Origin of the sequence: Hymenobacter rigui, from assembly GCF_003944715.1 — a bacterium.
Lineage (GTDB): Bacteria > Bacteroidota > Bacteroidia > Cytophagales > Hymenobacteraceae > Hymenobacter > Hymenobacter rigui.
In genome coordinates this window covers 569,330-627,000 of record NZ_RWIT01000002.1, presented here as the reverse complement: position 1 = coordinate 627,000, position 57,671 = coordinate 569,330, and the positions used below count along the sequence as shown (strand labels likewise).

41 protein-coding genes and 3 tRNA genes (2 of these 44 running past the window's edge) are annotated in these 57,671 nt (G+C 59.3%); 21 read left to right on the top strand and 23 right to left on the bottom strand.

The features are described 5' to 3' along the window. The 4 genes from EI291_RS06860 to EI291_RS06845 form a co-directional block, all read right to left on the bottom strand. Positions 1-812, bottom strand: partial view of a toxin-antitoxin system YwqK family antitoxin gene (locus EI291_RS06860; protein WP_125419055.1) — the 5' portion only. The gene continues 649 nt to the left of window position 1, outside the view; the window shows 812 of its 1,461 coding nt (coding positions 1-812); the start codon lies at positions 810-812; its stop codon lies off the left edge, out of view. 221 nt (positions 813-1,033) lie between these two features. Further along, on the bottom strand, positions 1,034-2,215 hold the full coding sequence (locus tag EI291_RS06855) for an acetyl-CoA C-acyltransferase (protein WP_205701568.1): 1,182 nt from the start codon (positions 2,213-2,215) through the stop codon (positions 1,034-1,036). Between the two features lie 124 nt (positions 2,216-2,339). After that, the gene (locus EI291_RS06850) at positions 2,340-3,305 is read right to left on the bottom strand and encodes a tetratricopeptide repeat protein (RefSeq protein WP_125419054.1); all 966 of its coding nucleotides are present in this window, start codon (positions 3,303-3,305) and stop codon (positions 2,340-2,342) included. Continuing rightward, positions 3,302-4,297, bottom strand: a complete 996-nt coding sequence (locus EI291_RS06845; RefSeq protein WP_125419053.1) for a VWA domain-containing protein — start codon at positions 4,295-4,297, stop codon at positions 3,302-3,304. Before EI291_RS06845 ends, EI291_RS06850 begins: the two co-directional genes overlap by 4 nt. A 190-nt stretch (positions 4,298-4,487) precedes the next feature. On the opposite strand from EI291_RS06845, the gene EI291_RS06840 reads away from it, so the two are divergent. From EI291_RS06840 to ppk1, 10 genes are all read left to right on the top strand, one after another. Then, positions 4,488-4,575: transfer RNA gene (locus EI291_RS06840), tRNA-Ser, on the top strand. Positions 4,576-4,655: 80 nt separating this feature from the next. Beyond that, a tRNA-Pro gene (locus tag EI291_RS06835) sits at positions 4,656-4,729 on the top strand. A gap of 55 nt (positions 4,730-4,784) precedes the next feature. After that, a tRNA-Arg gene (locus tag EI291_RS06830) sits at positions 4,785-4,858 on the top strand. A gap of 727 nt (positions 4,859-5,585) precedes the next feature. After that, positions 5,586-9,782, top strand: a complete 4,197-nt coding sequence (locus EI291_RS06825; protein WP_125419052.1) for a PAS domain-containing protein — start codon at positions 5,586-5,588, stop codon at positions 9,780-9,782. 65 nt (positions 9,783-9,847) lie between these two features. Beyond that, positions 9,848-10,258 (top strand): response regulator, encoded by a 411-nt coding sequence (locus tag EI291_RS06820; RefSeq protein WP_125419051.1) that lies wholly within the window; start codon positions 9,848-9,850, stop codon positions 10,256-10,258. A 205-nt stretch (positions 10,259-10,463) separates the two neighbouring features. Continuing rightward, positions 10,464-11,846, top strand: coding sequence for a T9SS type A sorting domain-containing protein (locus EI291_RS06815; RefSeq protein WP_125419050.1), 1,383 nt, complete (start codon positions 10,464-10,466; stop codon positions 11,844-11,846). A 139-nt stretch (positions 11,847-11,985) separates the two neighbouring features. Beyond that, on the top strand, positions 11,986-13,335 hold the full coding sequence (locus tag EI291_RS06810; protein ID WP_125419049.1) for a T9SS type A sorting domain-containing protein: 1,350 nt from the start codon (positions 11,986-11,988) through the stop codon (positions 13,333-13,335). A gap of 159 nt (positions 13,336-13,494) precedes the next feature. After that, positions 13,495-15,477, top strand: coding sequence for a DNA topoisomerase (ATP-hydrolyzing) subunit B (gene gyrB / locus EI291_RS06805; RefSeq protein WP_125419048.1), 1,983 nt, complete (start codon positions 13,495-13,497; stop codon positions 15,475-15,477). Between the two features lie 64 nt (positions 15,478-15,541). After that, positions 15,542-15,922, top strand: coding sequence for a RidA family protein (locus EI291_RS06800; protein ID WP_125419047.1), 381 nt, complete (start codon positions 15,542-15,544; stop codon positions 15,920-15,922). A 53-nt stretch (positions 15,923-15,975) separates the two neighbouring features. Next, positions 15,976-18,264, top strand: a complete 2,289-nt coding sequence (ppk1, locus tag EI291_RS06795) for a polyphosphate kinase 1 (protein WP_125419046.1) — start codon at positions 15,976-15,978, stop codon at positions 18,262-18,264. A gap of 78 nt (positions 18,265-18,342) precedes the next feature. Here ppk1 and EI291_RS06790 read toward each other — a convergent pair whose 3' ends face one another. The 7 genes from EI291_RS06790 to topA all read right to left on the bottom strand — a co-directional run bounded on the left by EI291_RS06790 (position 18,343) and on the right by topA (position 29,033). Beyond that, on the bottom strand, positions 18,343-19,095 hold the full coding sequence (locus EI291_RS06790) for a hypothetical protein (protein ID WP_148103393.1): 753 nt from the start codon (positions 19,093-19,095) through the stop codon (positions 18,343-18,345). Between the two features lie 217 nt (positions 19,096-19,312). Then, on the bottom strand, positions 19,313-20,305 hold the full coding sequence (locus tag EI291_RS06785) for a Ppx/GppA phosphatase family protein (protein WP_205701567.1): 993 nt from the start codon (positions 20,303-20,305) through the stop codon (positions 19,313-19,315). Positions 20,306-20,382: 77 nt separating this feature from the next. Beyond that, on the bottom strand, positions 20,383-24,105 hold the full coding sequence (locus EI291_RS06780; protein WP_125419044.1) for a BamA/TamA family outer membrane protein: 3,723 nt from the start codon (positions 24,103-24,105) through the stop codon (positions 20,383-20,385). A gap of 70 nt (positions 24,106-24,175) precedes the next feature. Further along, positions 24,176-24,730, bottom strand: coding sequence for a metal-dependent hydrolase (locus tag EI291_RS06775; RefSeq protein WP_125419043.1), 555 nt, complete (start codon positions 24,728-24,730; stop codon positions 24,176-24,178). A 50-nt stretch (positions 24,731-24,780) separates the two neighbouring features. Continuing rightward, complete coding sequence (locus tag EI291_RS06770) at positions 24,781-25,470, bottom strand: SIR2 family NAD-dependent protein deacylase (protein ID WP_125419042.1); 690 nt, start codon at positions 25,468-25,470, stop codon at positions 24,781-24,783. 53 nt (positions 25,471-25,523) lie between these two features. Beyond that, a complete protein-coding gene (locus tag EI291_RS06765; protein WP_125419041.1) occupies positions 25,524-26,420 on the bottom strand; it encodes a DUF4846 domain-containing protein in 897 nt (298 codons plus the stop codon). A gap of 126 nt (positions 26,421-26,546) precedes the next feature. Beyond that, the gene (topA, locus tag EI291_RS06760; protein ID WP_125419040.1) at positions 26,547-29,033 is read right to left on the bottom strand and encodes a type I DNA topoisomerase; all 2,487 of its coding nucleotides are present in this window, start codon (positions 29,031-29,033) and stop codon (positions 26,547-26,549) included. Positions 29,034-29,365: 332 nt separating this feature from the next. Here topA and EI291_RS06755 point away from each other — a divergent pair, with 332 nt between their 5' ends. The 8 genes from EI291_RS06755 to EI291_RS06720 all read left to right on the top strand — a co-directional run bounded on the left by EI291_RS06755 (position 29,366) and on the right by EI291_RS06720 (position 39,951). After that, a complete protein-coding gene (locus EI291_RS06755; RefSeq protein WP_240635395.1) occupies positions 29,366-33,724 on the top strand; it encodes a HAMP domain-containing protein in 4,359 nt (1,452 codons plus the stop codon). 68 nt (positions 33,725-33,792) lie between these two features. Further along, positions 33,793-34,320, top strand: a complete 528-nt coding sequence (locus tag EI291_RS06750; protein WP_125419039.1) for a chemotaxis protein CheW — start codon at positions 33,793-33,795, stop codon at positions 34,318-34,320. A 51-nt stretch (positions 34,321-34,371) separates the two neighbouring features. After that, the gene (locus EI291_RS06745) at positions 34,372-34,755 is read left to right on the top strand and encodes a response regulator (RefSeq protein WP_125419038.1); all 384 of its coding nucleotides are present in this window, start codon (positions 34,372-34,374) and stop codon (positions 34,753-34,755) included. Between the two features lie 57 nt (positions 34,756-34,812). Further along, positions 34,813-35,898, top strand: coding sequence for a chemotaxis protein CheB (locus EI291_RS06740; RefSeq protein WP_125419037.1), 1,086 nt, complete (start codon positions 34,813-34,815; stop codon positions 35,896-35,898). After that, positions 35,895-37,526, top strand: a complete 1,632-nt coding sequence (locus EI291_RS06735; RefSeq protein WP_125419036.1) for a chemotaxis protein CheA — start codon at positions 35,895-35,897, stop codon at positions 37,524-37,526. The genes EI291_RS06740 and EI291_RS06735 overlap by 4 nt, the downstream gene beginning before the upstream one ends. A gap of 61 nt (positions 37,527-37,587) precedes the next feature. Beyond that, entirely contained in the window at positions 37,588-38,226 is a 639-nt protein-coding gene (locus EI291_RS06730; RefSeq protein ID WP_240635393.1) for a chemotaxis protein CheC, read from the top strand. Between the two features lie 146 nt (positions 38,227-38,372). Continuing rightward, positions 38,373-39,464: an agmatinase gene (gene speB / locus EI291_RS06725; RefSeq protein WP_125419035.1), complete on the top strand. Its 1,092-nt coding sequence runs from the start codon at positions 38,373-38,375 to the stop codon at positions 39,462-39,464. Between the two features lie 151 nt (positions 39,465-39,615). Further along, complete coding sequence (locus EI291_RS06720; RefSeq protein WP_125419034.1) at positions 39,616-39,951, top strand: phage holin family protein; 336 nt, start codon at positions 39,616-39,618, stop codon at positions 39,949-39,951. An 87-nt stretch (positions 39,952-40,038) separates the two neighbouring features. Here EI291_RS06720 and EI291_RS06715 read toward each other — a convergent pair whose 3' ends face one another. Further along, entirely contained in the window at positions 40,039-40,746 is a 708-nt protein-coding gene (locus EI291_RS06715) for a DUF4349 domain-containing protein (protein ID WP_125419033.1), read from the bottom strand. 162 nt (positions 40,747-40,908) lie between these two features. Between EI291_RS06715 and EI291_RS06710 the strand changes: the two genes are divergently transcribed. Beyond that, positions 40,909-41,490, top strand: coding sequence for a GAF domain-containing protein (locus EI291_RS06710; protein WP_125419032.1), 582 nt, complete (start codon positions 40,909-40,911; stop codon positions 41,488-41,490). Here the strand turns inward: EI291_RS06710 and EI291_RS06705 are convergent. The 4 genes from EI291_RS06705 to EI291_RS06690 all read right to left on the bottom strand — a co-directional run bounded on the left by EI291_RS06705 (position 41,443) and on the right by EI291_RS06690 (position 47,109). Next, positions 41,443-42,129: a DUF4349 domain-containing protein gene (locus EI291_RS06705; RefSeq protein WP_170172541.1), complete on the bottom strand. Its 687-nt coding sequence runs from the start codon at positions 42,127-42,129 to the stop codon at positions 41,443-41,445. The genes EI291_RS06710 and EI291_RS06705 overlap by 48 nt on opposite strands. A gap of 369 nt (positions 42,130-42,498) precedes the next feature. After that, on the bottom strand, positions 42,499-43,803 hold the full coding sequence (gene murA, locus EI291_RS06700; RefSeq protein ID WP_125419030.1) for a UDP-N-acetylglucosamine 1-carboxyvinyltransferase: 1,305 nt from the start codon (positions 43,801-43,803) through the stop codon (positions 42,499-42,501). A gap of 129 nt (positions 43,804-43,932) precedes the next feature. Continuing rightward, the gene (locus EI291_RS06695; protein WP_125419029.1) at positions 43,933-44,664 is read right to left on the bottom strand and encodes a DUF4290 domain-containing protein; all 732 of its coding nucleotides are present in this window, start codon (positions 44,662-44,664) and stop codon (positions 43,933-43,935) included. 183 nt (positions 44,665-44,847) lie between these two features. Continuing rightward, entirely contained in the window at positions 44,848-47,109 is a 2,262-nt protein-coding gene (locus EI291_RS06690) for an ATP-dependent helicase (RefSeq protein WP_125419028.1), read from the bottom strand. Between the two features lie 753 nt (positions 47,110-47,862). Here EI291_RS06690 and EI291_RS06685 point away from each other — a divergent pair. Both EI291_RS06685 and EI291_RS06680 read left to right on the top strand, forming a co-directional pair. Continuing rightward, a complete protein-coding gene (locus EI291_RS06685; RefSeq protein ID WP_125419027.1) occupies positions 47,863-49,017 on the top strand; it encodes a glycosyltransferase family 4 protein in 1,155 nt (384 codons plus the stop codon). A gap of 123 nt (positions 49,018-49,140) precedes the next feature. After that, a complete protein-coding gene (locus tag EI291_RS06680; protein ID WP_125419026.1) occupies positions 49,141-49,719 on the top strand; it encodes a DUF3109 family protein in 579 nt (192 codons plus the stop codon). Here the strand turns inward: EI291_RS06680 and EI291_RS06675 are convergent. The 7 genes from EI291_RS06675 to EI291_RS06645 all read right to left on the bottom strand — a co-directional run. After that, on the bottom strand, positions 49,716-50,282 hold the full coding sequence (locus EI291_RS06675) for a hypothetical protein (protein WP_125419025.1): 567 nt from the start codon (positions 50,280-50,282) through the stop codon (positions 49,716-49,718). The genes EI291_RS06680 and EI291_RS06675 overlap by 4 nt on opposite strands. Before the next feature lie 244 nt (positions 50,283-50,526). After that, complete coding sequence (locus tag EI291_RS06670; protein WP_170172540.1) at positions 50,527-52,344, bottom strand: alpha-amylase; 1,818 nt, start codon at positions 52,342-52,344, stop codon at positions 50,527-50,529. Positions 52,345-52,472: 128 nt separating this feature from the next. Next, positions 52,473-53,966, bottom strand: coding sequence for an alpha-amylase (locus EI291_RS06665; RefSeq protein ID WP_240635391.1), 1,494 nt, complete (start codon positions 53,964-53,966; stop codon positions 52,473-52,475). 318 nt (positions 53,967-54,284) lie between these two features. Beyond that, positions 54,285-55,631, bottom strand: coding sequence for an acetyl-CoA carboxylase biotin carboxylase subunit (gene accC, locus EI291_RS06660; protein WP_125419024.1), 1,347 nt, complete (start codon positions 55,629-55,631; stop codon positions 54,285-54,287). A 109-nt stretch (positions 55,632-55,740) separates the two neighbouring features. After that, a complete protein-coding gene (gene accB, locus EI291_RS06655) occupies positions 55,741-56,235 on the bottom strand; it encodes an acetyl-CoA carboxylase biotin carboxyl carrier protein (protein ID WP_125419098.1) in 495 nt (164 codons plus the stop codon). Between the two features lie 28 nt (positions 56,236-56,263). Beyond that, positions 56,264-56,827: an elongation factor P gene (gene efp, locus EI291_RS06650; RefSeq protein ID WP_125419023.1), complete on the bottom strand. Its 564-nt coding sequence runs from the start codon at positions 56,825-56,827 to the stop codon at positions 56,264-56,266. A 173-nt stretch (positions 56,828-57,000) separates the two neighbouring features. Beyond that, on the bottom strand, positions 57,001-57,671 hold the 3' portion of the coding sequence (locus EI291_RS06645; RefSeq protein ID WP_125419022.1) for a beta-ketoacyl-ACP synthase III. 343 nt of this gene lie beyond the right edge of the window; only the last 671 of its 1,014 coding nucleotides appear in the window; its start codon lies beyond the right edge, outside the window; it ends in the stop codon at positions 57,001-57,003.

Here is a 57,671-nt window from a genome sequence, read left to right as displayed (position 1 = left end):
GCCGGGCCATCGAGGTTGCTGGTGCCGCCGGCCAGGTTTTTGGCTTGTTTGGTGAGGTCGTCGGCCAGCGGGTTTTTTACGGCCCGACCAACCAGGGTGGCGGGGGCGTAAGTGCCCTCGGTGCGCAGCTTGCCCGAGCGGTAGTAGCTGCGGTAGCTGCCTTTACCGCTCTTATCGGCCTGCACGTCGGTTTCCACCTGGCCGTTGTCGTAGTAGGTTTTGTAGGGGCCGGCCAGCAGACCTTTGCTGAACACGCCTTCACTCTGAAGCTGGCCGTTTTCGTAGTAGGTTTTCACCGGACCACTGGCCTGCCCATTCTGATAGGTGATTTCCGCGCGCGGCTTGCCCGAAGGGTACAGCTCCCGGATAACCCCGGCCGGCTGCCCGTTGCTGAGCGTGGTTTCCAGCTTAATTTCGCCGTTGGGGTGGTAATAGCGCAGCGTGCCGGTGGGCTGGTCGTTGTCGTAGGTGCCTTCCTGGGCCAGCTTGCCGTTGTCGTAGAAGGTTTTGAACGGGCCCTGCCGCACGCCATCCTGGTAGGTTACCTCCAGCCGGTGGCCACCGTTGGGGTGAAACTCCACGTAGGCCGAGTCGCGCTTCCCGTCCCGGAAGCTGGTTTGCGACTCCAGTCTGCCCGAGCGGTAAAACCGTTTGTAAGTGCCCTGCATCACCGTATCGGCCCCCACCAGCGCCGAGTAGATTTCGCGCCGCTGCGTATTCGTGGAGTCGTAATAGGTGGTGAAGCGGCGTAGCTTCTGAGCTTGTGCCGAGGCCGCCGAGAGCAGCAGCAGGGCCAATATCATTCGTTTCATAGGTGCAAGAACGGGCTAATTCAGCAAGTAGTATTTCCGGCCGGGCGGTTCGGCTGCCTGCCGCTCTTCCCGCCACGCGTAACAGCGGCCACACAAAAGCCCTGCCGCAAAACATGCAGCAGGGCTTTTGTGTGGTAGTAGATCAGTTGTTGGTTGTCAGTTATCAGGCATTGCTAACTAACAACTGATAACCAGCAACTAACAACTTACAATGAATAACCTTACAGCTTCTCAACAACCAGCGAGCTGGCTCCGCCGCCGCCGTTGCAGATGCCGGTAACACCAATTTTGCCGCCTTCATTCTGCAGCACGTTTACCAGCGTCGTCACGATGCGGGCGCCGGAGGCTCCCAGCGGGTGGCCCAGGCTCACGGCCCCGCCGTACACGTTCACCTTGTCGCCTTCCAGGTTCAGCAGCTTGTTGTTGGCCAGTGATACCACCGAGAAAGCCTCGTTGATTTCGTAGAAATCCACCTCCGAAGCATCTACCCCGGCGTTTTTCAACGCTTTCGGAATAGCCAGCGAAGGGGTAGTGGTGAACCACTCGGGTGCCTGCTCGGCATCCGCAAAACCGCGGATGAGGGCCAGCGGCTTCACGCCCAGCTCTTCGGCCTTCTCGCGGCTCATCAGCAGCACGGCAGCCGCGCCATCGTTGAGGGTAGAGGCGTTGGCGGCCGTTACGGTGCCTTCCTTGCCGAAAGCGGGCTTGAGGCCGGCAAACTTGGCGAAATCAGCCTTGGTGTACTCCTCGTCGTCGCTGATGACGGTTTCCTTGCCGCGCACCGAAATGGTGACGGGCACAATTTCGTCCTTCTTTTTGCCGGCCTGGGCGGCGGCGGCACTCCGCTCGTAGCTCTGCTGGGCAAAGGCGTCCTGCTCCTCGCGGGTGATGCCGTAGTGCGTGGCAGTGCGGTCGGCGGCTACGCCCATGGCGAAATCGTGGTACGGGTCCCAGAGGCCGTCCTTCATCAGGCCGTCAATCATCTGGCCGTGGCCATACTTGGCACCGAAACGGGCCTTATCGAGGTAGTAGGGCACGTTCGACATGCTCTCCATGCCGCCGGCCAGCACTACATCGGCCTGGCCCAGCATGATGGCCTGCGCCCCGAACATGATGGCTTTGGTGCCCGAAGCGCATACTTTGTTCACGGTGGTGCATTCCACGGTATCGGGCAGGCCGGCTTTCTTGGCTGCCTGACGAGCCGGAGCCTGGCCCAGGTTAGCCGAAATTACGTTGCCCATAATCACCTGCTCCACCTCTTTGCCGTCTACGCCGGCTTTATCCAGTGCGCCTTTCAGAGCAATGGCGCCCAGCTCAACGGCCGACAACGACGACAGGCTGCCCCCGAAAGACCCGATGGGGGTACGCACAGCGGCTACAATTACTACTTCTTTGATTTGCATGATGGGGTTGGGTGGGAATGGTTGAATTCGGGTGCTAAAGGTAGGAAGGTTTGGGATGCAGTAATAAATGCCCGCGAGAGTTGCCGACTATGACATGGCCTTGCCGTATTTCTGCGTTGCTGCCTTACCACCCCGGCCTGGTCCTGTCGGCTGGTTTGGTGGCTTTGCGCGGGAGCTGCTGCAGATACTGCTGCTCGGTGGCGTGCAGGGCTTCCAGCAATTGGCGGGCCTGGCCGGGGCTCAGGTTCATTTGCTGCAGGCGGGCCCGCTGGGTCTGCAGATTGGCTTCCGCGTTGGAGGCCGTCTCCGTACCGCCGCGCCGGCTGTTGCCACCAACTGCTTCCGGGCCACCTTCTTCGTTGCTCAGTCCGCGCACCGCGCCGGGCTGGCTGCCCTGGGCTACCTGTTGCTTCTGGCCGCTTCCGGGCTGGATGTTGCCGTTGGCGGAAGCACCGGGCTGAGTTGAAGGCTCATCGGGGTTGCGTTGCCCTTGGGCATCTGGCCGGGCCTGAGGAGCAGTACGTGGGTCGCGGGTCTGGTCATTAAGCTGGCCGGGCTTATCGGTGCCGGCCTGTGGCTGCGGCGTTTTCTTCTCTGCACCTTCATTGCCAGGCCCACCATCGGTGCCCGGTGGGGGCAGCTGCGGCCTAGCTGACTGCTGGTTGAGCAGTTCGCGCAGTAGCTCATAGTTGTAGCGGGCATCCGCATTGGCGGGGTTAGCCAGTAAGGCCTGTCGTGCCAGGCCGAGGGCCTGGGCGTAATCCGCTTTTTGGGCTGCTATGTAGCTGAGCTGCTGAAAGGCGATGCTGCGCGTGGCGGCCTGCTTGCTGGTACTGAGTCGGTTGTAGTAGCCTCGTGCTTCGGCGGGCTGCCCGGCCCGCAGCGTGGCGTGCGCCAGATTCAGCCACACGGCTTCACTGGTGGCCCGCAGCGTGAGTGCCGCTTGCTTGTAGGCGGCGGCGGCCTCCGGGTAGTGCTTACTGAGGTAAGCCTGCGTACCGCGCTGCACCGCCGCATTCCGCTCATGAATACGTGTAAAGCCGCCCCAGGTACCCAGTAGCACCACGCCGCCAATCAATAAACTTCTCACGGTCGAATCACTTTTACCGTTATGAGGATATCCAGCGCAATCAGGCTCAGGGCCAGCAGGAGGGGGTAGCGGTACCGGTTATCCGCCACTGCCACCGTGCGTACCTGCTGCGCCTGCCCCTCCACATGGTTCAGGGCATTCAGCAAAAACGGGAACTCATTGCGCTGGTCCGTCAGCTCAAAATACAGCCCGCCGGTTTGCTCGGCAAGCTGCCGAAGCGGGGCCGCAACCAGGCGGGTAACGGCTTCCCGGCCTTTGGGGTCGCGCAGGTAGCCGCGGCCACCCGTTTGCGGAATCCGGCTGCCTTCGGTAGTGCCCACGCCAACGGTAAACACCTTCGCCCCCGAGCGGGCCAGTATTCGCACAGTCGGCTCCAGATTTTCTCCAAAGTCCTCCCCATCAGTAACCAGTACAACTGCCGTGGCCCGGGGCGGCGTGCTGCCTGCCGCTGCCGCCGGTGATGTAGTGGAAGAGGTTAGCCGGGTCAGCACCAGTTCCAGGGGCTGGGCCAGGTCGGTGCTGCCGGGCGGTACCAGGGAGGTCTGCAGAGTACTCACGAAAAGCTGCAGCGCCGCCTGATCGTAGGTGAGGGGGCACTGCACATAGGCTTCGCTGGCAAACACAATGAGGCCCAGCCGGTCGGCCGGGAACCGGGTGATAAGCGTAGCCAGTTCAGCCTGCACCTTCTGCAGCCGGGAGGGAGCCACATCCGGCGCATTCATGGACCGGGAAAGATCCACTAGCAGCCACACATCCTTGCCGGCGGTGCGCACCGGGTTTTGGGTAAGGCCATAGGCCGGACCCAGCAGCGCCACCCCTAACAGGCCGAAGTACGCCATCCGTAGCAGCAGCTTCCAGCTCAGCCGCCAGCCCCGCTGCCCGAGCGGCGCCGCCAAACGACGCGTCCGGAAGCCGTAGCCGAGGTACAGAAGAAAAAAAAATAACGCCGCTAGCCCCTCGGGCCAGCCCGGCTGGTACGCCCAGTTCAGCATGGCGGTAACCCCTTATAGTTCAAAATACAACCGGCGTGAGTAGGTGCGAAACAAGTGGCAAAACAAGCCTGATACACGGGTGTTCAGTCCGGTTTGCGTCGGCAAGATGGAAGATATTTTTTTTGAAAAAGGTTTGTTTCTCCATTCTCCTTGTATATTTGCACACCTTTCAGCCGGAAAGTAACCACCTGGAGAGGTGGGTGAGTGGCTTAAACCAGTAGTTTGCTAAACTGCCGAAGATCTAAAGTTTTCCGGGGGTTCGAATCCCCCCCTCTCCGCATTGCTAATTCTGAATTATGAATGTTGAACTATGAATCAGCTATTCATAGCACAATATTCATAATTCAGATTTTTTTTTCGGGGTGTAGCGTAGCCCGGTATCGCGCCTGCTTTGGGAGCAGGAGGCCGCAGGTTCGAATCCTGCCACCCCGACACCATTTCAAAAGCCGTTTGCCCACCTCTTGGGTGGACGGCTTTTGCACTTTCTGACCCCGTAGCTCAGCTGGATAGAGCAGCTGCCTTCTAAGCAGCCGGTCATTGGTTCGAATCCAATCGGGGCCACGCTGATAATAAGCCACTTAGCTGAATTGCTGAGTGGCTTTTTCTGTTGGCCGAGATGCCGCCTGCTTATCTACTCACGAAGTGTATTCGGATTACAAATTCGATTGAGAGGCAATATGGTGTTGGTTGCCAGGAACCGCAACAGACATCTGACACACCAATTCGGACCTTGGCTTCTAGGGCCACACGGCCTCGCAATGCCATAAATTACCGCCCATCCCATGTGGCCGATGTCACTACGGCTTTTCCAGAAACAGAATATCCCGGGGCGCATTGAAACCGGCCAAGCTATTAGAATGATAGGTTCCATCGCCTGCGAGGGTATGAGGAAGGTTCCGAAGTAGGATGACTTATGAGGAAGTGCCAGCTGAAAAAGCGGGTGGTACCAGTGCAGCTAACCGCCCAATTGGTGCTGATACTATGTCTCGGGTTTCTGCTTTCTCAAATAAACTGCAGTATTACCGGTAGTGAAGCTTGCGGGCTTCCCGAACGCACTGACATTGCACCGGCTCCCGCAACTTTGGTACCTTGGTCCTGGGCATGAGTGCGGGCTGCTTCACTAAAATGGGCACACCAGCAGTTTAAAATCCTGTACACATCTGCCGGACTGCGCTTTGGAGGAGTTACAGTTTGCTCCATCACCCAACTGACAGCTGCCTCACACCAGTTGACAGCCAAGAAATAGGCCTCCGGCAACCGGAAGCCACCTCGCCTTGTATCCGTTGCTATGCCATTTGCTGTTCCGGCCGAATTATCCTCCATTTCCTCTCAGGAAGTGCTGCTGACCATACTGGAGGTGTCTGCCACGGCCATTGCGCTGCTGCGGCCGGTGGGGGAGCAGCCTCAGGAAGAAGCAACTCATTTTGCATGGCAGTATCTGAACCCGGCGGCCCAACAGCTGCTGCAACTGCCGGCCCATCCGCCGGAGGGGAGCACCGGAATGCTGACGCAGGTGGCCTTTCAGGCAGTTTGTCAGACAGTCTGGGCCAAAGGGAAGGCAGAAGTGTATTATTCGGAACAGGTAGCTGCTTCCGGCCCCCTAGCCATTGAGGTAGCCATGCGGCGCAGTGGCGGGCTGCTGGTGGCTAGCTTTAGTGCGACCCCACAGCTGGCGCAGAGCATGCCGCAGCAACCCGCCGACGCCAAACAGCAGGAAGCAAGGATTACCAACGAGCCACTGCAGCAGCAGCTGTTTCAGGTGTTTCAGCAGGCTCCCGCCATGATCTGCCTGTTTGAAGGACCTTCGCACATCTTCCAGTTCGTGAATCCGTCCTACCAGGCCTTGGTGGGTAACCGGCATATTATAGGTCGGCCCATTGCCGAGGCTATGCCCGAGCTGGTGGGGCAGCCCATCTTCGAGCTGCTTGACCGGGTGTACCAGACGGGTGAAACCTTTGCCGCGCAGGAGATGCTGGTACAGCTGGACCACGAGAACGAAGGCCGGCATGAACTGGAGAAGCGGTACTACAACTTTATTTATCAGGCCCGCCGCAACCAGGACAATACCGTGGAAGGCATTTTTGTGTTTGCCTACGACGTGACGCCCCAGGTACTGGCCCGCCAGCAGGTAGTGCAGCAGGAGGCCCGCACCAGCCAGCTGAACGAGGATCTGGCCGCCGCCAACCGGGAACTGCAATATGCCGGTCAGGTAGCCCAGTCGTACACGCTGGAACTGCAGCAGGCGCATCTGCAGCAGCAGCAACTCAACCAGGAGCTGGAAGCGCGGGTGCTGGAGCGTACCCGTCTGCTGGCCGATTCACTGGAGGAAACTGAGCGCCAGCGGCAACAGGTGCAGCTTCACGAGCAGCAGCTGCTCCAGATACTAGGCCAGGTGCCGGCCTCGGTAGCTACGCTGGAAGGCCCGGAGCATCGGTACTCCTTCTTCAACGCCCGCTACCAGCAGCTGACTGGTAACCGGGCCCGGCTGGGTCTGACGGTAGCGGAGGCACTGCCGGAAGTAGCGGCGCAGGGATTTACTAGGTTGCTGGATAACGTATATGCCACCGGCCAGGCATTCGTAGGTACTGAAACGCCGCTTATCCTGCTGAATCCGGACTCCGGTGAGCCAGAGCAGCGCTACATTGATTTGGTGTATCAGCCGCTGCGCAGCCCCCAGGGTGATATCCAGGGCATTCTGGCCTTTGTACTGGATACCACCGAAAAAGTGCTTGCCCGCCAGCGCGCCGAAGCCGCCCAGCGGGAAGTAGCCGCATCGGTGCAGCAACTGGCTTCTCAGCGTGACACCTTCTACCAGATTTTTGAGCAGACCCCGGCGGCCATCTGCATTTTGCGGGGCCCGGAACACCGGCTGGATTATTTCAATCCGGCGTACCAGGCCCTGTTTCCGGAGCGTCTGCAGAAGGGCCGCACCATTGCCGAATTGCAGCCCGAAGCCATAGCGCACGGGTTTCTGGCGTTGCTTGATGCTGTGTACCATACCGGTGAAACCTACTTCGGCTACGAGCGGCTGCTGGTAATTGAGCAGGCCAACGGTGCCGCCGCTCAGCCTACGTATTTCGACTTCACATACCAGCAGTTTCAGGAGGCCGGGCAGCCCGCCGGCATATCGGTATTTGCCACCAATGTAACTGAGCGGGTAGTGGCGCGGCAGCAGCGTGAGGCCCAGCAACAGCAGCTGCAGCGGGTGTTTGAACAGGCTCCGGTTGCCATCGGGGTATTTGCTGGTCCCGAGTACATCGTGGAAGTCTGCAACCCCGGGCTGCAGACTATCTGGGGGCGCACCCAGGCCCAGGTACTCGGCAAACCGCTCCTGGAGGTTGTGCCGGAGTTCCGGGACCAGGGAGTAGAACAGCTGATGGATGAGGTAATGCGTACAGGGCAGCCATTCACAGCCCAGGAAATGCCCCTGCAGCTACAGCACCAAGGGCAGCTGCTCACGGTATACGTCAACTTCGTGTATCATCCGCTGCGCGACGCCCAGGGCCAGATCAGCGCTATTGCCGTAGTTGCCACCGATATCAGTGAGCAGGTGCGGGCTCGGCAAACCAGCGAAGCCACTGCCCGGCGGCTGCAGCTCATCACCGACGCCCTGCCCGTACTGATCAGCTACCTGGATAAAGAAGAGCGGTACCGGTTTGTCAACCACGGGTACGAGGCCTGGTTTAACCGTGCGCCGGAAGATACGCTGGGCCGGACCGTACGGGAAGTTATTGGCGAACAGGCCTATCCGAGTGTGGCTGAGTACCTGCGGCGGGCTCTGGCTGGAGAACGGCTTGATTTTGACGCTCGTATGCCTTACCGGGAAGGCTTCACCAAATACATTCACACCAGCTATGTGCCGGATGTGCAGGACGGCGAAGTACGCGGCATTTACACGCTGGTGAATGATATTACCGCGCAGGTAGAGGCCCAGCGGGAAGCCGAGTGGCAGGGCCGCTTGCTGGAAACCCTGTTCATGGAAGCCCCGGCTCCCATTGCCATCCTCGATGGGCCCGACTGGACGTTCCAGCTCGTGAATCCTGCGTATCAGCGCATTTTTCCGGGCCGAGAGCTGTTGGGCAAACCGGTGCTGGAGGCCCTGCCCGAGCTGACTGATACCACTATCATCGACAGCCTGACGCAGGTGTACCACACCGGCGAAACGGTGGTATTCCAGGAACTGCCGCTGCATTTGGCCCGCTATGCCAACGGGCCGCTGGAGGAGCTCTACTTCACCTTCACTTACCAGGCCCGGCGTAATTCCGAAGGCCTCGTGGATGGCGTGCTGGTGTTTGCCTACGAAGTAACCGACCAGGTGCATGCCCGGCGGGTAGTGGAGAAAAGCGAGCAGTACCTGCGCATGATGGCCGATAACGTGCCGGCCATGATCTGGCTAACTGAAGCCAGCGGCAGCTGCATCTACATCAACCAGCAGTGGTATGAGTACACGGGCCAGACCGAAGCCGAGGGCCTGGGCCGGGGGTGGCTCGATGCAGTGCACCCGGAGGATGCCGGGGCGGCGCGTACCACTTTCCTAGATGCCTCCGCCCGATTTGCACCCTTTAGTTTGCTCTACCGACTGCGCCGCCACGATGGGCGCTACCGGTGGGGGCTGGCTACCGGCTTTCCGCGCTTCGGCCACCAGGGACGGTTTGAAGGCTACGTGGGCACCGTATTCGATATTCACGAGCAGAAACAGGCGGAGCAGGCCCTGCAACGGCTCACCAGCAAGCTCCGCATCGCCCGCGACCAAGCCGAAAACCTGAATACGGAGCTGCAGGCCAGTAACGAGCAGCTGCGCCGCACCAACGTCGACCTCGATAATTTCATCTACACGGCCTCGCACGACTTAAAAGCGCCCATTACCAACATCGAAGGGCTGGTGAATCTGCTCCAGAACCAGATTCCGGCCGGAAACCCGCTGATGCCCGAGATTCAGCCGCTGCTTTCGATGATGCGGGAGTCGGTGACTCGCTTCCAGCGCACCCTGGAACACCTGAGCGACGTGACGAAGCTCCAGAAAGAGTACGACCAGCCCGTAACGCAGGTAAACCTGGCCGCCATGCTGCAGGATGTGCAGCTGGATCTGCGTCCGCTCATTGAGGAGGCCGGCGCGCACATTTCGATAGATGTAACGGCCTGCCCTAGTATTTCCTTCGCGGCCAAAAACCTCCGTTCCGTAGTGTACAACCTGCTCAGCAACGCCCTGAAATACCGCTCCTCCGAGCGGCCGGTGCAGGTACAGGTGCGCTGCTACCAGGAGCCTGGTTTCAGTGTGCTGTCGGTGCAGGATAATGGCCTGGGCCTGGAGGCGCGGCAGCAGCAGGAACTGTTCACCATGTTCCGCCGCTTTCATCCCGGTATTGAGGGGTCCGGGATTGGCCTGTATATGGTCAAGAAAGTAGTGGAGAATATGGGCGGAAAGCTTATGGTGGCAAGCGTTCCGGGCGTCGGCTCCACGTTTTCCGCATACTTCCGGCGCTAAGTTGCGTATAGGCCAAGTGCCCGCTGGAAAACCGGTGGTACAAGTCCCGCTTTCTTTCCGCTTCAATGGCTCCTATTTCCTGCGTTCTGCTGGTTGACGATGATCAGACGACAAACTTCCTGAACCAGCTTCTGCTGCGCAAAATGGCCGTTACAGATCATATCATAACTGCTCAGGACGGCCAGGAAGCGCTTACTCTGCTGACTCAAAACTGTCAGCCCCGCAAGCCCACGTGCCCCATGCTTATTCTGCTGGATGTTAATATGCCGGGCATGAATGGCATCCAGTTTCTGGAAGAATACCAGCAGCTCCCGCTGGCCGAGCAGAAAGCTATTGTGATTGTGATGCTGACAACTTCCCTGCACCCACGCGACGTGCAGCGGGTTGAGCAGCTGCACGCCGTATCGGGGTTCGTTTCGAAACCACTCACGGCCGAGAAAATGCAGACTATTCTGGAAAAACACTTTCAAAACTAACCGCAATCCACCTTAGCCGGAAACCAGAACTGTTAGCGCAGCTGCCGGATTGTGTTTAACTGTTATAAGGCCGGTCTTTTGAGAAAAAGCCGGCTTTTATGCTTAAAATAGCATATATTGGATTTTAAGAATGCAAACATTTCAATATTTGCGTTCTTTTGCTGTCATAGTCATTTCTTAGAATTCTTCAACCTTTCCGCTTCGCATGAAAAAAGCTTTACTTTCTCTGGGATTACTAGGACTGGCTGCCGCCCATGCCAACGCTCAATGGGTGTTGCAGAATACTGCTGCCAACCCCCAAACGCCGCCCAGCTACTTCTCCCGCCAGATTCAGACCGTCAGCGCCACAGTAGTGTGGCAGCTGCTGCAGGAAGCCACGCAGGGCTCTTCCATCAATACGTTTTCCAAAACCACGGACGGCGGTGCTACCTGGACTTTCAACTCCATTAACGGTACGGCCAACTACTCGGCCGCCGGTATTCATGCCCTGGATGCCAACACGGCGTTTGTGGCCCAGTACGGCGCGCAAGGTGGGGGCGAAATCGTGAAAACCTCCAATGGTGGCAACACCTGGACCAAAGTAACCACCTCCACGCAGTTTCCGCGCACCGCTGGTTTTGCCAACTGGGTATACTTCTTCGATGCCTCCAATGGAGTAACGCTGGGCGACCCGGTAGGCGGCTACTTCGAGGTATATACCACCAGCAATGGCGGTACTACCTGGACGCGCGTGCCCCAATCCAACCTGCCCGCGCCGCTCGATGCCAACGAGTACGGGCTGGTAGGCTCGTACTTCGCCCTGGGCAACACCATCTGGGCCGGTACCACCCACCTGCAGGACCCCAACGACCCAAACTCCGGTCTGCCATCCCGCATCCTGAAATCCACAGACCGCGGCCTGACCTGGATGGCATCGCCCACTACGCCGCTGAATGGCGGTATCAGCCGCATTGCCTTCGTGGACCAGAACAACGGTCTGGCGTTCCAGGGCAGTGACCTGATTTATACCACCAACGGTGGTGCCACCTGGCAGACCCGCTCGTACACCGGCAACTTCAACCATTTCGATATTGATGCTGTGCCCGGTACGTCCACGTACGTAAGTGTGGGATCCTCGGTACCTACGGTTTCTACCGCCGCCGACTACGGCTCCTCGTACAGCACCAACGGTGGCCAAACCTGGATTGATATTGACCGGGGCCGTTATTCCTCGTCGGTTGACTTCATCAGCCGCACCGTAGGCTATTCCGGTGCTCAGACCGACAACCTCGGTGCTGGTGGGGTGTACAAGTATACCGGTACCATTACCGCCAGCAAGGGTGCCCAAGCGCTGAAAGGCCTTTCCGTGTACCCCAACCCTAGCGCCACCGGTGCGTTTGAGGTGGAGCTGGCGTCGGGTCTGAAAGCCGGTGCCCAGGTACGCGTGTTTGATGCCGTAGGCCGGCAGGTGTATAACCAGTCGCTCAACCCTACGGCCGTTGCCACGCAGCGTACCACGCTGGATCTAAGCAAGGAAAAGGCCGGCCTCTACACCCTGGAGCTGCGCACCGAAGCTGGTGTGGCCCAGCAGCAGATTGTGATTCAATAGCTGTACCCAATACACAGCCACTATTACTGAAAAAGCCCGGTTGTTACGGCAGCCGGGCTTTTGCTTATAAATAAGCAGGCACTTCAGTTGTCATATATCCTGAGTTCTCCAAGCCCGTTCCTTTCCCAACCTTTCGGTTATGAAAAAAACAGTACTACTTGTGATGGGTGGTTTGCTGATGACTACCACCAGCCAGGCCCAATGGGCCCACCAGCCTTTCACCTTCGCGGAGGCCTCCAACGTGCCGTTGTTCGTCGATGCCGTTGATGCCAATACGGCGTGGGCAGCTTCCAACGGTCTGTTCAGCGGGGAAGGAGCCAATCAAGTGGCACGCACCTTCAACGGCGGCCAGAACTGGACAGTCATTACTGTGCCCGGCGTAAATCCGGCTACGCAGACCATCCAGTCTATATCGGCAGTCAGTGCCACCACGGCCTGGGTGGCCACGCTGGATGCCGTAGGCGGGCGGGTCCTCAAAACCACCGATGGCGGCGCTACCTGGGTGCAGCAAAGCACGGCCACCATGTTCAGCCAGCCCGACAGCTGGCCCAATGCCATTTATTTCTTCAATGCCAATGATGGCGTGGTAATGGGAGACCCAGAGGTGGCCGGTGGCTCTATGGAAATCTATTATACTGCCAACGGCGGCACTACCTGGACGCGTGCCGCCAACGTGCCCGTTGGTACCGCCGGCGAGTATGGCAGCCTGTTTCCGCCTGCGGCGGTTGGTAACTCCATCTGGTTTGCCAATGATCAGGGCGACATCTTTCGCTCCGCTGATAAAGGTGTAACCTGGGCAGTAAGCCGGGGGGTGGCGGCTGACCCCATCGAAAATATTGCCTTTCGCGACGAGCAGAACGGCCTGGCCCTCATCAGCGACGCCAATGCGACCAATCACATGCTTTTCCGGACCACCAACGGCGGGGCTACCTGGAGTACGCTCACGTATACCGGTCCCCTGCACGGGGTATCCATTGATAATGTACCGGGTACGGGCAATTATATCTCCGTGGGCGCTGAGTTCGGCAACGGAGATGCCGGCTCTTCCTTCAGCCGCGACAATGGCCAGACGTGGACCAGCATTGAGGCCAACCTTAACCACCTGCTGGTGGATGCCGCCGGCCCTACGGCCGTGTGGAGTGGCGCGGTGGGCGTAAATGGCGCCGGTGAAATTGTGGGCCTGGGCGTCAATAAACTCACCAGCACAGTATTGCCCACCCGGGCGGCTACGCTGGTACTCGGCGCCAGCCTCTCGCCGAACCCCAGCACCGATGGGCAATTCCGGGTGCAGTGGGCCGGAGCCGCCCACTCGGGCAATGCCACCCTTACCGTAGCCGATGCGCTGGGCCGGCAGGTGCTGCACCGTACGCTCGATGCCACCCGCACTACTGAAATCACCGTGGACCTCAGCCGCGAAAAAGCCGGCCTGTATCAGGTAAAGCTGGAGTCGGAGGCCGGCGTGAGCCACCTGCGGGCCCAGGTGCTGTAACCTAGAGCAGATCCTCAGAAAAATGCCGTTGTTCCTACCCGGGAGCAGCGGCATTTTTGTGGGCATCGGGCAGGGGTAAATCGGCCTTGTGGCTGGCAAAAACCGGATTTTTTAGGTATCTTTGTAGACGCCTAAATCAGGTTGAATTAACTGCGTCACATGAGTGAAACACAAGAGATAATCGGAACCTCGGACTACTCCGCGGATAGCATTCAGGTGCTCGAAGGGCTCGAAGCCGTGCGCAAGCGACCCTCCATGTACATCGGTGATACCGGCGTGAAAGGATTGCACCACTTGGTGTGGGAGGTAGTCGATAACTCCATTGATGAAGCCCTGGCCGGCCAGTGTGACCGGATCGAAGTAACCATCCACCCCGGCAACGCCATTTCGGTGCAGGATAACGGCCGCGGCATCCCCGTGGGCATCAATCAGAAGTTCGGCAAATCGGCTCTGGAAATTGCCCTCACGGTGCTGCACGCCGGCGGCAAATTCGATAAGAACAGCTACAAAACCTCCGGCGGTCTGCACGGCGTGGGCGTGAGCTGCGTAAACGCACTTAGCACCCACACCCACGTTACGGTAAAGCGCGACGGCCACATCTACGAGCAGGAGTACACCATTGGCGTACCCCAGTACGACGTGCGCCAGATTGGCGACACCACCGAGCGGGGCACGCTGGTGTGGTTCCAGCCCGATGCGACCATCTTCGACGAAACCACTACCTACTCCTACGAGCGGATTGCCACGCGTCTGCGGGAGCTGTCCTACCTTAACCGCGGCATCCGTATCATCCTCACCGACCTGCGCACGCCGGAAGACGGGGGTGAGCCCCAGCAGAACGAGTTCTTCTCGGAAGGCGGCGTGGCCGAGTACGTGCAGTACCTCGACAACAGCCGCACCGTGCTCATGCACAAGCCGGTGTACGTGGCTACGGAGCGCGGCATTCCGGTGGAAGTGGCCTTCCAGTACAACGACTCGTTCCAGGAGCACATCTACTCCTACGTTAACAACATCAACACCCACGAGGGCGGTACCCACGTATCGGGCTTCCGGGCGGCTATTACCCGCGTACTGAAGGCCTACGCCGAGAAATCGGGCGAGGTAGCCAAAGCCAAGGTGGAAATCCAGGGTGACGACTTCCGCGAAGGCCTCACGGCCGTTATTTCGGTGAAAGTAGCTGAGCCTAAGTTTGAAGGTCAGACCAAGGGCAAGCTGGGCAACTCTGAGGTAAACGGCGCGGTGAACACCGTGGTGGGCGAAATCCTGAACCAGTATCTGGAGGAAAACCCCAAGGAGGCCCGCGTTATCATCGACAAGGTGATTCTGGCCGCCAAAGCCCGTATTGCAGCCAAGAAGGCCCGCGAGATGGTGCAGCGCAAAACCGTGCTGGGCTCCAACTCCCTGCCCGGCAAGCTGGCCGACTGCTCCGAATCGGACCCCGAAATCTGCGAAATCTACCTTGTGGAAGGTGACTCGGCCGGTGGTACTGCCAAGCAGGGCCGCAACCGCGCCTTCCAGGCCATTCTGCCGTTGCGGGGTAAAATCCTGAACGTGGAGAAGGCACAGGAGCACCGCATTCTGGAAAACGAAGAAATCCGGAACATGATTACGGCCCTGGGCGTCACCTTTGGGATGCCCGCCGACCCGGAGAATGGCATTGAAGCTGATGCCAAGGCCCTGAATACGGCCAAGTTGCGCTACCACAAGGTCATCATCATGACCGACGCCGACATCGACGGCTCGCACATCCGCACGCTGATCCTGACGTTCTTCTTCCGCTACATGCGCGAGCTGGTGGATAAGGGTTATATCTACATTGCCCTGCCGCCGCTGTACCTCGTGAAACGCGGTAAGGAGGAACGTTACTGCTGGACCGAGGAGGAACGCATGCAGGCCCAGGAAGACCTCGGCCGGGGCAAGCCCGAAACGGTGAACGTGCAGCGCTACAAAGGGCTGGGCGAGATGAACGCCGAGCAGCTCTGGAGCACTACCATGCAGCCCGCCACCCGTTCCCTCAAGCAGGTAACCGTGGACTCCGCCGCCGAAGCCGACCACCTGTTCTCCATGCTCATGGGCGACGAGGTAGCTCCCCGCCGCGACTTCATCGAGAAAAACGCCAAGTACGCCAAACTGGACGTGTAACCGGTATAGCTTAGAAAGGCCCGCTGCAAAGCGGGCCTTTTTTGTGTTACCTCAGCAAGTGTATATGCGTCAGAATATATCTTCCGGAGCTCCTTGGGAAGTAACTGTTGGGTATTCCCGTGCCGTACGGGTCGGGAATGTGGTGGAAGTGGCCGGTACTACTGCCCAGGATGGCAGCACCGTTACCGGCATTGATGCGTACACCCAGGCAGTGCGAATTCTGCAGAAGATTATGGCCGCCCTGGCTGAGGCCGGTGCTGCGCCGGAGCATGTGGTACGCACCCGCATCTACCTCAAAAACATAGCCGACTGGGAAGCCGTAGGTAGAGCGCACGGCGAAGTGTTCGGAACGATTCGTCCGGCCGCTACCATGCTGGCTGTGAGTGCCCTGATTGCTCCGCAACTACTAGTGGAAATAGAAGCCACTGCTATTATTCCGGACTGACTATACTACTGCGGGCGTTTGCTCGTATTTTGTCCGGCCTTTCCTCTTACCGCATGAAACTGTTCAAATCCGCCGACCTCATCCGCAAAAGCAAATACATCAGCCGTGACCTGAGCTGGCTGCGCTTTAACTACCGGGTGTTGGACCAGGCCCGCGACGCCAGCCGCTCCCTGTTCGACCGGCTGCGGTTTATTGCCATTACCAGCAGCAACCTCGATGAGTTCTTCATGATTCGGGTGGGCTCCCTGTACAACTATCTTGACTACGGCAAGGAGCGCATCGACTACTCGGGGCTGCGCGAAATGCCCTTCCGGCGCAAACTGCTGGACTTTGCCCACCGGTTTGTCAACGACCAGTCGCTGACCTACCTCAACGACCTGAAGCCGCTGTTTGAGAAGAACGGCTTCAACGTGCTGAAGATGGAGGAGCTCACGGAGCTGGAGCTGAAAAAGGCAGATGGGTACTTCAAAAACACCATCTTCCCGCTGCTCACGCCCATGGTGTACGACAGCTACCATGGCTTCCCACTGATGATGAACCAGATGCTCATCTTCGGGGTGGTGACGCGGGCTGGGGGCGGGCTGGATGCCGAGGCGGAGCGGGGCCAGGAGCGCCTCACCTTCGTGCAGATTCCACAAAACCTGTCGCGCTTCTTTGAGCTCACGCGCAAGGACAAAGTCATCTACGTGCCCATTGAGGAAATCGTGCGCGAGAACATGCCCAAGCTGTTCCGCAACGTCGAAATCGTGTCGGCCGATATGTTCCGCATCACCCGCAACGGCGACTTCACGCTGGAGGAATCGGACGACATTGACGTGGACTTCATCAAAGAAATTCAGCTGGGGCTGAAAACCCGGAAAAAGGGCCGCGTGGTGCGTCTGGAAGTGGAGCCCAATGCCTCGCAGCTGCTGATGAACGTGCTGAAGGAGCGGTGGAAGATTGACAACGGGAATGTGTTCGTCATCAACTCCCTCATTGACCTGAAAGGACTGCTGCAGATTCTGAAGCATCCTAATTTCCGGGGCAAGGGCTTCAAGCAGCCGGCGGCTGTTACGCCGCTGAGCTTGCCCGACGGGGCCGAGGATAACCTCTTCGAGTACCTCAAGCACCATGATGTGCTGCTGCACCACCCCTATAATAACATCGACCCGGTGGTGCAGCTGCTGGAGCAGGCCGCCGAGGACCCGCACGTACTGGGCATCAAGCAGACCATCTACCGTCTGGCCGACGACTCGCGCGTGACGGCCGCACTGCTGAAAGCGGCCGAAAACGGTAAGCACGTATCGGTGCTGTTTGAGGTGAAGGCCCGCTTTGATGAGGAGCGCAATATCCGGGAAGGGGCCAAGCTGGAAAAAGCGGGCTGTTTCGTCATTTACGGGGTGAGCAAGTACAAGACGCACACCAAGATGATGATGATTATCCGCAAGGAAGGCGAGAAGGTGACGCGCTACGTGCACATCGGCTCCGGCAACTACAACGAGCAAACCTCCCGCATCTACACCGACATCAGCCTACTCACGACTAACGACGTGTATGGTCACGACGTGTCAGAATTCTTCAACGTCATCACCGGCCACTCCCAGCCCGACGATTACGAGTACCTGATTACGGCCCCCAAGGATATGCGTCAGCAGCTGATTTCCCTGATCCGGGAGGAAAGCCGTAACGCCAAAAAGGGCCTGCCCAGCGGCATTGTGATGAAGATGAACTCCTTGGAAGACAAGGAGATGATTGATGAGTTCTACAAGGCCAGCAAGGCCGGCGTGCCTATTCGCTTCATTGTGCGGGGCATCTGCTGTCTGCGGCCGGGCCGGGCCGGGCTGAGCGAGAATATCGAGGTGCGCAGCATCGTGGGCGACTACCTGGAGCACTCCCGCCTGTTCTATTTCCACCAGGCCGGCCACCCCAAAGTGTACGCCGGCTCCGCCGACCTGATGGTGCGCAGCTTCGACCGGCGTATTGAGGCGCTGTTCCTGATTGTGAATCCGCAGCTCAAACGCGAGGCCATCAACGTGTTGTACTTCAACCTGAAAGACAACCAGAATACCTACGTGATGCGCGAAGATGGCGCATACATTCAGCGTCAGCCCGCCCCCGAAGAGCCAGTGTTCAACGTGCATAAGGAGTTCTACAACAAGAACTTCAGCATGGTAGGGGAGAATGCGCTGTACGAGGAATGGCTGTCCTGCGCCGCCATCCGCAAGGATGCGCCCGGAGATACCGCCGAGGCGGTGGTGCCGGTGGTTTCAACCGCGGAAGTATCGGTGCCCGAAAACGGGCAGGAAAGCCTGGCCGCTACCGTAGCGCAGGAAAATCCCGAAACTGAAGCGGATTTAGCGTAAATTATTCTGAAGGAATCCGGCCCCGGTAAGCATTGAATAGGAGGCTTACCGGAGCCGGGTTATTGATCTACAATGCGTTTATCGTTTCTTTTTCAGCAGATGCGGGTAAAATACAACGCTGGCCTGTGCCAGAAACTCGTTGTTTTTCTCCTCCCGAATAACACTGCGTAGTGCCGAGGTGGCGGCAGTGGAGGGCCCGGATGCTGTAGAATACCCCCCGTTCAGGCGAAACTGCAGCGCGGGGAAGTTCCTGGAGCCCAGTTCCAGCTGCCCCCACACGGCGTGTCGCAGCAGATTGGGAACCGGATACCGGAGGTCATCACGCTGGTATTCTTCTCCGGTTTCGGTTTGGCGGGTAGTCAGGACGGAGTAGCGCCGATAATTCAGCAGCGTGGCTTCGTAGGCCAGCCCGATAGAGCACAAAACGTAGCGGCTGGTAAGCTGTTTCTGCAGCCCTATCAACCCATACAACTGCCGGCTGTCCACAGTGGTGAATTGGTTAAGATAAGGGGAGCTGAGGGCACTTACGAAGCTGTGGGCCGTGCCGCCGCCGCCGGTAACGGTGAGCCAGGAGGTCGAATCGAGGGGCAGGTAAACGCCCAGACCCACACGGGCGTGGCGCTGGGTAGATTGATCTTGCGTGCTGGGTTTGCCAGGGCGCTGCAGGCTGCCGCCAACCGTAGTTGTCAGGAGCAGGTGGTTAACAGGAGAGTAAGCTGCTTGAGCATTGGCAAAATGGTTGCCATCGACGCCGGCGGTTACTTCGGCCTCTTGCTTGGCATGCACGGTGGGCAGATGCGGGGTAATGGGTCGATAGGCGGCGCAGGACACCAATGCGGATAAGAGCGGTAACGCAAATAAGGATAACGGATGGCGTTTCATAACAGCTGAATTAAATGTGATACGAACGTACCATATCCAGCCAGAACTTGTCAAACGGAGAGCATAGCGTATTAGAGTTATGTAAATAGAAAAACCATACTCCAACTAACTATTTAATAGCTAGTTGGAGTATGGTTTTTCTGACTTTTCAGGAAAGGGCAGATGCCTACTCTACCTCCGTGGGGCGGGGCTGCACAGTGGGCTTGGGATGTCCGGGCTGGTGGTCAGTTGAAGCCCGGATTTCCTCGAAATGGTCCTCAAACAAGGCCTGCAGCATCCCGTCTTTCAAACCAATGTCCGGAACAATCATCTGGTGCACATCGGCCCACTCCATGGCGGAGAGGTAGATGTGGCCGGCGGGTACGATGACGTCGGCCCGGTCGGGGTTGAGCAGGGCCACGTTTACCCGCTCGTCCATCGTCATGCTGGTGAGGTGGTCGAGGACGGTGGCAATGCGCTTGCGCGTAACGGGCTTATCCAGCTGAGGCTGGGACATGCTGTAGAGCTTATTGATGTTGCCGCCGGTGCCAATGGCGCGGGACACGTGGTAGCGGCGGGCATTTTCCGTCACCCATTCCTCCATGCGCTGCCAGGTTTCGCGCATGGCCTCGGTACTCAGGCCGGCTTCTTCCTGCTGCATGCGCCGGATGCTGCCCACCTCAAACGACTGCGACGCCACCTTGCGGCGGTTATGGTAGATGTTGAACTCGGTGCTGCCCCCACCCACGTCAATGTGCAGATAGTGCTTCTTGTCTTCCAGCAGGTTTTCAATGACGCGGTTGATGTAGGCGGCCTCGGCTTGTCCGTCAATTACCTGCACCGTCATGCCGAGCTCCTGCTGAATGCGGGCGGCCACTTCCCGACCATTTTCGGCGGTGCGCATGGCGGAGGTGGCGCACACCAGGTAGTGGTCGGGAGCTACGTCGTGCACCTCCATGAGCAGGCGCAGCGCGTGCAGAAACTTGATGAACTTCTGCTGCTTCTTCTCCGAAATCCGGCCGCTGGCAAACACGTCCTCGCCCAAGCGCAAAGGGTAGCGCACGTACTCCACGCGCTTGAGTCGGTACCGGTCACCGTAGTGCAAAACCGCCGAAATCTGGCACCGTACAGCGTTGGATCCAATGTCAATGGCGGCCAGTTTCAGGAGCGGATATTCCATGCAGAAAGGGTTGGAGCGAAAGAAGTCTGCGGCAAATATAAGATTTCGCGGCGGCTACAAAGTAGTCGGCGTGCCGACTAGTTATCCAACCGGAAACCCAGCCCGAACTGAATCAGGCCATTTTCCACCGATTTCTGGTAAGACACCGATAGGGCCAGCTGGTCGGATACGGGGGCAATGTAAAAGCCGGCTCCGTAGCCCTGGTGCCAGCCCCCGGGCGAGGAACCTTTGTAGTACACCCGGCCCCGGTCGTAGAGGCCGAAGATGCCATAGGAAAAGGGTAGGAAGGAGGTCTGCACGCGGCCCAGGGCCAGGCGGAGCTCGGTGTTCAGGTAGAGGCTGGCGTCGCCGGTAAAGCGGGTGCGGTAGTAGCCCCGCAGCCCCTCGCGCAGGCCCAGGTTGGCGAATTTGTAGAACGGAATGTCGTCGTCGTTGCCGTAGTTTTTAGCCCCGCCGCCCTTCACCACCAGCGTTACCGGAATGCCCAGACGGGCCGTGCCGTAGTACTCGGCAAAGCCCTGGGTAAGGCCGAAGTTACCCTTGTTGCCATTGAGCTGATGGTAGGTATCATGCTGGGCTCGCAGACGCACGCCGCGTCGGGCAAAGCTCTGCCGGTCCCTTAGGTCCACATCCAGCAACGCATTCAGGCCGATGAGGCGTTGAAAGTCGGTGTTGGGCTTACGGTCATCGGGTACCGGAATACCCCCATTTTCCAACTTGCCTAAGTAGCTGTCGGCGGCATAGCTGGAGGTGTATTGCTCATAGCTGGGCCCAATGCGGAATAGACTGCGCTGCCAGAATACTCGCTCGGTGAAGGCATCCAGCGTGAATCCTTTGTAGCGGGCTTTATAGTATTTGTTGTCGTAGAGGCCCTGGTCTTTGGTAGTGTTGTTGCCCAGCCCAAAGAAGTTGTAGAACGGGAAGAAGTTGCCATACTCGGTGCGGGCACCCACGTCCCACTTGCCAAAGGCGTAGCGGTGCCGCGTAGCCAATGACACCTGAAAATTGCCGCCGCTGGAGCCCCGCACGTCAAACGAGTACAGGTTTTTGAAGCCCGGCTTGCGGAAACCCTGGCGCACGAAATCCACGCCCGCGCCCACCCCGATACCGTCGTTGGCATTCACGATGACGGTAGCGCGGGGCTTGTAGGTGTTGAATTCGAACTGCTCCCGGTCGTACTGGTTCACGTCGGGACGTGTGGAGGTGCGGTTATCCGACTCCGAACCCAGCTTCAGGTCGGTATCGGGTACATCGTACACCTTGGTGAGGGTGCGCAAACCGCTCACGCGCGAATCGTCCGAAATCCGGTCTTTGCCGTCGCCCCCAATGATGCGCACCAGCACACTTTTGCCGGCCGAACCGGTTACCGTAAACACATCCTTGCCATCGAGGCCGTAGAGGCTTATCTCTTCGGTTTCCTTGGGCGAAAAGATCCGGTCGAACAGGGCCGGGCCATTGGGCTCGTCGCCCTCCTTGGCTTTGTCGAACAGCTGCACCCGCACCCGGCCGTCGGCCTGGCGGTCAACCCGGAATACCTCGGCCTTGTTAGAACCCACCACGTCCACGCGCTTGGCCAGCAGCAGGTAGTACTCGTCCAAGGCCTTGTGCAGCTCCTTGATGCGGGCTTTCAGCTTGCGGTTCAGCTCGTCGGTGGAGAGGGTTTTCAACTCAGCGGGCAGGGTGCCGGTGGCTTCGTCGATGGCGGCGGGTGTGATGCGCTCCTGCATGTAGCGGGCAATATCCTGCCACTGCTCCCGGCTCAGACTTTGCAGCAGAAACCTATCCAGGTGACGGGCGGGCCAGTTCAAGCTTTTCATGTCGCCGAATTCGGCCTGAAACCCTTCAATGCTGGGCACGGCCCATTCCCGGTTAGCCAGGTAGGTCAGAGCCCCGTTCCAGAGCGTGAACGACTGGTCCCGGTCGCGCGGAATGGGCTTGTACACGGTTTTCTTGCCGTCCTTAAAGCCCGCCCACTTCCAGTTGTCCTCGTGCTTGCCGAAGTCGGCCACCAGCATATCAAACGCCCGCGCCCGGCCCAGGGCCACGGCGTCGATGCGGTTGTCGTTGTCTTTGTAGAGCTGACGGAAGAAGCTGAACGAGCGGCGTACCTCGTCGGCCCCCCCGAAGCCGGGCAGGTTGGGCTTGGGGTCCACCGGGCGGTCTTCCAAGGTGCCAAACAGGCCGGCAAACTGCTCCCGGTACGGGCCCAGCTGGTTGTTGTCGGGCAGCACAAACAACCGGGGCCGAGCGTGCAGGATGTCAGTTTTATCCAGCAACGAGCCCGTTACCAGCGCCGAGTAGGGGTGGGCCGTGGGCGTGATGTCGCGCAGCACATTGGCGGCAAACGACTGGCGCAGCTCCGGCGGCAGAATCCGGGTAACGTCCTTATCCACCGAGCGGAACACGTACTCTGAGGAGTCGGCGGCAATGAGCTTGAGCGAAGTCGTCTGGCGTCCTCCCCCGGGGCCGAAGGGGCGCAGGCCGCCTTTTTCGGTGTCGAGGTTGAGGGTACGAACCTGAACCGGCTGCGTCCAGGAAGTACGGTAGAGCTTGCCCAGCCAGAACCGGGAGCTGCCGGTACCGGCGTACTGCTTGCCGGCCGCCAGTGTTTGGGTAGCTTCAAAAGGCGCATCGGGCTTCATCTGGGCCACGCCTTTCGGGGCCGATGGGCACTCTGGAATGAATGAGTTGACGGGCACCCCGGCCTGCTTCGGCCCGCAGGCCGAGCGGAACAGCGTAGCCGCGTAGGCCTCCCGGGCCGAGCTGCCGCTGTCAAACGTATAAAACGCCGTTTTTACGGTGCCGTCGGCGTAGTAGTCGAGGCGGGAAAAACCCTCTTCAGCTTCGTTGAACTGGGACTTGGCGTTGGCCCCCACGTGTTGTTTCTGCGCGAAAGAGCCCGAAATCAGGTGGTAGCTGCCCTGCTGCTCGGTAAGCTGGAGGCTGAAGTCGTGGGCGGCGGCGTACACGGCCCCGGGATGGTCGCGCAGGGTGTTCAGCATTTCCTTCTGGAACTGCTGGTAAGCAGGGTTGGCCAGGTCGCGGGGGGAGCCCACGTTCTGGCGGTAGGCGGCGTACACGGTGCCGGCCACGGGCGGCAGCAGGTGGCGGCTCAGGGGCATGTGGCCGCCGTACACGCCGTTGCTGATGACCGGCTGGTGGCCCACCAGCAGCACGTTGCGGCCCTTTGTTTCATCCAGCACATCCTGCAGCTGCTCGCGGAACTCCTCCACCGTCATGGTTTTGCAGTCGGTGTCGGGGGCTTCGGGCCGGTCGAAGGGGTGCGTCCACCAAGGCGAGTTGATGGCGACCAAGCGCACCAGCGGGGCCACATCCACTATTTCGGGGCCGGGGCAGCCGCCGGTGGGCAGAAAGGCGTTCTGGCCCGGCAGCTTGTCTTCAATATACTTTTCCAGCCGCCGCACCCGCTTCAGACCATCGGGGCCGGAGTTAGCCCAGTCCTTGTCGCCGGGCAGAAAGTAGATTTTGCCGTTGGGCAGGCCCTGCACCAACGCAATCAGCGCATCGGCGCGGGCCGTCTGGCCGGCCTGGCTGGAATCCTTGGCCGAGCCCAGGCCCTCGTTGCCTACAATATCACCGAGGTGAACCACGGTAAACGGGCCGGTTTGCTGCTCCAGTGTGCGGCGCAGGGCCTGTAAATGTCCGGTGGGCAGCTCCGCCGTGGCCGTATTGCCCAGCAAAAAAACCGTGTGGGCCGGCGCGGCCGACTGAGCAAAAACCGGAGTAGAGGCTGCCAGGCCCAGACCAGCCAGCAGCATGCGCGAGTAACGAAACGACATAGAAGGGGAGTGTAGAAGCCTCTTCTACGGAAAACCGGCCATTCTGATTTGACTCCGCATTAATTTCTGGTTAACGAGCGGCTGTCGGCCGCAGTAGGCGTTGCGCACTGTACTGAGCCAGCAGCAACAGGGCACAAGGCAGCAGCACCCATTGTACCTCGCTGCGCAGCACGCGGGCGGCCCATTCGCCCACGAATTTCTTCACGCCAATGGGCGAAACGGCAATGGGCCGCAGCCCGAAAAAGTACCGCTCCGTATCGAACGGGCTGAAAAACGCGACACCTTCTCCGCCCGTGGTCATGGCATCGAGCACGCCGTGCGAGGCCGTGGCCAAAAACAGCAGCAGCCAGAGCCGGGCCAGGGGCGGCGTAGCGGGGCCACGCCGGATGCGGTAGTAGCCAGTTACGGCAGTAGCCACTACGGCCGCTGCCAGCAGGGAGTGGCTCAACCCCCGGTGGCCCCAGAGGCTGGCGTATGGTACGTGAAACTTGAAGCCGATAACGTCGGCATCGGGCAGGAAAGCACAGGCGGCGGCCAGCACCCAGTACGGCCAGTAGCGCCGCTCCGGTAGCAGCAGCTTGCCCAGCGTCGCGCCTAACGCGCAGTGTCCAACGATTGAAGCCATGTGGGAGAATGGGTGAAGCAGGGCCAATAGCCAGCACTGCAAAGTTCACGCTATTGGGCCCGCAGCTCGGCGGCCACTTGCGGTACGCCTACGGTGGCGGGCTCGGTGATGAAGTGTAGGTTGGGCCGGCTGCTGACGGGCGGGCGGCTGGGGTCGATAATGTAGATGGGCGTGCCGCGCCGCACGTAATCAACCAGCCCGGCGGCCGGGTACACCTGCAGGGAGGTGCCCACTACCAGAAATACATCAGCGGTGGTGGCCTCATGGGCGGCCAGCTCCAGTAGGGGCACGGCCTCGCCAAACCACACAATGTTGGGGCGCAGCTGGTGGCCTCTCTCGCACAGCTCGCCCAGCTCAATCCGGTCCGAGTGCATGGGGTACACCAGCTCCTCGTGGCGGGAGCTGCGGCTTTCAAACAGCTGTCCGTGCAGGTGAATTACGCGGGAAGAGCCGGCCCGCTCGTGCAAGTCGTCTACGTTTTGGGTTACAATGACCACCTCAAAATCCTGCTCCAGCTCGGCCAATGCCCGGTGGCCGGCATTGGGCTGGGCAGCGCGGGCGGCGGCGCGGCGCTGGTTGTAAAACTCCAGCACCAGTGCCGGATTGCGGGCCCAGCCCTCGGGCGTGGCAACTTCCTCGATGCGGTGATTTTCCCAGAGCCCATCCGAGGCCCGAAACGTGGCCAGGCCACTCTCCGCCGAAATTCCGGCCCCGGTCAGGGCTACCAGTTTCTTCTTCATCAGGTATGGTTAGTGTAGCAGTTTGAAGTTCAGGCGCCTACTCACGGCCCGTACTAAAATCGTTTCAACTCATTGGTCCGGAACGTCCATTCCGGGGTGCTGACCTGCGAGGCGGCGGGGTCAAGCAAAAACCAGGCGCCGAGGCCGGTATTATCCCACACATTTTTGAGCACGTGCATCTGCTGGGCGGGCATGTAGCTCTGGGCCAGCAGGGCCACCCGCCGGCCGGTAGTTGGCTGCACGGCTACGTCCAGCACCAGCACCGCATGCCCCGGCGAGCCGCCCCGGATGAGCACGTCGCCGGGCTGCACCTGGGCCAGGGGTACCGGCCGCAGCTCCTTGCTCAGCGACAGAGTGCCGGCGTAAGTAAAAATCTGGTCAAGGTAGCGGCGCAGACTGGCGTGGGTAGGGGCTTCGGCCGGGCGCGGGGCGGGCTGCACGGCGTCGCCCACCACCCGGAACCCCGTGCCGCTGTACCAGTCCTGAAACCGGATATCGTCGCCGCTGGTCAGGTGAAAATGCACCTGTTCTGGCTGCTGGCTGAACTGGTACTCGGCCCGCAGCCGGATAACGGCATCGGCGCACTGCTGCAAATCCCGCGGGCCCACATCAATATGGAGCACGGCGGCGTGTACATCCTGCCGGTCTTTCAGCTGGCCGTTATGCAGCTTTACGGGCGTGCCGACGGGCAGCAACGGCAGGTAGCGCAGCCACTGGCCGAATGAGCCGGCCGCGACGGGTACACGCTGGTAGCCGGCGGGTGGCGCAAACCGGGCCTGCACCGTCTGGCGCGGGTTGTAGCCGTTGGCAGGCAGCCAGGCGTAAGCGGCTGGTTGAGGCCCTGTTTCGGCCGGGGTGGAGGCAGTTTCGACCGGCGTTTCGGTTGATGTTTCGGCGGGGGCGGCAGTGCAGGCTAGTAGCAAAGCCAGCGGCCATAAGGCGTAATGCATTCGGGAGGATAAGCAGTAAATAACCGCCGCAATAACGCACAATGCGTGGCGCTATTTCAACCGGGCCGGCACAAAAAAAGCCCCAACGGGTCGTTGGGGCTTTTGCATTGACGTATGGCCGAAGCGTTACTTGGCTTTACCAGTGGTTTTCTTGGCTGTGGTGCCGGTGGCTTTCTTGGCAGCCGGCTTCTTGGCGGCTGGCTTTTTAGTAGCGGCTTTCTTGGCGGGGGTGTCGGCCTTTTCGGTTTTATCAGCAGCCGGAGCGGCTTTTTTGGCGAAGCGGCCACCTTTGGCCGGCTTGTCGGGCGTGGCGTCGGCCAGTTCCAGGCAGCGCTCCAGCGTGAGGTCGGCAGGCTCTTCGCCCTTCGGAATTTTCACGTTCTTCTTGCCGGCCACGATGTAAGGACCAAAGCGGCCATTGAGCACCTGAATATCCGGGTTTTCAGCAAACGACTTGATCAGACGTTCCGAATCAGCTTTGCGCTTGGCCTCGATCAAATCAATGCCTTCCTGCGCCGTGATGGTGTGCGGGTCCTGTTCCTTGGTGAGAGAATAGAACTTGCCGTCGTGGCGGATGTAGGGGCCAAACCGGCCCAGCGCGGCCGTCATGTCCTTGTCCTCGAACGAGCCCACAATGCGCGGCAGCTTGAATAGCTCCAGGGCCTCTTCCAGGGTGATGTTCTCAATGAACTGCCCCTTGCGCAGGCTGGCGTACACGGCCTTTTCGCCCTCGGGCGCGCCTTCCAGCGGCTCAATCTGCACGTAAGGCCCGAAACGGCCTAAGCGGGCCGTCAGCTTTTGGCCGGTTTCGGGGTGCGTGCCAATTTCCCGGTTGCTGCCCAGCGTGTTGCGCTCAATGTTCTGGCCCCGCTCCACGGTTTCGTGGAAGGTGCCGTAGAAGCCGGCCAGCATATCGGTCCACTGCTCCTGCCCATCGGCAATGCGGTCAAACTCATCCTCCACTTTGGCCGTGAACTGGTAGTCCACAATCACGGGGAAGTGCTCCACTAGAAAGTCGTTCACCACCATGGCTGTATCGGTGGGGAACAGCTTGGCTTTATCGGCCCCGTAGGTTTCGGTTTTTACTTCGGTTTTCACCGCGTCGCCATCCAGCGTGAGCACGTGGAACTTACGCTCCTTGCCTTCGCGGGAGTCCTTTTCCACGTAGCCCCTCTTCTGGATGGTGCTGATGGTAGGTGCGTAGGTGGAAGGCCGACCGATGCCCATTTCCTCCAGCTTCTTCACCAGCGAAGCTTCGGTGTAGCGGGCCGGAGGCGAGGCGTAGCGCTCCGTAGCGCGCAGCTGCTGCAAAGGCAGTTCCTGCCCCACATTCAGCGGCGGCAGCCCCCGCGAAAACGACGATTCGGCGGCTTCATCCTGCTCCTCCTCATCCTTGCTTTCGGCGTAGGCTTTCAGGAACCCTTCGAAGGTAATCACCTCACCGGTAGCCGAGAGCATAGTGCCGGGCTGCGTACTGATGCTGATGGTGGCCACTGTGCGCTCAATCACTGCATCGGCCATCTGCGAGGCCATGGCCCGCTTCCGGATCAGGTCGTAGAGGCGCTGCTCCTGCGAATCGGAGCCGGCTTTCAGCAAAGCGAAATCCGTGGGACGAATGGCTTCGTGCGCTTCCTGAGCGGAAGCCGACTTGGTTTTGTACACCCGCGTCTGGGCGTACTCCGGGCCGTAAGCCCGGCTGATTTCCTGGTGCGCGGCCGTCAGAGCATCCTGCGAAAGGTTTACTGAGTCGGTACGCATGTAGGAGATTTTGCCGGCCTCGTATAGCTTCTGGGCCACGCTCATCGTCTGGGCCACCGAGAAGCCCAGCTTGCGCGAAGCTTCCTGCTGCAGCGTGGAGGTAGTAAACGGTGGCGCGGGGCTGCGCTTGCCCGGCTTTTTCTCCAGGTTTTCAATGCGGTAGGCCGCGCCTACGCAACGGGCCAGGAAAGCCTCAGCTTCTTCGCGGGTTTTGAAGCGGGTGGGCAACTCGGCTTCCAGTACCGCGCCCCGACCGGCATCAAAGCGGGCCACCACGCGGTAGGCAGAGGAAGTTTTAAACTGATTGATTTCCCGCTCACGCTCCACCACCAAGCGCACGGCCACACTCTGCACCCGGCCCGCCGAGAGGCCAGCCTTCACTTTTTTCCACAGCACCGGGCTGAGCTCAAAGCCCACCAGCCGGTCCAGCACCCGCCGGGCCTGCTGGGCATTCACCAGGTTGAGGTCAATTTCCCGGGGGTTATCGATGGCCGTGAGGATGGCATTTTTGGTGATTTCGCGGAACACGATGCGGCGTGTTTTGCCGCCGCCGGTCAGGTTCAGCGTTTCGGCCAGGTGCCAGCTGATGGCTTCTCCTTCCCGGTCATCGTCACTGGCCAGCCATACGGTTTCAGCCTCTTTGGCCAGCTTTTTCAGTTGGCTGATAATTTCCCGCTTGTCGGCCGATACAACGTAGGTCGGCTTGAAGCCATTGGCAATATCAATGGCGTTATTATCCTTGGGCAGGTCGCGCACATGCCCGAATGAGGACTTCACCACGAAGTCCTTACCGAGGTAGCCTTCAATGGTTTTGGCCTTGGCCGGGGATTCGACGATGACTAGATTTTTGACCATAGGGGGTGGGAATACACAAGGCGGTTTCGGTAGGGAACGGGTGCCGCAGTGTAAAAGTTGAATTTTGCCGCAAAGATGCTGGAATAATCCGGCCCTGTTGCCAACGGGTATAAATATGCGGAAACTGTACCGCTACTATATAGGATACAATACACCACCGCCAACAGGCAAGATGTTCAGTATCCGCGAGTTATTCGAAATGCATAAGATTTTATGCTTGATAGCGGCCGAATGGGCATATCTGCTACCTTTGCCCGTTCCGGAACCGTATACCCAGCGGCTTCGTTCGAGCAACGCCTTCTACTCGCAGGCCCCGCCACCTTTTCTTGTGTATGGCTTCAGCTAAGACGCCCAAAACCACCCGCCCGGCTACTCCCGCGGCAACTCCTGCTCCTGTTGCCGCCGTTACCAAAGGTAGCCTGACAACAACTGCGCCCTCCAATGGCAACCACACGCGGAAACGCGGGGAAGCCAACGGAAAATACGCCGCTCAGGACCCCGACTACATCAACGACCAGTTGAACCGGGTACTGTATGCCCTCGATGCCTTTAAAAAGGGCGACGTATCGGTGCGCCTGACCAAGCAGAACGACGACATCTTCGCCGAAATTGCCGAAGCCTATAACTCCATGGTGGAGATGATTGGCGGGGTAGGAGGCGAAGTATCGCGCATTTCCAAAGTGGCCGGGGTGGAAGGCAACCTGAAAGCCCGCGCCTCCGGCGAAAATGCCGCCGGCTTCTGGCGCGACATGATCAACAACATCAACGGCCTGGTGGATAGCATTGCCGTGCCGGTGTTGGAGGTAGGCAAAGTGCTCAAGAACATCAGCAAAGGCAATCTGGATGAAACCTTCCAGATTCCGGTGTCGGGCGACTTCAAAGTGATGGCCGAAACCATCAACAAGACCATCGATAACCTGAACCTGTTCGCCGGCGAGGTAACCCGCGTGGCGCAGGAAGTAGGCACCGAAGGCAAGCTGGGCGGCCAGGCCTCCGTACCCAACGTGGGCGGCATCTGGAAGGACCTCACCGACAACGTGAACTACATGGCCTCGAACCTGACTTCTCAGGTGCGCGACATTGCCAACGTAGCCACGGCCGTAGCCCGCGGTGACCTGAGCCAGAAAATCACCGTGGACGTGAAGGGCGAGCTGCTGCAACTCAAGCAGAACCTGAACCAGATGGTGGACTCGCTCAACCTGTTTGCCGGTGAGGTAACCCGCGTGGCGCAGGAAGTGGGTACCGAAGGTAAGCTGGGCGGCCAGGCCTCCGTACCCAACGTGGGCGGCGTGTGGAAACAGCTGACCGACAACGTAAACACGATGGCCTCGAACCTGACCTTGCAGGTGCGCGACATTGCCAACGTAGCCACGGCCGTAGCCAAGGGCGACCTGACGCAGAAAATCACCGTCGATGTAAAGGGCGAACTGCTGCAGCTCAAGCAGAACCTGAACCAGATGGTGGACTCGCTCAACCTGTTCGCCGGCGAAGTAACCCGCGTGGCGCAGGAAGTAGGTACCGAAGGTCGCCTCGGCGGTCAGGCCGTGGTGCCGAACGTGGCCGGGGTGTGGAAGGAACTGACCGACAACGTGAACTACATGGCCTCGAACCTGACCTTGCAGGTGCGCGACATTGCCAACGTAGCCACGGCCGTAGCCAAGGGCGACCTTTCGCAGAAAATCACCGTCGATGTAAAGGGCGAACTGCTGCAGCTCAAGCAGAACCTGAACCAGATGGTGGACTCGCTCAACCTGTTCGCCGGCGAAGTAACCCGCGTGGCACTGGAAGTAGGCACCGACGGTAAGCTGGGCGGCCAGGCCTCCGTACCCAACGTAGCCGGCGTGTGGAAGGAGTTGACCGACAACGTAAATAACATGGCCTCGAACCTGACCTTGCAGGTGCGGGACATTGCCAACGTGGCCACCGCCGTAGCCCGCGGCGACCTGAGCCAGAAGATGACCGTGGATGTGAAGGGAGAAATCCTGGAGCTGAAGAACATCCTCAACCAGATGGTGGACTCGCTCAACATCTTCGGCGACGAAGTAACCCGCGTGGCCCGCGAAGTAGGTACCGAAGGCCGCCTCGGCGGCCAGGCCTCGGTGCCCCGCGTTGGTGGTACCTGGAAAGAGCTGACGGATAACGTAAACACGATGGCCTCGAACCTGACGAGTCAGGTGCGCGACATTGCCAACGTAGCCACGGCCGTAGCAAAGGGCGACCTGACCCAAAAGATGACGGTAGATGTGAAAGGCGAGATTCTCGACCTGAAAAACATCCTCAATCAGATGGTGGACTCGCTCAACATCTTCGCCGGCGAAGTAACCCGCGTGGCCCGCGAAGTAGGTACCGAAGGGATTCTCGGCGGCCAGGCCAACGTGCCCAGCGTATCGGGTACCTGGAAAGACCTCACCGACAACGTAAACACGATGGCCTCGAACCTGACGAGTCAGGTACGGGATATTGCCAACGTGGCTACCGCCGTAGCCCGCGGCGACCTGAGCCAGAAGGTGACAGTAAACGTGCGCGGTGAGCTGTTGCAGCTGAAGGAAAACCTCAACCAGATGGTGGACTCGCTCAACACGTTCGGCGACGAAGTAACCCGCGTGGCCCGCGAGGTAGGCACCGAAGGCCGCCTTGGCGGTCAGGCCGTGGTACCCAACGTGCGCGGCACCTGGAAGGACCTCACCGACAACGTAAACTTCATGGCCGCCTCGCTCACGAGCCAGGTGCGCGACATTGCCAACGTAACTTCCGCCGTAGCCCGCGGCGACCTGAGCCAGAAAGTATCCGTTGATGTAAAAGGCGAGCTGCTCGACCTGAAGGACAACATCAACCAGATGGTGGACTCGCTCAACGTGTTTGCCGGCGAGGTAACCCGCGTGGCCCTGGAAGTAGGCACCGACGGCCGCCTGGGCGGTCAGGCCGATGTGCCCAACGTAAGCGGGGTGTGGAAAGACCTCACCGACAACGTAAACACGATGGCGGCCAACCTCACCACGCAGGTGCGGGGCATTGTGAAAGTAGTAACCGCCGTATCGCAGGGTGACCTGACCCAGAAGCTGACGCTGGAAGCCAAGGGTGAAGTAGCCGAACTGGCCGATACCATCAACCGCATGGTGGACGACCTGAACCGCTTGGCCTCGGAAGTAAGCCGCGTAGCCCGCGTAGCCGGGGGCGAAGGCAAACTGACGGAACGTGCCACAGTAACGGACGTATCGGGTTCCTGGAAAGAACTGGTGGATACGCTCAACGCCCTCATCGAAAGTATTGCCTCGCCGGTACTGGAAGTGTCGCGCGTGGTGCGGGCCATTTCGGAAGGCGACCTGCAGCAGCAGGTGGAAATCGAAACGACCGGTGACATTCGCGCCATGGCCGACGCTCTGAATCTGGCCGTGGACAACCTCAATGAACTGCTGGGCGAAATCAACGAGTCGTCGCAGATTGTAGGGGAATCGTCGGAGGAAATGGTAGTGAAAGGGCAGGAGATGAGCCGGGTAACCGTTGATGTGGCCCTGGCCATGCAGCAGATGGCCGAAGGCGCTCAGAACCAGGCTCTCAAAACGGACCAGGCCTTCAAGCTGATTGAAGAAATCATGCAGGCCACCAAGGAAACTGCCGGTAAGGCCGATGTCGGCATTAAGGCAGCTATTCTGGGTGAGCAGACCTCGCAACTGGGTTTGAAAACGGTAGCGGAAGTGGTGAAAAACATGGAGGAAATAGCCGGCGCCGCCGCCCAGACCTCTAAAACCATTGAAGTACTAAGCACCCGGTCCGGAGAAATCAGCAAGTCGCTGGGCGTAATCACCGACATTGCGGCCCAAACCAACCTGCTGGCTCTGAACGCCGCCATCGAAGCCGCCCGTGCCGGGGAAGCCGGCCGTGGCTTTGCAGTAGTAGCCGAAGAAATCCGCAAGCTGGCCGAAGGCTCCCGCAAATCGGCCGGGGAAATTGCCACGCTGGTTGAGGACGTAAAGAAGGATACCACGTCGGCCGCCTCCGCCATCAGCACCATGGAAGGCCGGGTACTGAAAGGGAAGAATGCCACCTTCGAGGCCAGCTCAGCCTTTAAGAACATTGCCACCTCGTCCGGTGAAACCCTGCGCACTTCCCGCGACATTCTGACCGCCACCGAGATTCAGAAAACCTCGATTGGCGACGTAGTAAAGTACGTGGAAGAAGTGGTAGCCATTGCCGAGCAAACCGCCTCCGGTACGCAGCAGGTAGCCAGCACCGCCAAGCAGTTGTCCACCAGCATGCAGGAACTGACCACCAGCAGCCAGAAGCTCACCGACATTGCCGACGACCTGCAACTGGGGCTGTCCGCCTTCCAGCTGATGGAAGATCTGGAGCCGGAGCCCGAACCGGAGCCCGAACCCATTCGGCGCCGGGCGCTAGGCCACCGTTCTGCCGCCCGTCCGGTGGCTTCCGCCCCTGCACCGGCCCAGCCGGTTCGTCGTCGGACCGCTACACCCGCTGTGGCCGAGGAGCCAGCAACTCCCGCCCGGAAACGTATTTCGCGGCGCGATACTGCTGTCGCCCCCACTACGCCCGCCGCCGCTATCACACCTGAGGTACAGGAAGCTGGCCGGAAGTCTGGCTCCCGGCGTGCTGCCAAATCGGTGCCGGCTGCAGAAGCGCCGGTAGAGGCTTCGGCCCCTAAAGCACGCGGTACTAAGCGGAAAGCCAAATAAGTTAATATGTTCTCCGTTCTCCCGGGCCGTTGTCAGCAGCGGCCCGGAAAAACGTTATTTCCTCAGGAATGCCTGACTCTGAAAAAAGCGTCAAACAAGATCCTATTATCCAGCTGATTGTGTTCCGGCTGGGAGAGGAGGAGTATGGGATTCGGATTGAGCAAGTAAAGGAGGTAACCATTACCCCGGAAATTGCCCGAATGCCCAAAACGCCGCCATTCGTGAAGGGTATTGCCAACCTGCGCGGCGACATCATTGCCATCATTGATCTGGAAGAGCGGTTCCGTCTGCGCACCGCCGGTCAGGAGATGCCTGCGGTGTCGTACACTATGGCCATTGAGGCTAAAGAGTACACCATTGGCATTATGGTACGCGAGGTGCCGCAGCCGCTGTCTATCCAGCAATCCATCATCGAAAAGGCGCCGGAGTTCATCCAGGACATCAACATTCACGACAAATACATTGAGGGCATTGCCAAAATCGAGGACCGCATTGTTGTAGTGCTCGATATGCTGAAACTGCTGACTCCTTCCGAAATCATGCAGCTGCAGCCGAAAACGGAATCTTCCGGGTCCGGCAGCCGTACAAAAGCATAGGCCGCTGAACTGTTCAGCTTAATTTCCCCCATTTCGCTTTTTGCCCTTCTCATGAAAAACCGCATCCTCATCGTCGACGACTCTTTTTACATGCGCACGATGCTCAAGAATATGCTTACCGACGCTGGTTACGAGGTGGTAGGCGAGGCAGCCAACGGCCAGCAGGCGCTGGAAATGGCCGCCGCTACTAAACCCGACCTGATTACCCTTGATGTAATTCTGCCCGATAATACCGGCCTGGATGTACTTAAAGGCATTCGGCAGGAGCAGCCCGACGTAAAAGTGGTGATGTGCTCGGCCGTGGGCCAGGAAGTTATTGTGAACGAGGCGCTGGAAAGCGGTGCTACAGCCTATATCGTGAAGCCTTTTTCTGAGGAAAAAGTGCTGGAGATTGTGGGTAGCGCGCTGCAGGAAGCTGCATCCGACCAAGCCTAACCCGTTTGATTGCGCACGTGCCTCAGCCGTGTGCTCCCCGTGCGTTTACATTCCCCCGTGTCCGTTTCACCTCCTTCCTTCACCCTGCTACTCGGTAACCTGCCCACCTCCGTGCGGACAGCACTGACGCGGCTGTTATCTGTTACTTCCGGTCTGGAAGTAGTAGGTACTGCCATGTCGACCACTGAGCTGTCGGTACTGGCCCGGCGTTTGCGTCCGGGAGTGGCGCTAGTCACTGAGGACGAGCTTTCCGGGCTGGAGCAGCTGCAACGTCAGTTTCAGGTACCGGTACTGCTGTATTGTGCAGGGGTTCCATTGCTAGGTATGCTGCGGGAAGCCACACGTTTGGGTGTGTATGATTATATCACTGCTGTCCCCACAACCGGCCCCGAACTGGCTGAATGGAACAGTCAGCTCAGGCGGAAGCTGTTGGCAGCCCGTCCCCGTGCAGTAGCCGCGTTACCGGCTGCTATCAGTCGGCCGCGGACGGTTCCGCTACCCCCACAGGGGATTGTGGTTATCGGTGGCTCTACAGGCGGAGCACCGGCCGTGGAAACGGTACTGCAGGCTATTCCGGTTAGTTTTCCCTGGGCTATTGTGGTGGCGGTGCATTTGCCGGCCCACTTCACCGATACTCTGGTAGAACGCTTGCGTCGCATTACGCACTTGCCCGTGGAAGCAGCCGGCAGCGGTAGCCGCCTTGTGGCGGGTCGGGTTCTGGTGGCTCCTGGTGGCTACAACATAACTGTGCAGCCAGTTAGCGGCAGCCCCTGGCTGGGTTGGCAAACCGATTTTGTCAGTGAAGCCAGCCTAGATGTGCCCAGTATAGACATCCTGATGCAGTCAGCCGCGCGGCTCGCCGGCCGCAATGTGCTGGGAGTGGTTCTTACGGGCCTGGGGCAGGATGGCACGGCGGGTGCCCGGGCCATTCGGCAGGCGGGTGGTACGGTTATCGTGCAGGATGAAGCCTCTTCAGCCGTATTCGGCATGCCGAAATCAGTTATTCAAGCCGGACTAGCCACCGAAGTACACCCTCTCTCAGGCATTGCAGGGGCACTGATCAGTCATGTGCCAACCCGGCCAGTGAGCTTGAGCACTGGCACTGCTGGTATTTCCCGCCTTCAACCCGTAGCTGTACAATGAAGTCACGGGAACAGGAATACCGGGAAATGTTCATGGCGGAAGCGTTGGAGTATTACGACGCCATGAGCCGCCACATCAGTGAGCTGGAGCGTAACCCCACCGACGAGCCCGCCCTGAATGAGCTGTTCCGGTTCATGCACAACCTCAAGTCCAACTCCCGGGCCATGGGCTACAATGCCATTGGCGAGCTGGCCCACCACATGGAAACCATCTTCGGTCTGATCCGCAGTAAGGAGAAATCCTTTACGGGGTCTGTGGTACCGGTGCTTTTCACGGGTATTGATACGATTGGTGAAATGATTCGGGCGGTGGGGGCCAATGAGGACCTGCCCGAAGTAGGGCGTCTCATGGACAACCTGGACCGGCTAGTGCGCGGCGAAGAGCCCGTGCTGGAACAGGAAGAGGAGGATGACGAAGACGCCAACCGTAAGCTGGAGCTGTCGGATCTGGTATATATTCAAATCAGAAAGCTCGACCACCTGATGAATCTGGTGGGCGAGTTGATTATTGACCGGGACCGGGTACTCACACTGAGTCAGGAAATTGGCAACCCGGCTCTGGTAGCCGCCGCCACGCACCTTTCGCGGATTGCCGACGAGCTGCAGTACAGCGTGATGGATGCTCGCCTGGTAGGCGTAGGCTCCCTGTTCAGCAAATTTCCGCGGGTAGTGCGCGATGTGGCTGCGGCCGAGAAAAAGGATGTGGAGCTGACCATGACCGGGGAGGACATCCAGATTGACCGCAATATTCTGCAGATCATCACCGATTCCCTGCTACACTTGGTGCGCAATGCCATTGGGCACGGGCTGGAAACGCCTGCCGAGCGGGAAGCCGCCGGTAAACCAGCCCAGAGCCATCTGACCCTGTCGGCCCAGACCGAGCGGGACGACGTGCTGATTCAGGTGCAGGATGATGGCCGGGGCATTAACGTGGAGAGCGTGCGGCGGAAGGCCGTGGAACGGGGACTGGTAGCCGCCAACGTAGCCGCCACCCTCGATGACGACGCGGTGCGGGCGTTTCTGTTTGAGCCGGGTTTCTCGATGGCGAAGGAAGTAACCGAAATTTCGGGGCGCGGCGTGGGCCTGGATGTGGTGAAGCTGGCCATTGACTCGCTCGGCGGGCAGCTGCGGGTAGAGTCGGTACTGGGCCAGGGAACCACCTTTACCCTGGTACTGCCCACGTCGATTGCCGTGAAAGGGGCCCTGCTATTTCAGCTGGACCAACGCAACTACGCCATTCCGCTCATGCACACTGACTCGGTGGTGTCGCTGATGCCGGATAACTTCAACGTAGTGGGTGGCGTGCTGATTACCCGCGTGCAGGAAGAAAACGTACCGGTGGTATCCCTGCGCAAGCTGCTGCACAACGGCGACGGGCCTTTGCCGCCCGCTGTAAAGGCTGATGTGCAGGGCCGGCAGGATATCATCATTGTCAAGTATAATAACCGCCGGCTCGGCCTTGTCGTTGACCGGTTTTTGCGCCAGCAGGATATCGTGGTAAAACCCATGAGCAAACCGCTGGATACTATTGATTTGTTTGGCGGCGTTACGCTGTTGGGTAGCGGGCAGGTGTGCCTGGTGCTCGATGTGCCCGCGTTAACTCGACTGTTTTTAGCCAAACGACCATAATTTGCGTAATTGCAGGCCTTAGGCAACCGGCTTCGGCTGAATGTCTCTTCAACTGATTTCTATGGATTTGCACATGACGGAACTGGAGCGGGACATTATCCGCGAAATCCTGAATATCGGGCTGGCTCGTGCCGCCGATTCATTCGCGGTTATCGCCCAGGAGAAGGTGCTGCTGGAAGTGCCTAATCTGGATATTGTCTCCGGAAAAAGCATATTGGAAAAGGTAGGCGACCTGCAAACAGGTCACGTGGTTATCCAGTCCGATATCCGGGGGGACTTCAACGGCACTACGCTGATGTTTTTCTCCGGTCAGCATGTGCAGCGCCTCTCGCGGGTGTGCCTACGCATGAACACTTCCGATTCCGTGCAGATTGACGAGATGCAGGAATCGTTGCTGCTGGAAATCAGCAACATCATCACCGGCGCTCTGGTCACGCAGCTGGCCAACATCCTGAAGGCTCACATCTACGGTGCCCCGCCGGCCCATCCGCGCGGCGATATGGCCGCCTCCCTGCGCAACCTGCTGGTTGACCGGCCCATGGTGCAGCCGCTCATTTTCTCGGTAGTGACGCAGTTCTCCGACAAAGACAACTCGGTGGAATTGCCCCTGATGATTTTCTTTGACCGGGATACGTTCGAGAAGATTCTTGATATCATTCGCACCTACGATTTTATGGGCGGGCAGCAAACCGGTGCCTAACCCAGCGGCATAAGTCGCAACTGCTTGCAGGCAACATGGCCTCCGATGCTGAAACTGAAGCCATAAGGGCCTCAGCAACGGCGGACCGGGGCCATTGCCGTTGTCAGTAGTTATACAACTCACTTCTCACTTTTCATTTGATTACAATGGCTGACTCTGCATCTGCTCTGGAACGTAAACTGGCCAGTTTCGACCCTAATGCCTTGGGCGACACGGCTGGCGGCCTCTACGGCCTTCCTTTTACGCCGGAAGAGGCTCAGGTAGTGGTAGTACCTGTTCCCTGGGAAGTAACTGTATCCTACCGCGCGGGTACTGCCGCCGGCCCTGAGGCCATGCGCACCGCCTCCCTGCAAGTGGACCTCTACGACCCGGATCTGCCTGAAGCCTGGCGGATGGGCCTGGCTATGGAAGAGCCCGACGAGAAAATTGCGGCCGAAAGCCACAGCCTGCGCCCCCTGGCCGAGGAGTACATTGGCTGGCTGGAAGACGGCGAGCCGGAAGAAACCCACGCCTCGTTCGTGGATGTGCCCACCCGCATCAACCAGCGCGGCCAGGCGTTGCTGGAATGGCTGAAAAAGAAGACGGGTGCCTTGCTGGATGCCGGTAAGGGCGTTGTAGTGCTGGGCGGCGACCATAGCACGCCTCTGGGCTACCTGCACGCTTTGGCTGAGCGCCACGAGGAATTCGGGATTCTGCAGATTGACGCGCACTGCGACCTGCGGCCGGCTTACGAAGGCTTCGAGTTTTCGCACGCCTCCATCATGTACAATGCCCTGAAGCTGCCCCAAGTGAAAAAGCTGGTGCAGGTGGGCATCCGCGACTATTGCCAGCAAGAGGCCGAGTACGCCGCCCAAAGCAACGGCCGCGTGACCATGTTCACCGACCGGTTTCTGCAAAATGAGATGCTGGGCGGTAAATCCTGGAAGAAGGAGTGCAAAAAAATTGTGGCCCAGCTGCCCCAGAAGGTGTACCTGAGCTTCGACATTGACGGTCTCGACCCCAAGCTGTGCCCCGGCACCGGTACGCCCGTACCTGGCGGCCTGGAGTTTGAGCAGGCTCTGTACCTGATTCGGATGGTAGTACGCTCCGGCCGCACCATCATCGGCTGCGACCTGAACGAAGTAGCCCCCGGCGACACGGAGTGGAACGCTATAGTGGGCGCGCGCCTGCTTTTCCACATGGCCAACTGGATGGGCGTGTCACAGGGCCGCCTGAAGGCGCGTCCGCAGGAAAAATAGGTCAGCAGAAGTGTATTATGCCTTGGGCGGGCTGAAAGCGGAACAATAATTCGGTTTTCAGCCCGCCCAAGGCATAACTCATCCCGGGAGCATACGTACAGCATTCAACTCCCCGAATACTGTACTTTTCTCACCTAACACTTCCCTCGCTATGGGCTTTATTCTCAAGTTTCTGCTCTCGGCCATCATCACGTACGTGCTGGCCCGGTATCTGCCCGGCTCCCATATCGGGGGCTTCACGGATGCCGTGGTGCTGGTTATCGTGCTGGCTATCCTGAATGCGGTGGTAAAACCCATTCTGAAAATCATCGGCTTCCCGATTACTGTGCTGACGCTCGGACTATTCCTGCTGGTTATCAACGCCCTGATTGTGATGCTGGCCAGCTACCTGCTTTCGGGCTTCGAGGTGGATGGCTTTATTTCGGCCCTAATTTTCAGTATTGTCCTGTCCCTGGTTACCTCGGTGGTGGATATGATTGTGGACTAGCTCACGGCTGTCCGTAAACGCAACGCGCCCCGCTTTTCCGGTTTCGGGAAGGCGGGGCGCGTTGCGTTTAAGAGCATGCAGGCCGCATCAGGCCGGTAGCCGCCGCTGCCGCCGACGGTATATCAGCCAGCCGGCCAGGACCAGCGTGAGGGGCCACAGGTAGGTGAGAGCAACGACGAACTCACCCAGCAGATGCCAGCCGTACCGCAGCCCGGCTACCAGGCGCGGGGTCAGTGGGGGCTGCGGGGCCATTTCGGCCGGCACGGGCTGGTAGTACACCAAATCGAGCGTGCCCATGGTAGCTTCTTCGGCTAGCAGCTGGTCGCGGGCCGAAAGCACGCTGGCGGCGGTGTCCTGGGTGCGGGCCTGCAGCTGCTCGGAGGTCAGGTCGTGGGAGCGAATGTCCTTGCTTTCGACATAGCCCAGGCGGCCCAGGGCAAACGTGAGGGGCAGAAACCGCGCCGAGGGCACCCGGATGGTCAGGTGTTGCGAGTGGCGGCCGTCGTCGGTGGCTTCGTGGGCCTCGGCCAGGTAAGCCCCGTGCCGGTAGAGCAGCGTATCCAGCTGCACCGTGGCAGCTTCAAAGTCAGTAACCCGCATCCGCATATCGGCCTGGTAGATAACCGGGCGGTGGGTTTGCCAGAGCCGGCCCAGCGGCACATCGGGCAGGTTGGCGGCGGGCGGCACTACCAGCGGCTGTTTTTCTTCAACGGCCGCCGTGGCCTCTTCTTTTTGCTGGGCGCAGCTGCCCAGCAACAGCCCCAGCAGCGGGAGCAGTTGCCATAGTTTTTTCATCGGGATTCGGGAAGAAATGGGATAGATGAAAAAGCTGCGCAGCTTCTGCGGATTGATACGCGGGCCGCCAAAACGTAACCCGCTTCCGGTATCAGGAACCGGAGCGTAGCGGGGCCGTACATCCGTCAGTTGCTTGCTACACTGCGGGCTTTACCGTATTTCATGTCCGATTCCCTACAAACATCCGTGCAGATTGCCCTGGCCCACGCTCCAACCTCAGAAGCAGGTTTTACCGAAGCGCTGCGGCTGGTGGGCGAGTTTCTGCACGCCGACCGATGCTTCCTGTACGTGCGCGACCCGGCCGTGGGGCGGGGCCGCATTGCTTTCTGCTGGCGTCGTACCCCGGCTATTCCCGACCCGCGCCACGACTGGCAGGACGACACGACCGATTTGCCCCAGCAGGATCCGCTGTTTCGGGCGGCATTGGCGGCCCGGCCCTCGGTGTATGTGGAAGACGTGGAAACCGCCCCGCCCACTGTCCTCAACCGCGCCTTCGAGCACGAAACCTTCGGCCACCGGGCCCTGATTCACGCGCATATCACCGAAGACGGCCAGCTCTGGGGTATTCTGCAGCCCTGCCTGTTCGGGCAACCCCGGCCTTGGACGCCCGCCGAGCACGCGGCCGTGGAAAGCGTGCTGCCGGTGCTGCTGCCCGTTATTCAGCACTACATGCGGGTGGGGGCGGGGCAGGCGGCCTCAGATAGTGCGCCGGGCCCGGCGCTTGCGCCACCACCAGCGCAATAGCCCACTGCCGGCCAGCAGCCCCAGTAGCAGCGGCCACACCGAAACGAGGCCCAGCAGCAGGTTAATCAGCCACTGCCAGCCGCTGTAAAACGCTTCTACCAGTCGGCTCCCGAACGAGAGTACCGGCTGGTCGGGGGTGGGCAGGGTGAGGGGCTGGTAGTAGATGAGGGTGATAGTGGAGAAGCCGACTTCATCGTTGAGAGTGCGCAGGCGGCTTTCGGTGGCCTCAATATCCTCCCGAATTTCGCCCATATTCTCTTCAATTTCGAGGATGTCGGCTACTTTGCTGGCCTTGCTGAGCAGGGCCAGATACCGCTGCTCTAGGGCCCGCTTGGAGCGCAAACGCGCTGAAATATCAGCGTGCTGGGCCGTTACGTCTTCGGTGCTGAGCTCCTGGTGCTGTACGGTGCCCAAGCGGCCCAGACTCTGGAGTAGTATCTGAAATCGGGCTGGTGCCACCCGGATTTTCATCTGGTGCTGCCACTCTTCATCTTCCCGGGTTTCAGAAGCTTCCTGCACGAAAGCCCCCAGCGCCTTGGTCAGGCTATCCATGCGAACGTTGGTACGGGATACGTCGGCTACTTTCATCTTTACTTCCGCATGATACACCAGCTTACGGCTGGATGGCGGCTGTGCCATAACTGGCTCAGCCGTAGCCGATGAGGGAGGTAGCGCGTATGCCGCTGCATCAGATATTCCAGGTGCATCTGGTGGTGGCGGCGGCGGTGGGGGAGCCGCTTCAGCCGCGAGTTCTACTTGGTCCTGCTGTGCAGGCTCATGTTTGGCTTGGCTACAAGATATGAGCCCGACGAGCAGGAATAGCGCAATACGCTGACTGATTTGCATACACGAAAAGAATAAAGAATTATCCGATACACTATTGCCCGCCGCACTTCTGCTCTAACGCTCACGCTAGCCTCGACAGTATAGACCCCGGCCTATAAACACGCCGACCCGGCCGCCACACTGGGCAACCGGGTCGGGGTAGCAAAGCCGGAAAGCCGCCGATTAGAGCCGGCGAATCTGGGCACCTAAGGCTTGCAGGCGCTTGTCGATGTTCTGGTAGCCGCGGTCAATCTGCTCCACGTTTTCAATCACGCTGCGGCCGTCAGCTGATAGGGCGGCAATGAGTAAGGCCACGCCGGCCCGGATATCGGGGGAGGTCATGGTGATGCCGCGCAGGCGGGTGCGCTGGTCGAGGCCGATGACGGTGGCACGGTGCGGGTCGCAGAGAATTACCTGCGCGCCCATGTCGATGAGCTTGTCCACGAAGAACAGCCGCGACTCAAACATTTTCTGGTGAATCAGCACCGTACCCTTGGCCTGGGTGGCCACCACCAGCACAATGCTCAGCAGGTCGGGCGTGAAGCCGGGCCAGGTGTGGTCGGAGATAGTGAGGATGGAGCCGTCGAGGTAGGTAGCAATTTCGTAGTGTTTCTGGGCCGGAATGTGAATGTCGTCGCCGCGGAACTCCATCTGAATGCCCAGCTTGCGGAACGTGTCGGGGATGATGCCCAGCTCCGGAATCTGACAGTCTTTGATGGTGATTTCCGAACCCGTCATAGCCGCCAAGCCAATGAAGGAGCCGATTTCAATCATATCGGGCAGCATGCGGTGCTCGGTGCCGCCCAGGCGCTCCACGCCCTCAATAGTGAGCAGGTTGGAGCCGATGCCGTTGATTTTTGCGCCCATGCGCACCAGCATCTTGCACAGCTGCTGCAGGTACGGCTCGCAGGCAGCATTGTAGATGGTGGTAGTGCCCTTGGCAAACACGGCGGCCAACACGATGTTGGCCGTGCCCGTTACGGAGGCCTCATCCAGCATCATATACGTGCCGGTCAGGCCGTTTTCGGCTTTGATGCGGTAGAAGTCGGTGCCTTCGAGGGTGAGCTTGCCGCCCAGCTTCTCCAGGCCCAGGAAGTGCGTATCCATGGGCCGGCGGCCAATTTTGTCGCCGCCCGGCTTGGGCAGCTGGCACCGGCCGAAGCGGCCCAGCATTGGCCCCAGAATCATCACCGACCCGCGCAGGGCGCCGGCCTGGGCAATGAACTCGGGCGTATCCAGGTAGTCGAGGTTCACGGCGTCGGCCTGGAAACGGTAGGTATCCGAGGCCAGCTTGCCCACTTTCACACCCATGTCGCGCAGTAGCTCAATGAGCTTGTTCACGTCGCGAATGTCGGGGATGTTGGAAATCGTCACCGGCTCGTCGGTGGCCAGCACGGCGCACAGAATCTGCAGAGCTTCGTTTTTAGCGCCCTGGGGCACGATTTCACCTTTCAGCGGCTTACCGCCAATTACTTCAAAAGAGGCCATTCTTGGAGGAGTTAGGAGCTAGGAGTCAGGAGCTAAGAAGGAATGGATGAAGAAAAGGCAATCAAACACTGACCTGCTGCATAATCTTCCAAACTCCTGGCTTCTAGCTTCTAGCTCCTGCAAAGATAGTTACTGCGGGGGCTGCTGGGGTTCCTGGCGGTTTTTCTTGCCACCCCGGCGCTGCTTGTCGCGGCGGTTGTTGTTACCGCCCCGGCGGTCGGAGCTGCTGCGGTCTGAGCGGTCAGAACGCTCTTGGCGGGGCTGGGGCACGATGAACGGCGTAGTACGCGTGCCGGTAGCCGGCTGGGTCGAAAACTCGAACAGGTTCTGGGCATCCACCTGCGCCGGATCCAGCGTGAGCTGCCCGCCCGACAGCTCCTTCAGATGCTTGAGGATGGTGACGTCCTTGGCGTTTTCCTTGTTGTGGGAACGGTACAGGAACTTCATGGTACGGCCAATAACGATGGTAGCCTGCTCCCGCTCCGTGGGGTCTTCCAGGGTGAGGGCCTGTTCCACCAGCTGCTCCACGGCCCGGCCGTAGGCCCGGAACTTGGGGCCTTTGCTGGGATAGGTTACGCGGGCCGGGGCCTTGCGGTCGGCCGGGGCAACCAGCGGGAACGGGGAGTCCACGTCCAGCTCGCCATCGGCCATTTCGTAGAGGTGGTTCCATACTTTCTGCTGGCCATCGGGCTGGTCGCGCAGGCTGGGCTGAATGCGGAAAATCATCTGCACGATCAGCTGGGCGCGGCGGGTCCGCTCAGTGCGGTCTTCCACATCGCGCAGCTGCTGCACCAGTTGAAAGGTGCTCTGGCCGTATTCGCGCTGGAGCAGCTCGTGTTTATGAAGAGAAGGTAAGGTCATCAGGAATGGTATTCGGAGGGTCAAATATACGCCAAACCTTGCCCCGTTAGCATCTTGCTTTGGACAAGACCCAGCCGGGCAAGGTTCGGAAAAGAAAAATAGGGCGCTGCACGTACGGCAGCGGCTCTTCTAAAAGTACGGGAAAAGCCGGAGGAAGCGAGTTGCTCCCGTTTCCTGTACGGCTTAATGAACCCGCAGTTTGGCAAAACTCAGCAGCAGGGTCTTCTCGCCCACTTCCTCAAACTGAATAATGGCCTTGGTGGAGCCCTGCACTGTTTCGAGCTTGCTCACGGTGCCAAACCCAAATTTGGGGTGCTCCACCCGCTGACCTTCCTGCAGGTTGCTGGTATCGGAGGGCTTGAAGTCGGAAGGGGCTACGTATTTGGTGGCCATGGTTTTGCGGGGCGCTGGCGGCACCAAGTTCGAGCGGCGCTCAAACACGTGCCCGAACGGCGACTCGCCCGGGCCGGCGCGGTCGGGACCGGGGCCGGCCGAGTACTTGAAGTCCACAAACTTCGGGTCGATTTCGTCGAGGAAGCGGCTTTTCTCGCAGCTGCGCAGGTTGCCCCACTGGTAGCGGGAGGTGGCGTAGCTGAGCGTGAGTTTCTTCTCGGCCCGGGTGATGGCCACGTAAAACAGCCGACGCTCCTCCTCCAGGTCGGCCCGGGAGGTAATCATCATCTGGCTCGGGAACAGGTTTTCCTCCATGCCCACGATGTACACGTTGCGAAACTCCAGGCCCTTGGCCGAGTGAATCGTCATCATGGTCACCTGCTCGCCCTCGGCCTGGGCGTCCTTGGTATCGGCGTCTGTCACCAGGGCAATGTCCTGCAGGAACGCACCCAGGCTCTTTTCCTCGCGCTCGGGGTCTTCCACGAAGGCCTTCACGCCGTTGAGCAGTTCCTGAATGTTCTCGTAGCGGCTCAGGCCCTCAATGCTCTTGTCGGCGTAGAGCTCCTCAATCATGCCCGAGTTCTTGGCAATGAACTTGGCCGCCTCGAAGGCATCGTCCTTGGCCGCCACGGCGGTGTAGGCCTTGATTTTTTCGGCGAAGTCGACGATGGGGTTGGCCGTGCGGGTGGGCAGAAACTTATCGGCGTTGCTGACCACCTCCCAGATGGTGTGGTTGGTTTCCTCGGCCGTCGAAATCAGCTTGCCCAGCGTGGTGTCGCCGATGCCGCGCTTGGGGTAGTTGATCACGCGGCGCAGAGCCTGCTCATCATTCGGGTTGACGGTGAGGCGCAGGTAGGCCACCAGGTCCTTGATTTCCTTGCGCTGGTAGAAGCTCAGGCCGCCCACAATCTTGTACTTGATGTTGAGCTTGCGCAGGGACTCTTCCATGGCCCGGCTCTGGGCGTTGGTGCGGTACAGGATGGCAAAGTCGTCGTACGACAAGTGCTGGTTCATCTTGTCCTCGTAGATGCTCTGGGCCACCAGCTTGCCTTCCTCGTTGTCGGAGGCGGCCTTCAGCACCTCAATCAGCGGGCCTTCCTCATTGTCCGAGAAAACGTCCTTGCGCAGCTGGGCCTGGTTGTTTTTGATGACCGAGTTGGCCGCCCACACGATGTTCTTGGTGGAGCGGTAGTTCTGCTCCAGCTTGAACACCTGCAGCTCGGGGTAATCCTTCTCGAAGTTGAGAATATTCTGAATATCAGCGCCACGGAAGGCGTAGATGCTCTGCGCGTCGTCGCCCACCACGCAGATGTTACGCTCCTTGGCGGCCAGCTTGCGGGCAATCAGGTACTGGGAGTAGTTGGTGTCCTGGTACTCGTCCACCATCACATACCGGAACATGTTCTGGTACTTGTTCAGCACGTCGGGGTGGTCCTTGAACAGCACGTTGGTCTGGTAGAGCAAATCGTCGAAGTCCATGGCCCCGGCCTTGAAGCAGCGGTTGGCGTACTGCTGGTAAATCACGCCCAGCTTGGGCCGCAGCGAGGCCTCATCGTCCTGCCGGATTACGGGGTCGTTGAGGTACTGCTGCACCGAAATCAGCTTGTTCTTGGCGGCCGAAATTCGCCCCAGCACCATGTTGGGCTTGTAGAGCTTATCGTCCAGCTCCAGCTCCTTCAGAATCTGCCCGATAAGGGTTTTGCTGTCCTGAGTGTCGTAGATGGTGAAGGAGCGGGGGTAGCCGATTTTGTCGGCCTCGGAGCGCAGAATGCGGGCGAAAATGCTGTGGAAGGTGCCCATCCACAGGTTTTTCGCCTCGGGGCCGACTACCTTCTCAATCCGGGCGCGCATCTCCTTGGCGGCCTTGTTGGTGAAGGTGAGGGCCAGGATGTTGAACGGGTTCACCTGCTTTTCCAGCAGGTGCGCAATGCGGTAGGTGAGTACCCGGGTTTTGCCCGAGCCCGCGCCGGCTATAATCATGCAGGGGCCTTCGGTGTGCAGCACCGCCGCGGCCTGCGAGGGGTTCAGTAACGAGTGATAATCGAGTCCCATGCGTAATCAGTCAGAATCGGAAACTAAGCTTTTTGGCTTGTTAGCAAAGGTACGGCTTTGGGGTGGGGGAAGGAAATGTGAGCAGGGAGAGTTAAGTTAACTCCGTTATTTATCCATACTCCCAGCATGACCTCGGCCGACAAACTATCCTGGAACAACCCCATCACGCATGGATTCGTTGCCACCGCCGCGCATTACGCGCTGGGGTTGGGCATAAGCTTTGGACTAACCGTAGCTTTGGGTGCTTGATACCTATAAACAACCCCTATTGCTCCAATGAGGTATTTGCCTTGGGTTAACCGCACAGGAACTGGTCTATTATTCAGTATCGGTTATTATGTGTCGGCAATAGTAAGTTGTGCATTACTAGCGCAGTTCGGGCCAATGGGCGTTGATCATACTCCAGGCTATCCAATGATATTGGGGGCATTATGGTTAGCATTAGGAGTAGTATTGATGTTGATTAGTGCTTTGACTACTATAATATGGCCGCGCTACAAAATAGCGTTAGGCTTTGCAATAGGTCAATGCGTTATACTGGGGTTGATTTGGTTATTATTTCAGATGCTCTTTAGGCGCTGATATAAATATGATTGTTTACACTTGGCAGCTCTGCCGCCTACCTGCTCCGAAACCATTGTTTTTATATACGGAGGAAGTCTTATCCAGCCAAAATCAACTGGTTTTAAGCAGGTAGCCGTTCCGGTCCGGCGGCTGAAAGCCGTCGGACCGGAACGGCCGTATCTTCGCCCCATGAACTCCGTTACCCCACCCGCCGCCGTGTTTCCGCTGTCCATTTTGTGCTTGTCGGACAGCTGGGGCGGGCTGGAGCTGAATACGGCCCGGTTTGCCGGCTGGATGCAGCAGCGGGGCTGGCCGGTGCAGGTCGTCGCCCGCGCCGGCTCCCCGCTGGCCGCCCGCGCCGCCGAGCTGGGCCTGCCCGTAGTGCCCTTCCACAACCCTTGGAAAGCTTTGGACGTACCCGCCGCCCGCCGGCTGGCCGGGGTGTGGGCGCAGTTCGGCGCTCGGGCCATCCTCATCACCCGCAACGCCGATCTGGGCGTGGCCGTGCTGGCCAAACGGCTGTTCCGCCCCGGTATGCCGCTGGTGTACCAGCAGCACATGCAGCTGGGGCTGGCCAAGCGCGGCGTGGTGCACACGCTGCGCTACAACGCGTTGGCGGCGTGGTTGTCGCCGTTACCCGGCCTAGCCCGGCAGGTGCTGGAGAAAACCCGGCTGGCTCCCGAAAAGCTGCACGTGGTGCCGCTGGGCGTGGAGCTGGACAAGTTCACGGATGCCCAGCTGACCACCGCCGCGGCCCGCCATCGGCTGCAGCTGGTGCTGCCCGCCGGGGCCGTGCTGCTGGGCCTCATCGGGCGGTTTGACGACGGCAAGGGCCAGGATTTTGTGGTGGAGGCGCTGGCCCGGCTGCGGCCCCGGTTCCCGCAGCTGCACCTGCTGCTGGTGGGCGAGCCTACCCGCAACGAAGGCACTGCCTACTACGACGCGCTGCTGGGCCGCATCCAGGAGCTGGGCCTTGCGGAGGTGGTGCACCTGCGCGGCTTCACGCCCCAGCCCGAAGTGGCCTACCGCGCCCTGGATATTTCGGTAACCGCCTCCGTCAACGAAACCTACGGCATGGTGACCATTGAAGCCCTGGCGGCGGGCCGGCCGGTGGTGGGCGCGGCCGCCGGCGGCACCCGGGAACTGCTCGACGACAACCGTACCGGCCTGCTGTTCGAGCTGCGCAACCCCGATTCGTTTGCCGCCTGCATCGAACGGCTGCTTACCGAGCCGGGGCTGGCCGAGCGGCTGGGAGCGGCGGGGCAGGCGGAGGCTCTGGCCACGTACTCGCACCACCGGCAGTGCGAGCTGACGGAGCAGGTGTTGCGAACAGTGGCGGGGTAATTCGGTATCTTTGCGGTCGGGTTTCGCGCAGTGGTGCGCAGTGGAAGGCGCAGTGTCTCGCAGTGAACGGCCACCGCGAAACCCTGCGTATCCCACCCCCGAGACACTGCGAGCGAAAACGCCATGATTCAGATTCAGCACACCATCATTTCCGACGACGTTCGGGAGAATTTCTTCGTTTGTAACCTCGAAGCCTGCAAGGGGGCCTGCTGCGTGGAGGGCGACCTGGGTGCGCCCCTGGAGGAGGAAGAACTGCAGATTCTGCAGCAGGAGTACGAGGCTATCAAGCCGTTCCTCACCGAAGCCGGCCGCCAAGCCATCGAGCAGCAGGGCCTCTACATCAAGGACTGGGAAGGCGACTACAGCACTACCACCATCAACGACCGGGAGTGCGCCTACGCCCTCTACGACGAGAAAGGCATCCTCAAGTGCGGCATCGAGGATGCGTGGCGGGCCGGGGCTACCTCGTTCAAAAAGCCCATCAGCTGCCACCTGTACCCCATCCGTGTGACTAAGTACGACGGCTTCGAGGCCCTGAACTACGACCGGTGGAATATCTGCTCGCCCGCCTGCTCCTTCGGGGCCAACCTGGGCGTGCGCGTGTACCAGTTCCTGAAAGACCCCCTCATTCGCAAGTACGGCGAAGCATGGTACCAGGAGCTGGTGACGGAGATTGAAACGAATACCCCACCATCGGTTTAGTTTTCGTCTTTCTGTCGTCGGCTCAGAGAATCCAACCATAGATAGTTAGTTCGGATCAGGTGGATCGGGTTTTCCAGCGAATAAGGGGAGCGTGGATACATAATCCAGTAGCGTAAACTGTCTGTGTTGTCGTGGGCAAACAGGAAGGTATCCCGTTGCGCACCAGTTCCAAATACCACGGTTATAGCTCTATCCCTTATGAACGTGCTGCGTCCGGCTACTGGGCGGGCCGTCTGCTGCAAATCGTCAAAAAAGGCGGCTGGCATTACCCGCCGCTGACCATCTACCCACAGTGTGCGGTCCGTTGTTGCAGCGTATTGGGCATGGCGCCGGAAACCCGCAACCAGATAATTCTTAGCAAGACTGTCACCGATAACTATGGTGCCAATACCGACCCCCAACATGGTCAGGAGTACCCAAAAAGCCTGGGAGTCAAAAAGGTATCTGGCACTTTCTGAGGCCAGTTTACTGGCCACTCCAATTACCCAAACGCCAATAAAACCGACGATACCTAGAAGAGCTAGTAGAGTGCGGATATGATAGAAAAACGCAATTAGGTCCATAAGAATAACGAATCTTTGAAAGAGTTAAACGAAAGAATAATTTGTTGCAGGCGGCCTAATATGACTTCATTTAATTAGCGTGCTGAGTGCAGTCGAAACAATCAGCATGCTAAACTATGTGCTTTGACTACGTTTAGTCTGATGTTTAATCTCATGGGTTTGCACAGCAAATATTGTCACAAAAAAGGGCCGACCAACCGGCCGGCCCCTTTTCGGGATTCACTCACATGTGAAGAGGTACTGGCTAGTTCTGCCAGGTATCGGTGCGCGTCAGGCTGGTGCCGCTGGGGGTGAAGGCGCGGTTGGCACCGCCTTCCCACAGCACGTTGCCGGCCGCATCTTTCCGAATGTATTTGTACTGCACGGCGGTGCCGCTGGTCAGGTTCACGGTGCCTTTCCACACGGGGTAGGTAGCGCCGCTGAGCTTAATGGCGCTGGCCGTGTTCCAGCTGCCGAGCTGGGCCGTGCTGCCCACCACGTACACATCCTGGCCGGATACCGTGTTGCTGTAGGTCACGTTGAACGAAACGGCCGTGGTACCGCCGGTGGGAGGAGGCGTGGTGCCGCCGGTGCTGCCGGGTACCCACACCGCGTAGCTGCGGGCGTTTACCGGGAATACGCCGGTGCCATTGGCGTCGGTGGTCACGGTGCCGCCGGTATTGCCGGTTTTGTCGGTGAGGGTAGCGTTTTTGAAGGGCGTGGTGATGGTTTTCGTGCGGGACGAACCACCATCGTTGAGCAGCATCAGCAGACCAGCGTGGGTAGCATCACCGGCGCGGGAGTAGGCGTACACGTCGGCGTCGTTGGCGGCGGTGTACTCTGAGGCGGCCCCGTAGGCGTTGGCCTGCCGGATGCCGATGAGGGTTTTGATCTGGTTACCCAGGCCGTAGTTGTAGTAGTCCTTGTAGAACACGCAGGGGTAGCCGTTGGCGCGGGTCAGAATGTAGGCGTAAGCCAGCATTTTGAGGTTGGTAACGGGGGAGTACAGTGCGCCGGGGTGGTCAGTGTCGTGGTTGTCCACGAAGCTCACCGACAGGGTAGGGTTGCTCTCGGTGAAGCCAGCAAATTGCAGCCCGCGCATGTCCCAAGCCCCGTTGCCGTTGCTCATGTCCTGGAAGGTGTAGTGCAGCGGCACGTCGAACAGGCTGGTGCGCCCGCCCGTGGCGGCGGCGTAGTTCTTCAGGTCCTGCAGGTTACGAAACCAAGCCTCGCTCACAGCAAAGCGGCCGCTGGTGCCCTTCACCGCATCGAGCCACTGATTCACGTAGGGGGTGTAAATGTGCTTGGTGGCGTCGAGGCGGTAGCCGTCCAGGCCCAGCTTGGTGGTAATCCAGTTGCCCCAGTTGATGGTTTCGGTCTGGTTGCTGGTGTTGCCGTTGTACTGGATTTCGGAGCCGAGCAGGTTATCGTAGGCGTCGCCGTTGGCGTAGGGCTGGAAGTCCCAGCTTTTCCACTGGTACCAGCCATTGTTCGGCGCCTGCTGCGTGCCCGTGAAGTTGTCAAAACCCCATTTGTAGGCGCTGTAGGTGTTGCCGCGGCCGGGGAAGTTGTACTTCGTGTACACCAGGTTGCCGTTCACGTTTTCCTGGGCGTCGGCCCAGCTGAGGTGGTTCATCACCATATCCTCATACACCTGGATGCCCTGGCCGTGCAAAGCGCCAATGGCAGTTTGCAGTTGCCCAATGGTGCCGTAGCGGGTAGCCACGGTGCCCTTCTGGTTGAACTCGCCCAAGTCGTAGCGGTCATACACGCCGTAGCCTACGTCGCTCTGGCTGCCACCTTTGTAGGCCGGAGGCAGCCACAGGGCGGTAATGCCAGCAGCTTTCAGTTCCGTGGCTTTGGAGCCCAGCACTTGCCACCAGGTACCCTGGGTGTTGGTGATGGGCACGTCCCAGTAGAAAGCCTGCATCATCACGCCATTGACGGCCACGGCATTCTGGCCAGAGATGGCCGCCCGGGGCGCGGCGGCGGTGGGTTGGAGCTCCTCCTTGCTGCACGACGACAGCAAAGCACCGGCGGCCAGCATCCCCGCCAGGGAGGCTTTTACGAAGGGGTTTTTCATGAAAAAGGAAATTGGGTTGTGGGATAGTCCCGTCCCGGCGCGGGGCGGAACCGAAAAAGCGCGCAGCAGCCGGCGGCCCGAGCGGGTTACCCGCCGGCTGCATACACGGTAGGAAAGTCAGGTCAGCGTTAGTTGGGCACCCAGGTTGAGTAGCTGCGGGCATTCACCGGGAAGTTGCCGAAGCCGTTGGCGTCGGTGGTCACGGTGCCGGTGCGGTTGCCGGTTTTGTCGGTGAGGGTGGCGTTTTTAAAAGGCGTGGTGACGCCTTTGGTGCGGGCGGTGCTGCCGTCATTCAGCAGCAGCAGCAGGCCTTTATGCGTCGCGTCGCCGGAACGGGAGTACACGTACACGTCGGTGTCGTTTACGCTGGTGTACTCAAACGCCGAGCCGTAGGCATTAGCCTTGCGGATAGCCATCAGCTTGCTGATTTGCGAGCCGAGGCCGTAGTTGTAGTAGTCCTTGTAAAATACGCAGGGGTAGCCGTTGGCGCGCGTCAGAATGTAGGCATACGCTAGCATCTTGAGGTTCACCACCGGCGAATACAAAGCACCGCCGGTCTGGTCGGTATCGTGGTTATCCACGAAGCTCACTGACAGGGTGGGGTTGCTCTCGGTGAAGCCGGCAAACTGTAGCCCGCGCATGTCCCAGGCCCCGTTGCCGTTGCTCATGTCCTGGAAGGTGTAGTGCAGGGGTACGTCAAACAGGCTGGTGCGCCCGCCCGTGGCGGCGGCATAGTTTTTCAGGTCCTGCAGGTTGCGGAACCAGGCCTCGCTCACAGCAAAGCGGCCGCTGGTGCCCTTCACCGCATCCAGCCACTGGTTCACGTAGGGGGTGTAGATGTGCTTGGTGGCGTCGAGGCGGTAGCCGTCCAGGCCCAGCTTGGTGGTAATCCAGTTGCCCCAGCTGATGGTCTCGTTCTGGTTGGCCGTGTTGCCGTTGTACTGGATTTCGGAGCCAAGCAGGTTGTCGTAGGCGTCGTTGTTGGCGTAGGGCTGGAAGTCCCAGCTTTTCCACTGGTACCAGCCGTTGTTGGGGGCCTGCTGCGTGCCGGTGAAGTTAGGCCAGCTCCAGCGGTAGGTGCTGTAGGTGTTGCCGCGGCCGGGGTAATTGAATTTGGTGTACACGGTGTACTGGTTATTGGCCAACTCCTGGGCGTCGGCCCAGCTGAGGTGGTTCATCACCATATCCTCGTACACCTGAATGCCTTTGCCGTGCAGGGCCGTAATGGCAGCCTGTAGCTGAGCAATAGTGCCGTAGCGGGTAGCTACGGTGCCCTTTTGGTTGAACTCGCCCAAATCGTAACGGTCATACACGCCGTAGCCCACGTCGTTCACGCTGCCACCTTTGTAGGCCGGGGGCAGCCATACCGCCGTGAAACCGGCCGTGTTGAACTCGGTAGCGCGCGAGCCCAGCACCTGCCACCAGGTGCCCTGGGTGTTGCTGATGGGCACATCCCAGTAGAAGCCCTGCAGCATGACGCCGTTAACAGCAACGGCATTTTGGGTAGTAGTCTGAGCACTGGGCGCGCTTGGGGCGGCCAGTTCTTCTTTGGAGCAGGCCGACAATAAGGAGCCGGCCGCCAGCAACCCTGCAAGGGCCGCTGCCGATTTGGTAGACATCATGTGTGGGAGTTTTGGTTGGTGGGATTAGAACACTGCAAGTATACAGGGCATTGGTGGCAATTATTCTATTTGCAAAGGAGCCTGTATGATAATTTAGTGAGTGCTTACTAACCTAAAATAATCCGTTTTTTACCTGATTAATGATGTTGTATTGATTATAACAGTGCAATTAAAAATTGTTTTCTTCCGGGCAATGTGCCATTTGCCAATATTGGTGCCTTATTGACCGGGTGCAAGCGTGCAAAATTTTGGCCTCAGGTACAAAAAAAGGCCCGACCCACGAGGGTCAGGCCTTTCAGGCAGCATCCAAGTAGACGCTTACAGATCCGAAAAGTCGAAGGACGATTCCAGGAATTTCGTGGTGAAGTTGCCGGCTTTGAAGTCCGGGTTGTCCATCAGCTTCAGGTGGAAGGGGATGGTCGTTTTCACGCCTTCTACCACAAACTCGCTCAGGGCGCGCTTCATTTTCACGATACACTCTTCCCGGGTTTGGGCCACGGTGATGAGCTTGGCAATCATAGAGTCGTAGTTTGGCGGAATCTGGTAGCCCGCGTACACGTGCGTATCCACGCGCACCCCGTGGCCGCCCGGAATGTGCAGCACCGTAATTTTACCCGGCGAGGGGCGGAAATCCTTGGAAGGATCTTCGGCGTTGATGCGGCACTCCATGGCGTGCATCTTGGGCGAGTAGTTGTTGCCCGAAATCGGAATACCAGCTGCTACCTTAATCTGCTCCTTGATCAGGTCGTAGTTGATAACTTCCTCCGTCACGGGGTGCTCCACCTGAATGCGGGTGTTCATCTCCATGAAGTAGAAGTTGCGGTCTTTGTCTACCAGGAACTCGATGGTGCCTACGCCTTCGTAGCCGATAGCTGAAGCACCGGCAATGGCGGCTGCGCCCATCCGCTCGCGCAGCTCCTCCGTCATAAACGGCGAGGGAGCTTCCTCTACCAGCTTCTGGTGGCGGCGCTGAATGCTGCAGTCCCGCTCCGAAAGGTGGCATACGTGGCCGTACTGGTCGCCGCACACCTGAATTTCGATGTGGCGGGGCTCCACCACAAATTTCTCCAGGTACATGCCGTCGTTGCCGAAAGCGGCTTTCGACTCGGTACGGGCGTCGTTCCAGGCTTTCTCAAACTCGTCTTCGGAGTTGATGATGCGCATGCCGCGCCCACCGCCCCCGGCCGTAGCTTTCAGAATAACCGGATACTTGATTTTGGCGGCAATCTTCTTGCCCTGCTCCACCGATTCGAGCAAGCCCACCGAACCCGGGATGCAGGGTACGCCGGCCTCAATCATGGTAGCCTTGGCCGAAGCCTTGTCGCCCATGCGGTTGATCATATCAGGCGAGGCCCCGATAAACTTGATGCCGTTTTCCTGGCACACGCGCGAGAATTCGGCGTTTTCGCTCAGGAAGCCGTAGCCGGGGTGAATGGCATCGGCGTTGGTAATCTCGGCGGCGGCAATCAGGGTGGGAATGCTCAGGTAGCTCTCCCGCGACGGGGCCGGCCCGATGCACACGGCCTCATCGGCGAAGCGCACGTGCAGACTCTCCTTATCGGCCGTGGAGTATACCGCAACCGTTTTGATGCCCATTTCCTTGCAGGTCCGAATCACGCGCAGCGCAATTTCCCCCCGGTTGGCAATCAGTATTTTCTTGAACACAGCTCTCAGGGTTAGATGTGAGAACTGAGAGCTTAGAACTCAGACTCGCGGCGGCGCTGGGCCGGCTCACGGATTCTAAGTTCTAAGCTCTCAACTCTAAGCTCTAAAATTACATTGGCTCAATCAGGAACAGCGGCTGGTCGTACTCCACGGGAGACGCATTTTCCACCATCGCCTTCACCACCCGGCCGCTCTGCTCAGCTTCAATTTCGTTGAACAGCTTCATGGCCTCGATGATGCAGATTACCTGACCTTTTTCCACCAAATCACCTACCTGCACGAAGGCCGGCGTTTCGGGGCTGCTGCTGCGGTAGAAGGTGCCAATCATGGGCGACTTCAGGGCTACGTGGCTGGCACTGGCCGCTTCAGCGGCGGGTGCCGCGGGGGCAGCGGCGGCCGGAGCCGGGGCAGCAGGAGCAGCGGCCGGAGCCGGGGCAGCGGCGGGAGCAGGAGCGGCAGCCGACATAGCAACCCCGGAGGTTACTACTTTGGTGTTGGACTCGCGCTGCACCGAAATCTTGAACTCCTCGGTTTCGATGTTGACTTTGTTCAGACCCGACTTGGCGATGAAGTCGATCAGGTCCTGCAGTTCTTTGGCTTTCATGGCGGTGGGAGAGGGCTTGGTGGGCTGCTTATTTGACTCTTTCGACATAGGAGTAGTCGCTGGTTTTGATGCGGATCTTGGTATCGGTATCAATGAACAGCGGCACCTGAATGCGGGCTCCGGTTTCCACGATGGCCGGCTTGAGAGTGTTCGTGGCCGTGTCGCCTTTCAGGCCGGGCTCGGTGTAGGTTACTACCAGCTCCACGGTGGTGGGCAGCTCGGCCGTGAGGGGCTGCTCGGTTTCGGCGTGGAACAGGATGGTGGCTACCTGGCCTTCTTTCATAATGTCGGCGAAGGGCACCATGGCCTCGGGCAGCACTACCTGCTCGAAGGTTTCATTGTCCATGAAGGTGTAACCGTAATCGTCCTTATACAGGTACTGGTGGGGGCGCTGCTCCACGCGGGCAGTTTCCACTTTCACCCCGGCATTGAACGTGTTGTCGATAACGCGGCCGGTTTTGATGTTGCGGAGCTTGGTACGCACGAAAGCGGGGCCTTTGCCGGGCTTCACGTGTTGAAACTCAGTAATTACGTGCAACTCGCCGTTGTAATTCAGAACGAGCCCGTTGCGGAAATCTGCAGTGGTGGCCATGAGAGGGAATTGAGAGAAAGTAGCCGCGGAAACCCGGTAGGATAGCCGGTGGCTTCAACAATCAGAAGGTGAGTAACTAGGGTGGAAACGCAACGTGCCGTCCCGAAAAACTGGCGGGGCGGCACGTCGGGAGTGCAAGTATAGGAGGTTTTCCGTTTTCGCGCCGCGTCAGCCTAAGCTGCCGACGGATCGGGGGTAGGGTCGTAGGCCCATTTCAGGTACAGGGAGCCCCAGGTAAAGCCGCCGCCAAAGGCCGCAATAATCAGGTTGTCGCCTTTGCGGAGCTGCTGCTCGTAGTCGGAGAGGCACAGCGGAATGGTGCCGTTGGTGGTATTACCGTACTTGTGAATATTCAGCATCACCTTTTCGGGGCCAATACCCACGCGGTTGGCCGTGGCGTCGATGATACGCTTGTTGGCCTGGTGCGGCACCAGCCAATCAATGGTATCGGCATTCAGGCCGTTGCGCTCGGCTACCTGGGCAGCCACGTCGGCCATGTTTTTCACGGCAAACTTGAACACTGCTGAGCCTTCCTGGTACACGTAATGCTCCCGGTTGGCCACGGTTTCAGCGGAAGGCGGGCGGCGCGAGCCACCGGCTTTCTGGTGCAGGTACTGCTCGCCATTGCCATCGGAGTGCAGCTCCTGGTCCAGCAGGCCCAGGCCTTCGGTGTTGGGTTCCAGCAACACGGCCCCGGCTCCGTCGCCGAAGATGATGCAGGTGGAGCGGTCCGTATAGTCGATGATGCTCGACATCTTATCGGCTCCTACTACCACCACCTTTTTGTATGTGCCGCTGGCAACAAACTGCGAGCCGGTAGCTAAGGCATACATAAAACCTGAGC

Bases quoted from the DNA above. Each gene is read 5' to 3' on its own strand.
- EI291_RS06815 (WP_125419050.1), top strand. From the start codon at position 10,464: ATGAAAAAAGCTTTACTTTCTCTGGGATTACTAGGACTGGCTGCCGCC.
- EI291_RS06845 (WP_125419053.1), bottom strand. From the start codon at position 4,297: ATGCTGAACTGGGCGTACCAGCCGGGCTGGCCCGAGGGGCTAGCGGCG.
- EI291_RS06800 (WP_125419047.1), top strand. From the start codon at position 15,542: ATGCGTCAGAATATATCTTCCGGAGCTCCTTGGGAAGTAACTGTTGGG.
- murA (WP_125419030.1), bottom strand. From the start codon at position 43,803: ATGGCCTCTTTTGAAGTAATTGGCGGTAAGCCGCTGAAAGGTGAAATC.
- topA (WP_125419040.1), bottom strand. From the start codon at position 29,033: ATGGTCAAAAATCTAGTCATCGTCGAATCCCCGGCCAAGGCCAAAACC.
- EI291_RS06810 (WP_125419049.1), top strand. From the start codon at position 11,986: ATGAAAAAAACAGTACTACTTGTGATGGGTGGTTTGCTGATGACTACC.
- EI291_RS06765 (WP_125419041.1), bottom strand. From the start codon at position 26,420: ATGCATTACGCCTTATGGCCGCTGGCTTTGCTACTAGCCTGCACTGCC.
- EI291_RS06695 (WP_125419029.1), bottom strand. From the start codon at position 44,664: ATGACCTTACCTTCTCTTCATAAACACGAGCTGCTCCAGCGCGAATAC.
- EI291_RS06710 (WP_125419032.1), top strand. From the start codon at position 40,909: ATGTCCGATTCCCTACAAACATCCGTGCAGATTGCCCTGGCCCACGCT.
- EI291_RS06755 (WP_240635395.1), top strand. From the start codon at position 29,366: ATGGCTTCAGCTAAGACGCCCAAAACCACCCGCCCGGCTACTCCCGCG.
- EI291_RS06775 (WP_125419043.1), bottom strand. From the start codon at position 24,730: ATGGCTTCAATCGTTGGACACTGCGCGTTAGGCGCGACGCTGGGCAAG.
- EI291_RS06785 (WP_205701567.1), bottom strand. From the start codon at position 20,305: ATGGAATATCCGCTCCTGAAACTGGCCGCCATTGACATTGGATCCAAC.
- EI291_RS06690 (WP_125419028.1), bottom strand. From the start codon at position 47,109: ATGGGACTCGATTATCACTCGTTACTGAACCCCTCGCAGGCCGCGGCG.
- EI291_RS06745 (WP_125419038.1), top strand. From the start codon at position 34,372: ATGAAAAACCGCATCCTCATCGTCGACGACTCTTTTTACATGCGCACG.
- EI291_RS06855 (WP_205701568.1), bottom strand. From the start codon at position 2,215: ATGCAAATCAAAGAAGTAGTAATTGTAGCCGCTGTGCGTACCCCCATC.
- EI291_RS06680 (WP_125419026.1), top strand. From the start codon at position 49,141: ATGATTCAGATTCAGCACACCATCATTTCCGACGACGTTCGGGAGAAT.
- EI291_RS06735 (WP_125419036.1), top strand. From the start codon at position 35,895: ATGAAGTCACGGGAACAGGAATACCGGGAAATGTTCATGGCGGAAGCG.
- EI291_RS06675 (WP_125419025.1), bottom strand. From the start codon at position 50,282: ATGGACCTAATTGCGTTTTTCTATCATATCCGCACTCTACTAGCTCTT.
- EI291_RS06720 (WP_125419034.1), top strand. From the start codon at position 39,616: ATGGGCTTTATTCTCAAGTTTCTGCTCTCGGCCATCATCACGTACGTG.
- EI291_RS06770 (WP_125419042.1), bottom strand. From the start codon at position 25,470: ATGAAGAAGAAACTGGTAGCCCTGACCGGGGCCGGAATTTCGGCGGAG.
- EI291_RS06750 (WP_125419039.1), top strand. From the start codon at position 33,793: ATGCCTGACTCTGAAAAAAGCGTCAAACAAGATCCTATTATCCAGCTG.
- efp (WP_125419023.1), bottom strand. From the start codon at position 56,827: ATGGCCACCACTGCAGATTTCCGCAACGGGCTCGTTCTGAATTACAAC.
- EI291_RS06670 (WP_170172540.1), bottom strand. From the start codon at position 52,344: ATGAAAAACCCCTTCGTAAAAGCCTCCCTGGCGGGGATGCTGGCCGCC.
- gyrB (WP_125419048.1), top strand. From the start codon at position 13,495: ATGAGTGAAACACAAGAGATAATCGGAACCTCGGACTACTCCGCGGAT.
- EI291_RS06825 (WP_125419052.1), top strand. From the start codon at position 5,586: ATGCCATTTGCTGTTCCGGCCGAATTATCCTCCATTTCCTCTCAGGAA.
- EI291_RS06730 (WP_240635393.1), top strand. From the start codon at position 37,588: ATGGATTTGCACATGACGGAACTGGAGCGGGACATTATCCGCGAAATC.
- EI291_RS06820 (WP_125419051.1), top strand. From the start codon at position 9,848: ATGGCTCCTATTTCCTGCGTTCTGCTGGTTGACGATGATCAGACGACA.
- EI291_RS06705 (WP_170172541.1), bottom strand. From the start codon at position 42,129: ATGGCACAGCCGCCATCCAGCCGTAAGCTGGTGTATCATGCGGAAGTA.
- EI291_RS06685 (WP_125419027.1), top strand. From the start codon at position 47,863: ATGAACTCCGTTACCCCACCCGCCGCCGTGTTTCCGCTGTCCATTTTG.
- speB (WP_125419035.1), top strand. From the start codon at position 38,373: ATGGCTGACTCTGCATCTGCTCTGGAACGTAAACTGGCCAGTTTCGAC.
- EI291_RS06780 (WP_125419044.1), bottom strand. From the start codon at position 24,105: ATGTCGTTTCGTTACTCGCGCATGCTGCTGGCTGGTCTGGGCCTGGCA.
- ppk1 (WP_125419046.1), top strand. From the start codon at position 15,976: ATGAAACTGTTCAAATCCGCCGACCTCATCCGCAAAAGCAAATACATC.
- accB (WP_125419098.1), bottom strand. From the start codon at position 56,235: ATGAAAGCCAAAGAACTGCAGGACCTGATCGACTTCATCGCCAAGTCG.
- EI291_RS06665 (WP_240635391.1), bottom strand. From the start codon at position 53,966: ATGATGTCTACCAAATCGGCAGCGGCCCTTGCAGGGTTGCTGGCGGCC.
- EI291_RS06715 (WP_125419033.1), bottom strand. From the start codon at position 40,746: ATGAAAAAACTATGGCAACTGCTCCCGCTGCTGGGGCTGTTGCTGGGC.